General features: G+C 49.2%; 60 protein-coding genes (1 of these 60 running past the window's edge). 32 read left to right on the top strand and 28 right to left on the bottom strand.

All coding sequences use genetic code 11. From position 1 onward, the window contains the following. Both FFT88_RS00305 and mipA read right to left on the bottom strand, forming a co-directional pair. On the bottom strand, positions 1-596 hold the 5' portion of the coding sequence (locus FFT88_RS00305; RefSeq protein WP_135405798.1) for an aldo/keto reductase. Its footprint begins 259 nt before the window's first position; 596 of the gene's 855 nt are visible here — the first part of the coding sequence; the start codon lies at positions 594-596; its stop codon lies off the left edge, out of view. A gap of 88 nt (positions 597-684) precedes the next feature. After that, positions 685-1,431, bottom strand: coding sequence for a scaffolding protein MipA (gene mipA / locus FFT88_RS00300; RefSeq protein WP_130223469.1), 747 nt, complete (start codon positions 1,429-1,431; stop codon positions 685-687). A gap of 435 nt (positions 1,432-1,866) precedes the next feature. Between mipA and yeaG the strand changes: the two genes are divergently transcribed. From yeaG to yeaK, 5 genes are all read left to right on the top strand, one after another. Then, positions 1,867-3,801: a protein kinase YeaG gene (yeaG, locus tag FFT88_RS00295; RefSeq protein ID WP_064529211.1), complete on the top strand. Its 1,935-nt coding sequence runs from the start codon at positions 1,867-1,869 to the stop codon at positions 3,799-3,801. A gap of 111 nt (positions 3,802-3,912) precedes the next feature. Beyond that, positions 3,913-5,196 carry a YeaH/YhbH family protein gene (locus FFT88_RS00290; RefSeq protein WP_064529212.1) on the top strand — a complete coding sequence of 428 codons (1,284 nt, stop codon included), beginning with the start codon at positions 3,913-3,915 and terminating at the stop codon, positions 5,194-5,196. Positions 5,197-5,473: 277 nt separating this feature from the next. Next, positions 5,474-6,817: a GGDEF domain-containing protein gene (locus tag FFT88_RS00285; protein ID WP_135405797.1), complete on the top strand. Its 1,344-nt coding sequence runs from the start codon at positions 5,474-5,476 to the stop codon at positions 6,815-6,817. A 180-nt stretch (positions 6,818-6,997) separates the two neighbouring features. After that, a complete protein-coding gene (dgcJ, locus tag FFT88_RS00280) occupies positions 6,998-8,488 on the top strand; it encodes a diguanylate cyclase DgcJ (RefSeq protein ID WP_130219014.1) in 1,491 nt (496 codons plus the stop codon). Positions 8,489-8,530: 42 nt separating this feature from the next. Continuing rightward, positions 8,531-9,034, top strand: a complete 504-nt coding sequence (yeaK, locus tag FFT88_RS00275; RefSeq protein ID WP_135405796.1) for a mischarged aminoacyl-tRNA deacylase — start codon at positions 8,531-8,533, stop codon at positions 9,032-9,034. On the opposite strand, the gene yoaI is transcribed toward yeaK, so the two are convergent. Further along, a complete protein-coding gene (yoaI, locus tag FFT88_RS00270) occupies positions 9,035-9,139 on the bottom strand; it encodes a small membrane protein YoaI (protein ID WP_130218789.1) in 105 nt (34 codons plus the stop codon). A gap of 169 nt (positions 9,140-9,308) precedes the next feature. Here yoaI and FFT88_RS00265 point away from each other — a divergent pair, with 169 nt between their 5' ends. Both FFT88_RS00265 and FFT88_RS00260 read left to right on the top strand, forming a co-directional pair. Further along, complete coding sequence (locus FFT88_RS00265; protein ID WP_130223473.1) at positions 9,309-9,755, top strand: DUF441 domain-containing protein; 447 nt, start codon at positions 9,309-9,311, stop codon at positions 9,753-9,755. An 81-nt stretch (positions 9,756-9,836) separates the two neighbouring features. After that, positions 9,837-10,184, top strand: coding sequence for a DUF488 domain-containing protein (locus FFT88_RS00260; RefSeq protein WP_064529217.1), 348 nt, complete (start codon positions 9,837-9,839; stop codon positions 10,182-10,184). Positions 10,185-10,205: 21 nt separating this feature from the next. On the opposite strand, the gene FFT88_RS00255 is transcribed toward FFT88_RS00260, so the two are convergent. Beyond that, positions 10,206-10,460 carry a DUF333 domain-containing protein gene (locus tag FFT88_RS00255; protein WP_135405795.1) on the bottom strand — a complete coding sequence of 85 codons (255 nt, stop codon included), beginning with the start codon at positions 10,458-10,460 and terminating at the stop codon, positions 10,206-10,208. A 183-nt stretch (positions 10,461-10,643) separates the two neighbouring features. Between FFT88_RS00255 and FFT88_RS00250 the strand changes: the two genes are divergently transcribed. From FFT88_RS00250 to yoaJ, 3 genes are read left to right on the top strand one after another with little or no spacing between them, the layout of a single operon-like run. Further along, positions 10,644-11,669 (top strand): sensor domain-containing diguanylate cyclase, encoded by a 1,026-nt coding sequence (locus FFT88_RS00250; RefSeq protein ID WP_130208400.1) that lies wholly within the window; start codon positions 10,644-10,646, stop codon positions 11,667-11,669. Positions 11,670-11,701: 32 nt separating this feature from the next. After that, entirely contained in the window at positions 11,702-11,800 is a 99-nt protein-coding gene (locus tag FFT88_RS00245) for a YoaK family small membrane protein (protein ID WP_001219350.1), read from the top strand. A 2-nt stretch (positions 11,801-11,802) separates the two neighbouring features. Further along, a complete protein-coding gene (yoaJ, locus tag FFT88_RS00240) occupies positions 11,803-11,877 on the top strand; it encodes a protein YoaJ (RefSeq protein ID WP_001386836.1) in 75 nt (24 codons plus the stop codon). A gap of 59 nt (positions 11,878-11,936) precedes the next feature. Here yoaJ and FFT88_RS00235 read toward each other — a convergent pair whose 3' ends face one another. The 5 genes from FFT88_RS00235 to dmlR form a co-directional block, all read right to left on the bottom strand. Next, complete coding sequence (locus FFT88_RS00235) at positions 11,937-12,185, bottom strand: GlsB/YeaQ/YmgE family stress response membrane protein (protein ID WP_135405794.1); 249 nt, start codon at positions 12,183-12,185, stop codon at positions 11,937-11,939. 147 nt (positions 12,186-12,332) lie between these two features. Continuing rightward, on the bottom strand, positions 12,333-12,515 hold the full coding sequence (locus tag FFT88_RS00230) for a DUF1869 domain-containing protein (protein ID WP_064529220.1): 183 nt from the start codon (positions 12,513-12,515) through the stop codon (positions 12,333-12,335). Positions 12,516-12,518: 3 nt separating this feature from the next. Next, positions 12,519-12,869 (bottom strand): DUF1971 domain-containing protein YeaR, encoded by a 351-nt coding sequence (yeaR, locus tag FFT88_RS00225; protein WP_240725503.1) that lies wholly within the window; start codon positions 12,867-12,869, stop codon positions 12,519-12,521. Between the two features lie 181 nt (positions 12,870-13,050). Then, a complete protein-coding gene (gene leuE, locus FFT88_RS00220; protein WP_130208404.1) occupies positions 13,051-13,689 on the bottom strand; it encodes a leucine efflux protein LeuE in 639 nt (212 codons plus the stop codon). A 126-nt stretch (positions 13,690-13,815) separates the two neighbouring features. Beyond that, positions 13,816-14,739 carry a DNA-binding transcriptional regulator DmlR gene (dmlR, locus tag FFT88_RS00215; protein WP_130257682.1) on the bottom strand — a complete coding sequence of 308 codons (924 nt, stop codon included), beginning with the start codon at positions 14,737-14,739 and terminating at the stop codon, positions 13,816-13,818. A gap of 102 nt (positions 14,740-14,841) precedes the next feature. Here dmlR and dmlA point away from each other — a divergent pair, with 102 nt between their 5' ends. The 4 genes from dmlA to yeaX all read left to right on the top strand — a co-directional run bounded on the left by dmlA (position 14,842) and on the right by yeaX (position 19,965). Further along, a complete protein-coding gene (gene dmlA / locus FFT88_RS00210; protein ID WP_135405793.1) occupies positions 14,842-15,927 on the top strand; it encodes a multifunctional D-malate/3-isopropylmalate/tartarate dehydrogenase in 1,086 nt (361 codons plus the stop codon). A 250-nt stretch (positions 15,928-16,177) separates the two neighbouring features. After that, positions 16,178-17,788 (top strand): BCCT family transporter YeaV, encoded by a 1,611-nt coding sequence (gene yeaV, locus FFT88_RS00205; protein ID WP_130218778.1) that lies wholly within the window; start codon positions 16,178-16,180, stop codon positions 17,786-17,788. Positions 17,789-17,819: 31 nt separating this feature from the next. Next, on the top strand, positions 17,820-18,944 hold the full coding sequence (gene yeaW, locus FFT88_RS00200) for a carnitine monooxygenase, oxygenase subunit YeaW (protein WP_135405792.1): 1,125 nt from the start codon (positions 17,820-17,822) through the stop codon (positions 18,942-18,944). A gap of 55 nt (positions 18,945-18,999) precedes the next feature. After that, complete coding sequence (yeaX, locus tag FFT88_RS00195; protein WP_135405791.1) at positions 19,000-19,965, top strand: carnitine monooxygenase reductase subunit YeaX; 966 nt, start codon at positions 19,000-19,002, stop codon at positions 19,963-19,965. 41 nt (positions 19,966-20,006) lie between these two features. On the opposite strand, the gene rnd is transcribed toward yeaX, so the two are convergent. From rnd to FFT88_RS00170, 5 genes are all read right to left on the bottom strand, one after another. Then, positions 20,007-21,122 (bottom strand): ribonuclease D, encoded by a 1,116-nt coding sequence (gene rnd / locus FFT88_RS00190; RefSeq protein WP_135405790.1) that lies wholly within the window; start codon positions 21,120-21,122, stop codon positions 20,007-20,009. Between the two features lie 81 nt (positions 21,123-21,203). Continuing rightward, entirely contained in the window at positions 21,204-22,889 is a 1,686-nt protein-coding gene (gene fadD / locus FFT88_RS00185) for a long-chain-fatty-acid--CoA ligase FadD (protein ID WP_135405789.1), read from the bottom strand. Positions 22,890-23,093: 204 nt separating this feature from the next. After that, positions 23,094-23,675, bottom strand: coding sequence for a Slp family lipoprotein YeaY (yeaY, locus tag FFT88_RS00180; protein ID WP_135405788.1), 582 nt, complete (start codon positions 23,673-23,675; stop codon positions 23,094-23,096). 38 nt (positions 23,676-23,713) lie between these two features. Beyond that, positions 23,714-24,409, bottom strand: a complete 696-nt coding sequence (gene tsaB, locus FFT88_RS00175) for a tRNA (adenosine(37)-N6)-threonylcarbamoyltransferase complex dimerization subunit type 1 TsaB (RefSeq protein ID WP_130223493.1) — start codon at positions 24,407-24,409, stop codon at positions 23,714-23,716. A 57-nt stretch (positions 24,410-24,466) separates the two neighbouring features. Beyond that, complete coding sequence (locus FFT88_RS00170; protein ID WP_135385903.1) at positions 24,467-26,377, bottom strand: ATP-dependent DNA helicase; 1,911 nt, start codon at positions 26,375-26,377, stop codon at positions 24,467-24,469. 131 nt (positions 26,378-26,508) lie between these two features. On the opposite strand from FFT88_RS00170, the gene FFT88_RS00165 reads away from it, so the two are divergent. Both FFT88_RS00165 and FFT88_RS00160 read left to right on the top strand, forming a co-directional pair. After that, positions 26,509-26,853 carry a RidA family protein gene (locus FFT88_RS00165; RefSeq protein WP_010376144.1) on the top strand — a complete coding sequence of 115 codons (345 nt, stop codon included), beginning with the start codon at positions 26,509-26,511 and terminating at the stop codon, positions 26,851-26,853. A 433-nt stretch (positions 26,854-27,286) separates the two neighbouring features. Next, complete coding sequence (locus FFT88_RS00160; protein ID WP_130208426.1) at positions 27,287-27,586, top strand: DUF1889 family protein; 300 nt, start codon at positions 27,287-27,289, stop codon at positions 27,584-27,586. Positions 27,587-27,868: 282 nt separating this feature from the next. Here the strand turns inward: FFT88_RS00160 and FFT88_RS00150 are convergent, their stop codons facing one another. After that, complete coding sequence (locus FFT88_RS00150) at positions 27,869-28,048, bottom strand: YoaH family protein (RefSeq protein ID WP_130218763.1); 180 nt, start codon at positions 28,046-28,048, stop codon at positions 27,869-27,871. Between the two features lie 73 nt (positions 28,049-28,121). On the opposite strand from FFT88_RS00150, the gene pabB reads away from it, so the two are divergent. The 4 genes from pabB to FFT88_RS00130 all read left to right on the top strand — a co-directional run bounded on the left by pabB (position 28,122) and on the right by FFT88_RS00130 (position 33,342). Further along, on the top strand, positions 28,122-29,483 hold the full coding sequence (gene pabB / locus FFT88_RS00145; protein WP_135405787.1) for an aminodeoxychorismate synthase component 1: 1,362 nt from the start codon (positions 28,122-28,124) through the stop codon (positions 29,481-29,483). A 3-nt stretch (positions 29,484-29,486) separates the two neighbouring features. Next, entirely contained in the window at positions 29,487-30,065 is a 579-nt protein-coding gene (locus FFT88_RS00140; protein WP_064529235.1) for a CoA pyrophosphatase, read from the top strand. A gap of 183 nt (positions 30,066-30,248) precedes the next feature. Beyond that, the gene (sdaA, locus tag FFT88_RS00135; RefSeq protein ID WP_130208430.1) at positions 30,249-31,613 is read left to right on the top strand and encodes an L-serine ammonia-lyase; all 1,365 of its coding nucleotides are present in this window, start codon (positions 30,249-30,251) and stop codon (positions 31,611-31,613) included. 130 nt (positions 31,614-31,743) lie between these two features. Next, entirely contained in the window at positions 31,744-33,342 is a 1,599-nt protein-coding gene (locus FFT88_RS00130; RefSeq protein WP_135405786.1) for a cyclic diguanylate phosphodiesterase, read from the top strand. A 3-nt stretch (positions 33,343-33,345) separates the two neighbouring features. On the opposite strand, the gene yoaE is transcribed toward FFT88_RS00130, so the two are convergent. Together yoaE and FFT88_RS25785 are read right to left on the bottom strand one after the other, a co-directional pair. Continuing rightward, a complete protein-coding gene (gene yoaE, locus FFT88_RS00125) occupies positions 33,346-34,902 on the bottom strand; it encodes a CNNM family cation transport protein YoaE (RefSeq protein WP_131161137.1) in 1,557 nt (518 codons plus the stop codon). Next, the gene (locus tag FFT88_RS25785) at positions 34,890-35,048 is read right to left on the bottom strand and encodes a hypothetical protein (RefSeq protein ID WP_276319693.1); all 159 of its coding nucleotides are present in this window, start codon (positions 35,046-35,048) and stop codon (positions 34,890-34,892) included. Before FFT88_RS25785 ends, yoaE begins: the two co-directional genes overlap by 13 nt. 315 nt (positions 35,049-35,363) lie before the next feature. On the opposite strand from FFT88_RS25785, the gene manX reads away from it, so the two are divergent. The 5 genes from manX to mntP all read left to right on the top strand — a co-directional run bounded on the left by manX (position 35,364) and on the right by mntP (position 39,558). Further along, positions 35,364-36,335: a PTS mannose transporter subunit IIAB gene (manX, locus tag FFT88_RS00120; RefSeq protein WP_130223509.1), complete on the top strand. Its 972-nt coding sequence runs from the start codon at positions 35,364-35,366 to the stop codon at positions 36,333-36,335. A 62-nt stretch (positions 36,336-36,397) separates the two neighbouring features. Continuing rightward, positions 36,398-37,198 (top strand): PTS mannose transporter subunit IIC, encoded by an 801-nt coding sequence (manY, locus tag FFT88_RS00115; protein ID WP_064529241.1) that lies wholly within the window; start codon positions 36,398-36,400, stop codon positions 37,196-37,198. 12 nt (positions 37,199-37,210) lie between these two features. Then, positions 37,211-38,062, top strand: a complete 852-nt coding sequence (gene manZ, locus FFT88_RS00110; RefSeq protein WP_130208438.1) for a PTS mannose transporter subunit IID — start codon at positions 37,211-37,213, stop codon at positions 38,060-38,062. Between the two features lie 54 nt (positions 38,063-38,116). Then, positions 38,117-38,575 (top strand): DUF986 family protein, encoded by a 459-nt coding sequence (locus FFT88_RS00105; protein ID WP_135405785.1) that lies wholly within the window; start codon positions 38,117-38,119, stop codon positions 38,573-38,575. Positions 38,576-38,991: 416 nt separating this feature from the next. Further along, complete coding sequence (mntP, locus tag FFT88_RS00100; protein ID WP_001353153.1) at positions 38,992-39,558, top strand: manganese efflux pump MntP; 567 nt, start codon at positions 38,992-38,994, stop codon at positions 39,556-39,558. On the opposite strand, the gene rlmA is transcribed toward mntP, so the two are convergent. The 5 genes from rlmA to mgrB all read right to left on the bottom strand — a co-directional run bounded on the left by rlmA (position 39,555) and on the right by mgrB (position 42,067). Beyond that, positions 39,555-40,364 (bottom strand): 23S rRNA (guanine(745)-N(1))-methyltransferase, encoded by an 810-nt coding sequence (gene rlmA / locus FFT88_RS00095; protein WP_135405784.1) that lies wholly within the window; start codon positions 40,362-40,364, stop codon positions 39,555-39,557. The genes mntP and rlmA overlap by 4 nt on opposite strands. A 166-nt stretch (positions 40,365-40,530) precedes the next feature. Next, on the bottom strand, positions 40,531-40,740 hold the full coding sequence (cspE, locus tag FFT88_RS00090; protein WP_001062678.1) for a transcription antiterminator/RNA stability regulator CspE: 210 nt from the start codon (positions 40,738-40,740) through the stop codon (positions 40,531-40,533). 39 nt (positions 40,741-40,779) lie between these two features. Next, complete coding sequence (locus FFT88_RS00085; RefSeq protein ID WP_064529246.1) at positions 40,780-40,896, bottom strand: DUF2627 domain-containing protein; 117 nt, start codon at positions 40,894-40,896, stop codon at positions 40,780-40,782. A gap of 665 nt (positions 40,897-41,561) precedes the next feature. Beyond that, entirely contained in the window at positions 41,562-41,849 is a 288-nt protein-coding gene (locus FFT88_RS00080) for a YebO family protein (RefSeq protein ID WP_130223513.1), read from the bottom strand. Between the two features lie 74 nt (positions 41,850-41,923). After that, the gene (gene mgrB / locus FFT88_RS00075; protein ID WP_130208449.1) at positions 41,924-42,067 is read right to left on the bottom strand and encodes a PhoP/PhoQ regulator MgrB; all 144 of its coding nucleotides are present in this window, start codon (positions 42,065-42,067) and stop codon (positions 41,924-41,926) included. A gap of 156 nt (positions 42,068-42,223) precedes the next feature. Between mgrB and FFT88_RS00070 the strand changes: the two genes are divergently transcribed. Further along, positions 42,224-42,463 (top strand): YobH family protein, encoded by a 240-nt coding sequence (locus tag FFT88_RS00070; RefSeq protein WP_130208729.1) that lies wholly within the window; start codon positions 42,224-42,226, stop codon positions 42,461-42,463. Between the two features lie 146 nt (positions 42,464-42,609). Here FFT88_RS00070 and kdgR read toward each other — a convergent pair whose 3' ends face one another. Further along, positions 42,610-43,401 (bottom strand): DNA-binding transcriptional regulator KdgR, encoded by a 792-nt coding sequence (kdgR, locus tag FFT88_RS00065; protein ID WP_096849880.1) that lies wholly within the window; start codon positions 43,399-43,401, stop codon positions 42,610-42,612. Positions 43,402-43,577: 176 nt separating this feature from the next. On the opposite strand from kdgR, the gene FFT88_RS00060 reads away from it, so the two are divergent. Continuing rightward, positions 43,578-44,951 (top strand): MFS transporter, encoded by a 1,374-nt coding sequence (locus FFT88_RS00060; protein ID WP_130208451.1) that lies wholly within the window; start codon positions 43,578-43,580, stop codon positions 44,949-44,951. 47 nt (positions 44,952-44,998) lie between these two features. Here FFT88_RS00060 and htpX read toward each other — a convergent pair whose 3' ends face one another. The 4 genes from htpX to msrC all read right to left on the bottom strand — a co-directional run bounded on the left by htpX (position 44,999) and on the right by msrC (position 49,432). Further along, entirely contained in the window at positions 44,999-45,880 is an 882-nt protein-coding gene (gene htpX / locus FFT88_RS00055; protein ID WP_000984517.1) for a protease HtpX, read from the bottom strand. A gap of 191 nt (positions 45,881-46,071) precedes the next feature. Next, complete coding sequence (gene prc, locus FFT88_RS00050; RefSeq protein WP_135405783.1) at positions 46,072-48,120, bottom strand: carboxy terminal-processing peptidase; 2,049 nt, start codon at positions 48,118-48,120, stop codon at positions 46,072-46,074. A gap of 19 nt (positions 48,121-48,139) precedes the next feature. Then, on the bottom strand, positions 48,140-48,838 hold the full coding sequence (proQ, locus tag FFT88_RS00045) for an RNA chaperone ProQ (protein WP_000431365.1): 699 nt from the start codon (positions 48,836-48,838) through the stop codon (positions 48,140-48,142). Positions 48,839-48,934: 96 nt separating this feature from the next. Beyond that, positions 48,935-49,432 (bottom strand): L-methionine (R)-S-oxide reductase, encoded by a 498-nt coding sequence (gene msrC / locus FFT88_RS00040; protein ID WP_130208455.1) that lies wholly within the window; start codon positions 49,430-49,432, stop codon positions 48,935-48,937. Positions 49,433-49,561: 129 nt separating this feature from the next. Between msrC and yebS the strand changes: the two genes are divergently transcribed. From yebS to FFT88_RS00015, 5 genes are all read left to right on the top strand, one after another. Beyond that, positions 49,562-50,845, top strand: coding sequence for a membrane integrity lipid transport subunit YebS (gene yebS / locus FFT88_RS00035; RefSeq protein WP_135405782.1), 1,284 nt, complete (start codon positions 49,562-49,564; stop codon positions 50,843-50,845). After that, positions 50,814-53,447, top strand: coding sequence for a lipid-binding membrane homeostasis protein YebT (gene yebT / locus FFT88_RS00030; RefSeq protein ID WP_135385894.1), 2,634 nt, complete (start codon positions 50,814-50,816; stop codon positions 53,445-53,447). The genes yebS and yebT overlap by 32 nt, the downstream gene beginning before the upstream one ends. Positions 53,448-53,526: 79 nt before the next feature. Next, entirely contained in the window at positions 53,527-54,966 is a 1,440-nt protein-coding gene (rsmF, locus tag FFT88_RS00025) for a 16S rRNA (cytosine(1407)-C(5))-methyltransferase RsmF (protein ID WP_135405781.1), read from the top strand. Between the two features lie 117 nt (positions 54,967-55,083). Continuing rightward, the gene (locus FFT88_RS00020; protein WP_002431586.1) at positions 55,084-55,320 is read left to right on the top strand and encodes a YebV family protein; all 237 of its coding nucleotides are present in this window, start codon (positions 55,084-55,086) and stop codon (positions 55,318-55,320) included. Positions 55,321-55,425: 105 nt separating this feature from the next. Further along, positions 55,426-55,617 carry a YebW family protein gene (locus FFT88_RS00015; protein WP_130208463.1) on the top strand — a complete coding sequence of 64 codons (192 nt, stop codon included), beginning with the start codon at positions 55,426-55,428 and terminating at the stop codon, positions 55,615-55,617. On the opposite strand, the gene pphA is transcribed toward FFT88_RS00015, so the two are convergent. Next, positions 55,618-56,274, bottom strand: a complete 657-nt coding sequence (gene pphA, locus FFT88_RS00010) for a protein-serine/threonine phosphatase (protein ID WP_130223525.1) — start codon at positions 56,272-56,274, stop codon at positions 55,618-55,620. Between the last annotated feature and the right edge of the window lie 413 nt (positions 56,275-56,687).

The following is a 56,687-nucleotide window of genomic DNA, read 5'->3' as shown; positions in this document are numbered from 1 at the left end:
GCCTGCGCCAACGGACTGTATGCCATCACTGGCATATGTTGTTGCTGACACCAGGGTAGCAGATCATATTCAATACCGCGCGAACCGAGATGATAAAGCACCTGATTGGTAGCGCACTGATTTCCCCCTGGCACCTGCCAGAGTTCCTGCATGTCGGCATAATCAAGATTAGAAACGCCCCAGCGACGAATTTTGCCCTGGGCGATCAGTTTTTCCATTGCCGCAACAGTCTCTTCAAAAGCGAAGCTGCCAGACCAGTGCAATAAGTAGAGATCGAGATAATCGGTATTGAGACGACGTAAACTGGCTTCGCAAGCGTTAATGGCTTTTTGCCCGCCGGCATTCCACGGATAGACTTTGGAGACGAGGAAAACCTTATCACGCAGGCCGGATAATGCTTCACCAACCACCTTTTCGGCACCGCCATCGGCATACATTTCGGCGGTATCAATGAGAGTTAAACCAAGATCAATGCCCGCACGCAGTGCATCAACTTCGATTTTACGCTGGCTGACCTCTTCGCCCATATACCATGTTCCCTGCCCTATGGCTGGCAGTGAGACATCGCCACTAAATTGAATCGTTTTCTGTTGCATCGCTTCCTCCCAGTTTTGCACCACCGTAATGCAAAACAGGGCATTACGCCCTGTTTTTATGCACAAAATGCCCTGGAAAGATGCATTATCAGAATTTGTAGGTGATCCCGGTAGAAATCAGGCCAGTCCAGGATTTATCCACCATCGGGCTGTCAGTAACTTCGTCAGACAGGCGGGTATAGCGCGCGGAGCCATAAACGTTCCAGTCGCCGAGGAAGTTGTAGCTGGCACTCAGCTCCAGATACGGGCTCCAGCTGTCATTCGGGTTATAGCCACGCAGACCGCTGCGAGCGGACTCTTTACGCGATACGCCATAATAGTATTCGTTCTGGTTTTCGCTGTTCCACTGCACACCGATACCCGGGGTCACAGTCAGGCCGCCATTGGTGTAACGATACAACCAGGCCATATCCCAGACAATGCCGTTGCTGTTATCCAGGGTATCGCCAGCCAGGGTGGTACGCAGGTAACCATACTGGGTAAAGTGAGCGTAAGACAGACCTGCCATCATGGTGCTCTTACGGTCATCCAGGTGACGCATTTGGTGATCGCCACTGTCTTTGGCTTTGAAGTAGAGCGGCGACCAGTAAGCGGTAATTGAGAGTTTATCCGTTGCATCATTCCACAGGTAGTAACCACCACCTAAGCCACGGAACCAGAAGTTATCGCCTTCGTAGTTGATTACCGGTACTGGGTAAACATCGGTATCGTAATCTTTATAAGGGTGTTCAACGACACCTACGCCTGCGCCCAGGGAAAAATTACCTTCAGCGTGTGCTACGCCTGCAGACGTTGCGATAAGCACTCCAAGTGCCAGAAGTTTGAGTTTGGTCACAATTAATCATTCCTTAAACAAATGTTTAGCGGGCGACAAAGTTTACCCGTCAATACAACGAAACCCAAACTTTTTACGTTTTCATTTCCAAAGGTAACTGTTTAATTTTCCTGACGCAGATGACGCAGTGCTTACAGCTGAATGAATTCTGCATTAATGGCGGCATTATTCTTTACATTAGTTATGCAATTTTTATGGATGAGTTGTTGATATGCCATTGAAATTCAGAAAGCCGTGCAGGCAAGTTTCTCAATTGCCATCTACGCTTAATTTTGAAGGTGTATCACCGGGCACGTTGTTCTCATGGTCGGCAGGATGGCATGAGAGTTGCTGTGTTTTAGCAAGAGACGTCGTTCAGTTTACCTCTTCCGGGAGCCTCTACTATTCATATGAACGGCTCTTAACCTGTGCTAAAAAACGAAAGGACGGCATACCATGAATATATTCGATCACTATCGCCAGCGATATGAAGCTGCCAAGGACGAAGAGTTCACACTGCAGGAGTTTCTTACCATTTGTCGGCAAGATCGCAGTGCTTATGCCAACGCGGCAGAGCGGCTATTGATGGCTATTGGTGAGCCTGTCATGGTCGATACAGCCCAGGAGCCCAGACTTTCTCGACTCTTTTCTAACCGGGTCATCGCACGTTATCCGGCATTTGAAGAGTTTTACGGCATGGAAGACGCGATTGAACAGATTGTCTCTTATCTGAAACACGCGGCTCAGGGGCTGGAAGAGAAGAAACAAATCCTGTATCTGCTGGGGCCTGTGGGTGGGGGTAAGTCGTCACTTGCTGAACGACTGAAATCATTAATGCAACGCGTGCCTATTTATGTATTGAGCGCCAACGGTGAGCGAAGCCCGGTTAACGATCATCCGTTCTGCCTGTTCAATCCACAGGAAGATGCGCAGATCCTTGAAAAAGAGTACGGCATTCCACGCCGCTACCTTGGCACCATTATGTCGCCGTGGGCGGCAAAACGCCTGCATGAATTTGGTGGCGACATCACTAAATTTCGCGTGGTCAAAGTGTGGCCATCTATTTTGCAACAGATTGCCATTGCCAAAACGGAACCGGGCGATGAGAACAACCAGGATATTTCCGCGCTGGTGGGGAAAGTGGATATTCGTAAACTCGAACACCACGCCCAGAACGATCCGGATGCCTACGGCTATTCCGGGGCGCTGTGCCGCGCCAACCAGGGGATCATGGAATTTGTTGAGATGTTCAAAGCACCGATTAAAGTGCTGCATCCCCTGTTAACCGCCACTCAGGAAGGTAACTACAACGGGACGGAAGGTATCTCCGCCCTGCCGTTCAACGGGATTATTCTCGCCCACTCGAACGAATCTGAATGGGTGACTTTCCGTAATAATAAAAACAACGAAGCCTTCCTCGACCGTGTCTATATCGTGAAGGTGCCGTATTGCTTGCGTATTTCCGAAGAGATCAAAATCTACGAGAAATTACTTAATCATAGTGAATTGACTCACGCGCCATGCGCGCCAGGCACGCTGGAAACATTGTCACGTTTTTCTATTCTTTCGCGCCTGAAAGAGCCAGAAAACTCCAGCATTTATTCGAAGATGCGCGTTTATGATGGCGAAAGCCTGAAAGATACCGACCCGAAAGCCAAGTCATATCAGGAATATCGTGATTACGCGGGCGTCGATGAAGGGATGAACGGTCTGTCTACGCGTTTCGCGTTTAAGATCCTCTCCCGCGTGTTCAACTTCGATCACGTGGAAGTTGCGGCTAACCCGGTTCATCTGTTCTACGTTCTTGAACAGCAGATTGAACGCGAGCAGTTCCCGCAAGAGCAGGCCGAACGCTATCTGGAGTTCCTGAAAGGTTATCTGATCCCGAAATATGCCGAGTTTATCGGCAAAGAGATCCAGACGGCCTACCTTGAATCCTATTCTGAATATGGGCAGAACATTTTCGACCGTTATGTCACTTATGCGGATTTCTGGATTCAGGATCAGGAGTATCGCGACCCGGATACTGGTCAATTGTTTGATCGCGAGTCGCTGAACGCCGAGCTGGAGAAAATAGAAAAACCGGCGGGGATTAGCAATCCGAAAGATTTCCGTAACGAGATCGTCAACTTTGTACTGCGTGCCAGAGCGAATAACAGCGGACGCAATCCGAACTGGACCAGTTACGAAAAACTGCGCACGGTCATTGAGAAGAAAATGTTCTCCAATACCGAAGAGTTGTTGCCGGTCATTTCGTTTAACGCCAAAACCTCAACCGACGAGCAGAAGAAACACGACGATTTTGTCGACCGTATGATGGAAAAAGGCTACACCCGTAAACAGGTACGTTTACTGTGCGAATGGTATTTGCGCGTACGTAAATCGTCTTAACAACAACGGCCCGGTGCGCATGCGCCGGGCCTAAAACGACAGCGAACCGTGGGCCAGACAGGCGGCAACACAGGCGTAGCATACAGTTGGCAAATGCAGTACGGGGGGCATATGACCTGGTTTATTGACCGGCGTCTGAACGGCAAAAATAAAAGCATGGTGAATCGCCAGCGTTTTTTACGCCGTTATAAAGCGCAAATTAAACAGTCGATCTCCGAGGCCATTAATAAGCGTTCGGTGACCGATGTCGACAGCGGCGAGTCCGTTTCCATTCCAACGGAAGATATCAGCGAACCAATGTTTCATCAGGGGCGTGGCGGCTTGCGCCATCGCGTTCATCCGGGCAACGACCATTTCGTACAGAACGACCGTATTGAGCGGCCTCAAGGCGGCGGCGGTGGTTCTGGTAGCGGTCAGGGCCAGGCCAGCCAGGACGGTGAAGGTCAGGATGAATTCGTCTTTCAGATTTCGAAAGATGAGTATCTCGATCTGCTGTTTGAAGATTTGGCCTTACCAAATCTGAAACAAAACCAGCAACGCCAGTTGACCGAATTTAAAACACATCGCGCGGGTTATACCGCAAATGGCGTTCCGGCCAACATTAGTGTGGTGCGTTCATTGCAAAATTCACTGGCGCGACGTACCGCGATGACCGCGGGCAAGCGGCGGGAACTGCACGCGCTGGAAGAAGATTTAGCGATAATCAGCAATACTGAACCTGCGCAACTGCTGGAAGAGGAACGCTTGCGCAAAGAAATTGCCGAACTGCGAGCTAAAATTGAACGTGTTCCTTTCATCGACACTTTCGATTTACGCTACAAAAATTACGAGAAACGGCCCGATCCCTCCAGCCAGGCAGTAATGTTCTGCCTGATGGACGTTTCTGGCTCGATGGATCAATCCACCAAAGATATGGCCAAACGTTTTTATATACTTCTGTATCTGTTCCTGAGCAGAACATACAAGAACGTGGAAGTCGTTTACATTCGCCATCATACCCAGGCAAAAGAAGTTGATGAGCATGAGTTTTTCTACTCACAGGAAACGGGCGGCACCATTGTTTCCAGCGCGCTGAAACTGATGGATGATGTGGTAAAAGAGCGTTATAACCCGGCGCAGTGGAATATCTATGCTGCACAAGCATCGGACGGCGATAACTGGGCTGATGATTCTCCGCTGTGCCATGAGATTCTGGCGAAGAAATTACTGCCAGTTGTTCGTTATTACAGCTATATCGAAATTACCCGTCGCGCTCATCAGACATTGTGGCGAGAATATGAGCATCTGCAATCTACTTTCGAAAACTTTGCGATGCAGCATATCCGCGATCAGGATGATATTTATCCGGTATTCCGTGAACTGTTTCATAAGCAAAACGCAACTGCTAAAGACTAGTACCATCAGCCAGGTCATTATTACCTGGCTGATTTTTAGCTTACTGTAAATTATTTAATTTATTATATACGTTAGCTTACAATTGCTTTAAATATAACAGCGCGACCTTTACACAATTTAGTTCCAGAAAACAATCATTCGGAAAAATGATTTGATTAACACGTATTTTCCCGGGGTTATTCTTTAATTATTTTTTAGCAATACCGAAAATTGATCATGATCAAAACCACATATCTCGACCATCAATAAAATCAGCACTCACACTGCTCTCCTTTTTATGATTTCTATGTGTACACAAAAGCTAAAAGCACAAAGCTTTTTTATTTTCAGTTTGCTACTGACATTGATTTTATTTTGCATCACCACCTTATATAACGAAAACACCAATGTAAAACTCATCCCGCAGATGAATTACCTGATGGTTGTTGTGGCTTTGTTTTTCCTTAACGCCGTCATTTTTCTATTCATGCTAATGAAATATTTCACTAACCGTGAAATTTTTCCAACACTCATTTTAAGCCTTGCATTTTTAAGTGGTATTTTCTATTTAACTGAAACCATTGTCATTATTCATAAACCTATCAGTGACAGTACGCTTATTCAGGCTAAATCAAATGATGTTTCCATATTATATCTGTTTCGCCAGCTAAGTTTCATTTGCTTAACAGCGATAGCTCTCTTCTGTTATGACCGAAACAGTATTCTAACGAACAACAAGAAAAAAACCTGCATCCTGTTGTTGGCGCTGATACCTTTCATGTTGTTTCCCTTACTGGCACACAACCTGAGCAGTTATAATCCTGACTATTCCTTATACGTCGTAGATTACTGTCCGGATAACAATTCTGCGAGCTGGGGAATTAACTACACAAAAATTTTGGTTTGTCTTTGGGCATGTTTGCTGTTCTTTATTATCATGCGCACACGACTAGCAAGCGAACTTTGGCCGTCAATAGCGTTATTATGTCTGGCATCGCTCTGCTGTAACTTACTTCTGCTGACTCTGGATGAATATAATTACACCATCTGGTACATCAGTCGTGGCATTGAAGTTTCCAGCAAACTGTTCGTTGTAGCTTTTCTGATTTATAACATTTTTCAGGAGCTGCAACTCTCCAGCAAACTGGCGGTTCATGATGTGTTGACCAATATTTATAATCGCCGTTACTTTTTCAACAGCGTAGAGTCATTATTAACGCAACCTGTTGTGAAGGATTTTTGTATCATGCTGGTAGATATTAACCAGTTCAAACGCATCAATGACCTATGGGGACATCATGTGGGCGATAAAGTGCTGGTTTCAATTGTCGATATTATCCAGCAAAGTATCCGCCCCGATGACATTTTAGCCCGTCTTGAGGGGGAAGTATTTGGGCTGCTATTTACCGAACTCAATGCAGCCCAGGCAAAAATCATTGCTGAACGCATACGTAAAAATGTCGAACTCCTGACCGGCTTTAGTAACAGGTATAATGTTCCTGAACCAATGACCATCAGTATTGGCAGTGTTTTTTCCACTGGCGATACGCGTAATATTTCGCTTGTCATGACAGAAGCAGATAAAGCCTTACGTGAGGCGAAAAGCGAGAGGGGCAACAAAGTGATTATTCATCGTCTTTGAGTGCAAAAATATTCACAGCCATGCATTTTGCGTGGCTTTTGCATACAATTAATTCCTGATACCACTAAATTTCTTCTCCCCAACGGCACAGAGATGAGTATAATTAGCGCCCCTGTGCCAGGCCGCAATCGAACTTTAACTGGTTTTCTCATTTCACTAACCGAAGGAGTGCCATTTATCATGAAATTGCACCATAGAATGCTCCGGCATTTTATCGCCGCAAGTGTCATTGTGCTGACATCTTCCTTCCTTATTTTTGAACTTGTCGCCAGCGACAGAGCGATGAGCGCCTACTTGCGCTATATCGTCCAGAAAGCGGATTCCTCCTTTCTCTATGATAAGTATCAAAATCAGAGTATTGCCGCACATGTCATGCGCGCACTTGCTGCTGAGCAGTCAGAGGTGTCGCCAGAACAGCGACGTGCTATCTGCGAGGCTTTTGAAACGGCCAATAATACTCATGGATTAAATCTGACGGCCCATACTTATTCTGGCTTGCGCGGGACATTACAGAGCGCATCCGATGACTGTGACACAATTGTGGAAGCAGCGGCGCTATTACCCGCATTTGATCAAGCGGTGGAAGGCAATCGCCATCAAGATGAATATGGTTCCGGTCTTGGGATGGCCGAAGAGAAATTTCACTATTATCTCGATCTCAATGACCGCTATGTCTATTTTTATGAGCCGGTCAATGTTGAATACTTCGCCATGAATAACTGGTCGTTTTTGCAATCAGGAAGCATTGGCATTAACCGTAAAGATATTGAAAAGGTGTTTACCGGTCGCACCGTGTTATCGAGCATTTACCAGGATCAGCGTACCAAACAGAATGTGATGAGCTTGCTGACGCCGGTTTATCTCGCGGGTGAACTTAAAGGGATTGTGCTGCTGGATATCAATAAAAACAATCTGCGGAATATCTTTTACACTCATGACCGCCCTCTCCTCTGGCGTTTTCTCAATGTTACGCTTACCGATGTAGATTCGGGCCGAGACATTATTATCAACCAGAGTGAAGACAATCTGTTTCAGTATGTCAGTTATGTCCATGACTTACCTGGCGGAATTCGCGTCACATTATCCATTGATATTCTTTACTTTATTACTTCTTCATGGAAAAGCGTTGTCTTCTGGCTGCTGACGGCATTGATATTACTGAATATGGTACGCATGCACTTCCGCTTGTACCAAAATGTGACTCGCGAAAATATTAGCGATGCGATGACCGGATTGTATAACCGCAAAATATTGACTCCTGAGTTGCAGCAACGCTTGCAACGCCTGGTTCAGGCAGGTTCTGCAGTTATGTTCATTGCTATTGACATGGACAAGTTAAAACAAATTAACGACACACTGGGTCATCAGGAAGGTGATTTAGCGATTACTTTATTAGCACAGGCGATTAAACAGTCGATTCGTAAAAGTGATTACGCTATCCGTCTTGGCGGTGATGAATTTTGCATCATCCTGGTCGATTCGACGCCACAAATTGCTGCGCAATTGCCTGAACGTATTGAAAAACGCCTGCAACACATCGCGCCGCAGAAAGAGATCGGCTTCTCTTCCGGTATTTACGCGATGAAAGAAACCGATACGATACATGATGCTTATAAAGCTTCCGATGAACGTCTGTATGTCAATAAACAGAACAAAAACAGCAGTTCATGATAATCTTCTGTGGTTGTTTAGTTATAAATCCAGGAGCGTGAAATGACTGAAGTGGCTAAAGGAAGCGTGACGCATCAGCGCTTAATCGCTTTATTATCACAAGAAGGCGCTAACTTCCGCATCGTCACCCACGAAGCAGTGGGCAAATGTGAAGCGGTGTCAGAAATTCGCGGCACCGCTTTGGGCCAGGGCGCCAAGGCGCTGGTATGTAAAGTCAAAGGTAATGGCGTTAATCAACATGTATTAGCGATACTTCCTGCCGATCAACAGGCCGATCTGAGCCAACTCGCCAGTCACATTGGCGGGTTACGCGCCTCGCTTGCCAGCCCGGCAGAGGTCGATGAACTCACGGGCTGCGTTTTTGGCGCTATCCCACCTTTCAGCTTCCACCCCAAACTCAAACTGATCGCCGACCCACTACTCTTCGAGCGATTCGATGAAATTGCCTTCAATGCGGGCATGCTGGATAAATCAGTTATTCTTAACACCGCAGATTATTTACGTATTGCGCAACCAGAACTGGTCCATTTTCGCCGTACTGTATAACTAGCTGGTCCGTTCAAGTAGCAAAACTGACAGCACCAGCACAACCGCAATGGCAAAAAACGATGACGTGATAATCAGTGTCTCAATGAACATTTGATCGTTCATGGTTTTACCCCTGGAGATAACTGTTTTCACGTTATTGTTAGCGTACGTAAATGGCAGTTTGATGACAATTCTCCCTATTTTTTATGCAAAAAGGGTAATTAATGTCTGATTCCTGCCCTCAGCAAGCGTAAAGTACAGGGGGTAATTATTTTTTGGCAAGGAAACCACGATGTTTGATGTCACTTTGTTAATCCTCCTCGGATTAGCTGCGCTGGGCTTCATCAGCCACAACACCACTGTCGCCGTTTCAATTCTGGTGTTGATCATTGTCCGCGTCACACCGTTGAGCACCTTTTTCCCCTGGATTGAAAAACAAGGGTTGAGCATCGGGATAATTATTCTCACCATCGGTGTTATGGCCCCAATCGCCAGCGGGACGCTGCCCCCGTCAACACTTGTTCACTCGTTTCTGAACTGGAAATCATTAGTCGCGATTGCCGTAGGCGTCATTGTTTCCTGGCTTGGCGGACGCGGCGTCACGTTGATGGGTAGTCAACCACAACTGGTAGCCGGATTGCTGATGGGTACGGTTTTGGGCGTAGCGCTTTTTCGCGGTGTGCCCGTCGGCCCGCTTATTGCTGCTGGCCTGGTTTCGCTGATTATTGGTAAGCAGTAATTGTTGCCGCAGCCGCCATAAGCATAAAAACAAAGTGCTATAGTGGCGTGGCAATGTTGCGTGAAAGGGAGAACAAACACGATGAATATTCAGTGTAAACGCGTCTATGATCCGGCTGAACAAGGCGATGGTTATCGCGTACTGGTCGATCGTCTCTGGCCGCGTGGTATCAAGAAAACAGATTTAGCACTTGATGAATGGGACAAAACCATCACGCCTTCAACAGAACTACGCAAAGCCTTTCACGGCGAAGTGATCGATTTTGAAACCTTTCGCGAACAATATCTTGCAGAACTGGCGCAGCATGAGCAAGAAGGGAAACGACTGGCGGATATTGCCCGCCAGCAGACACTAACCCTACTCTATTCGGCAAAAAATACCACGCAAAACCATGCACTGGTGCTGGCCGATTGGCTACGCAGTTTGTGATTCCAGCCCGGCATCCGGTTGTTATTTTCTATCAGCCGGATGATCCCTGCGCCATAATGCCCATTCATCAATCGTTTCGCCGCCCGGTAATTTGCAATTGTTGCTGACCCCTTGCGCTGTTTGTACCGGAATAAGCGTACCTCCCTTTTGCTGGCAGTAGACCGATGCAGGATTAGCCATTCCAACATGTGGCGGTTTAGGCGCATCGGGTTGAGAAGCGTTTGAACACCCCGCCAGGACTAACAGGCAAGGCAAAGCAAAACGGATAATTTTCATATAGTGATCTCACTCGTTTATCTACACTTTAGAGTATCGCGGTATCGTTATGTTTTGCAGCACTATTTCTTTTACATTCATTCAAAATATATTACGTCTGGTTTCATCTTTGTTGATGATGTTTTATCATGCCTGTAAAGATTAAATATTCAGCATTTACCTACCACCTCCTGGAGTTCTTTCGTGTCAGATCAGATCATTGCCCGCGTCTCGCAGTCACTCGCCTCGGAACAGTCTCTGGAAAGTCTGGTCCGGCAACTTCTGGAGATGCTAGAAATGGTTACCGACATGGAGTCGACGTATCTGACAAAAGTGGATATTGACGCGCGCCTGCAACACATTTTGTATGCCCGTAATAGCCAGAAAATGCACATCCCGGAGAATTTTACCGTTTCCTGGGATCACTCATTGTGCAAACGCGCAATTGATGAGAACTGTTTTTTCAGCGATGAAGTCCCTGACCGTTGGGGCGACTGCATTGCGGCACGCAATCTTGGGATCACGACATTTCTGAGCACGCCGATTCACTTACCGGATGGCTCATTCTACGGCACGCTTTGCGCCGCCAGCAGCGAGAAACGCCCGTGGAGCGAACGCGCGGAGCAAGTTTTGCAGTTATTCGCCGGGCTTATTACACAATACATCCAAAAAGAGGCGCTGGTTGAGCAATTGCGTGAAGCTAATGCGGCGTTGATTGCGCAATCTTATACTGACTCTTTGACGGGACTGCCGAATCGAAGGGCAATTTTTGATAATCTGACGACACTGTTTTCTCTCGCGCGGCATCTGAAGCGTAAAGCAATTATTGCCTTTATCGATCTGGATAACTTCAAATTAATCAATGACCGTTTTGGTCATAATAGCGGCGATCTGTTTCTCATTCAGGTTGGCCAGCGCCTTAACACACTACATCAGAATAGCGAGATTATTGGTCGTCTCGGCGGTGATGAATTTTTGGTCGCTTCGCTGGCCGATGAAAATGCCGATATCCCGTCATTGCGTGAGCGTATTCAGCAGCAAATACGCGGTGAATATCACTTAGGTGATGTTGACTTGTTTTATCCTGGCGCCAGCCTTGGCATTATTGAAGTGGATCCTGAAACAACCGATGCCGACAGCGCCCTGCATGCCGCCGATATTGCAATGTACCAGGAGAAAAAACACAAAGAGAAAAAGCCTTTTGTCGCGCATTCAGCTCTGGATTCCTGAGGCGTATTCACATCCTTTTGATTGGTGATAACATGCGAATCGGTATTATTTTCCCTGTCGTAATCTTTATTACGGCAGTCGTATTTTTAGCGTGGTTTTTTATTGGCGGCTATGCTGCCCCGGGAGCATAAAGATGAAAAAAACAACGATTATTATGATGGGTGTTGCGATTATTGTCGTCCTCGGTACCGAGCTAGGGTGGTGGTAACACTGCACCTGTAAAAATAGCAAAGGCTGCGAAAAAGCAGCCTTTGTTTTATTTCAGCGTTAGCTTTTGACTTTTCTGTAGATAAACAGCACGACAAGCGCACCGATCACCGCAACCACGAAGCTGCCAAAGTTGAAGCCATCGACTTTACCAAAACCAAACCGTGTACTGATCCATCCGCCGACCACGGCGCCGACAATCCCCAACAGGATAGTCATGAAGAATCCACCACCATCTTTACCTGGCATAATCCACTTAGCCAGAATACCAGCAATAAGCCCAAAAATAATCCATGACAGAATGCCCATTTTATCCTTCCTTATCTGTTTTGTATTAGCGAGTTGGTCGCTAATAAAAAGCATAGCACAACATCAAAGAAGTAAAAATTGTGATGAGCATCACGCATATTTTTTTGCGATGACGCATAAAATGGCGCAATTTTCTATCAGGTAAAATTACCAGCCACAAACATCATGTTCGTTTTCTGTGTCATAAGAGCGCACCGTGTTAACAAGATCTTTTAACACTTCCGCCGCAACTTCTGGCACCAGCAATGTCATCGGTGTCTCTGTTTCATAATCAACAGAGACACCATTACTGTTATTGGTGACGGTTACGGTATACGTTGCTTTGCCCATAATTCATCTCCCGGTATGAATGACTTTCCGTTGTTTTGCGCCTTCCATCAGGACTTCAGGAGCAACGAAGAAGTCGATGTTGAAATAAGTATCGTCAGTCATGGCTTCAATGTTGTGCCATTTTTCCGGCGGGAACACCGCAAATTGCCCTGCTTCGATAAGGATCACCTGATCAGGTTCTGTGCTGTGTTCATCAGCATAGCCGAGATATTTGACCGCCCCATGCATAACTGACAATCGAGGGTAAACCCCGGGACGAGTTCCTTTATCAAGATGACGTTCGAATATTCCGGCAGGTGCGGTTTGTTTATTCCAGAAAGGTGTTGAGCGTGTATGAATGTAATTCTGTGGGATTTGTAGCATCCTTCTCCCTCCTTCGGTAAATGCGCTGAAAACCGTTTACTCCAGCCGTTTCAGGGTACGCCTGATAATTTGCATTTTAAATACCATTTATTGGTTACTTTTTAGCACCGTGTCAACGTCCAGTCGCGGTGGCGTTCAGGAGGGAAGCCCGCGGTATCGCGGGCGGAAAGTATTAAGATTGCAGCGTCGCCAGTCGAGCGGCAAAACCGACAAACATCAAACCAATCAGAGAGTTGCCTAGTTTTGCCAGTTTCTTTTTAGTGCGAATGTACTGCGTGACAAAGGCGCCGGAAATAATCAGAAAGCTCAAATAACAGAAGCTGACTATCTCAAGTGTCATCGCCAGAATAAAGAACGAAATACCCGTATGTGGCGCATTAACGTCGATAAATTGCACGAAAAATGACACGTAGAATAAAATAGCTTTCGGGTTGGTCAGGCTCAATATTAAGGCGCGCTTGAAAATAGCGCCATATTGCGGTTCATCCGATTTGGCCTCGCTATTGTTGCCCTTCAGGGTGGCGTAAAGAATTTTACCCCCAAGATAGAGCAAATAAAACGCGCCAAGATAACGTACGATGTTGAATAATATCGGTGTGGTCTTAATCAACGTTGCCACACCTGCCCACGCCAGAAACATTAATACCGCATCACCAATAAATACGCCGCAGGCTGCAAGATAACCACCTTTCACTCCACTGCTGACGCTATTTTTAAGCACAAACAAAGTATTCGGCCCAGGCACCAGCACGATAAAAATGGCCCCAACCAGATAGGTCCAGTAATTCAGAACCCCATATTCAGCGAACACGTTAACCTCTTTAATTTTCTTTGGGAAATGCGCGATTAAAGGTGAATATGCTAACCAATCTTTAGTGGCTTAGAAAGGAGAAAATCAGGTTTTAACCTGATAATAACCCGATGACTGAATCATTAATCAGGCGTGGTCCAGTGAAAAATTCGGGTAGTGCTCGGCAAAATACTGGCGCAAAAACTCTACCGTTATCCGCACCTTCGCTGATGTTGCCAGCCTGGATACATACACCGCCCAGACATTCGCGGGCTGATAATACTCCGGTAGTACCTGCACCAAATGGCCACTGGCAATATTTTCGCTGACATCCCACCAGGAGCGCAGCGCAATACCCTGACCATCGAGACACCATTGATGCACTATTTCACCATGATTAGACGACAGCGGGCCGGTGACTTTAATGGCGTGGTTTCCTTCTTTATTGCGCAATTGCCAGACGCCAAATGGATGATCGCGCTCTTTTATAACCAGACAGGGTAACGCTGAAAGGTCCGTGAAATGTTTCGGCGCACCATGTTGCGCAATAAATTCCGGCGACGCGCAGAGGATACGGTAATTGGTCGCCAGTTTGCGGGCGATTAAGTTAGGTGCAATGTCATCACCAATACGAATATCGAGATCGACGCCTTCATTAACCAGGTCGACCAGTCTGTCTTCCACGTCAAAGCGTAATTCCAGTTGCGGATAAGCCTTTGCCAGCGCCGATAATGCCGGAGCAACAACTCGCCGTCCAAACCCAAAACTACTGATAACACGCAACATCCCTTGTGGCACGAGGCGCACGTCGGAGAGTTCATCCATCATCTGCCCGACATCCTGCAATATGCGCTGCGCCCACTCATAAATCCGCTCACCTTCTTCGGTGATCGTCACGCGACGAGTGGTGCGGTGTAATAACACCACGTTCAGCGTTTGTTCCAGTAAGGCGATACGCTTGCTAACGAAAGCCGGAGAAACACCCATTTCTTCTGCTACAGCAGCAAAACCAGCCCGGCGAGCCACCAGCATAAAGACGCGCAAATCGTTCAGCAGCGGTAAATTATTCATGATTCGTGTTTTATGTTTCACCAGTTGCGGGGATTAATTCCTTTTCAGTCAATTATAGGATGAGGGTATTGTCAATTTTGATGGTCAGGAAGTGAGAACCCAATGATGAAAACGTTTCGGATCGCTGCAATACCCGGGGATGGAATCGGCAAAGAAGTCCTTCCTGAAGGGATTCGTGTGTTACAGGCTGCCGCTGAACGCTGGGGCTTTGCCTTAAGCTTTGAGCAGATGGAGTGGGCAAGTTGCGAATATTACAGCCATCACGGCAAAATGATGCCGGACGACTGGCATGAACAACTCAGCTGTTTCGACGCTATCTACTTTGGTGCTGTCGGCTGGCCGGATACCGTTCCGGACCATATTTCGTTATGGGGATCGCTGCTGAAATTTCGCCGTGAATTTGACCAATACGTTAACCTGCGTCCGGTCCGCCTCTTTCCTGGCGTACCTTGCCCACTGGCGGGGAAACAGCCTGGCGATATCGATTTTTACGTAGTGCGCGAGAACACAGAAGGCGAATACTCGTCTCTGGGTGGACGGCTAAACGAAGGAACGGAGCATGAGGTTGTCATCCAGGAATCGGTATTTACCCGCCGTGGCGTCGACCGTATTTTGCGTTATGCCTTTGAACTTGCACAAAGCCGCCCACGTAAAACTCTGACTTCCGCCACCAAATCTAACGGTTTAGCCATCAGCATGCCGTACTGGGACGAACGCGTGGAAGCAATGGCAGAAAATTACCCGGCGATCCGCTGGGACAAGCAGCATATTGATATTCTCTGCGCGCGCTTTGTGATGCAACCAGAACGTTTTGACGTGGTGGTGGCATCCAATTTGTTTGGCGATATCCTTTCCGATCTTGGCCCGGCCTGCACCGGCACTATCGGCATTGCCCCATCCGCCAACCTGAATCCGGAACGTACTTTTCCGTCGCTCTTCGAGCCTGTCCACGGTTCCGCGCCGGATATCTACGGGAAAAATATTGCTAACCCTATCGCCACGATTTGGGCCGGTGCAATGATGCTCGATTTCCTCGGCAATGGCGATGAGCGTTTCCAGCAAGCGCATAACGCTATTCTGGCAGCGATTGAAGAAGTGATTGCTCACGGGCCGAAAACACCCGATATGAAAGGCAATGCCACCACACCACAGGTTGCCGACGCGATTTGCAAAATTATTTTGCGTTAAGGTCAAACCAGTTTATTTGAACCGCGTCACTGACGCGGTTTTTTTATTCATTCTCTTCAGTAAATAACCTGCGTCATTTCACCTTTTATTGTTTCCGTTTCGTGTTTTATGGCTTTCCGTATTCTTAATTGTTTAATTTATGTAACATGCAAATAATCAATTTGTTAAACACAACATGCAATTCATTACCCTGCACATAATTACAACTGGCAAAAGCCAGAGACGGGCTTTTATGCCCAGGAGATGACTCATGATGAGCAATGTTAAGAAAAAAGATGTGCCGCTGATAAGCATCAGTCTGGTGGCCATTCTTTTCATCGCAGCTGCATTAAGCCTTTTCCCACAACAATCGGCCGACGCGGCCAACGCAATATTCACTTTTGTCACGCGTACGTTAGGTTCCGCCGTACAGGTATTGGTTTTGCTGGCAATGGGACTGGTGATTTATTTAGCCACCAGTAAATACGGCAATATTCGTCTTGGCGAAGGAAAACCGGAATACAGCACGCTCTCCTGGCTGTTTATGTTTATTTGTGCCGGTTTAGGTTCTTCTACGCTTTATTGGGGGGTTGCTGAGTGGGCCTATTATTATCAAACGCCTGGTTTAAATATCGCGCCGCGTTCACAACAGGCACTCGAATTTAGCGTTCCCTACTCCTTCTTCCATTGGGGAATCAGCGCGTGGGCAACCTATACGCTGGCCTCATTAATCATGGCTTACCACTTCCATGTGCGGAAAAATAAGGGGCTGAGTCTTTCCGGCATTATTGCCGCCATTACCGGCGTTCGCCCGCAAGGTCCGTGGGGAAAACTGGTCGATTTGATGTTCCTGATCGCCACTGTCGGCGCACTGACTATTTCCCTGGTCGTCACCGCCGCAACTTTTACTCGTGGTCTTTCCGCGCTGACCGGTTTACCGGATAACTTCACCGTGCAGGCATTTGTGATCCTGCTTTCCGGCGGCATTTTTTGCCTTAGCTCGTGGATTGGTATCAACAACGGTTTGCAGCGTCTGAGCAAAATGGTCGGCTGGGGCGCCTTCCTGCTGCCATTGCTGGTTCTGATTGTCGGCCCAACCGAATTTATTACCAACAGCATCATCAATGCCATCGGCCTGACCACGCAAAACTTCCTGCAAATGAGCTTATTTACCGATCCGCTTGGCGATGGTTCATTTACCCGCAACTGGACCGTTTTCTACTGGCTGTGGTGGATCTCATACACGCCCGGCGTAGCAATGTTTGTCACCCGCGTTTCGCGCGGCCGTAAGATTAAAGAAGTTATCTGGGGACTGATCCTCGGCAGCACCGTCGGTTGCTGGTTCTTCTTCGGCGTAATGGAAAGCTATGCCATTCACCAGTTTATCAATGGCGTAATCAACGTCCCACAGGTGCTGGAAACACTGGGCGGTGAAACTGCCGTTCAACAAGTTCTGATGTCGTTGCCTGCAGGTAAATTATTCCTCGCCGCATACCTGGGCGTGATGATTATTTTCCTTGCCTCGCATATGGATGCGGTGGCCTACACCATGGCGGCGACCAGTACGCGAAATCTCCAGGAAGGTGACGATCCTGACCGTGGGCTGCGTCTTTTCTGGTGCGTGGTGATCACACTGATCCCGCTTTCAATTCTGTTCACCGGCGCGTCGCTGGAAACGATGAAAACCACCGTCGTGCTCACAGCCCTTCCCTTCCTTGTCATTTTACTGGTGAAAGTCGGCGGATTTCTTCGCTGGCTGAAACAGGATTACGCCGACATTCCGGCTCATCAAGTTGAACATTATCTCCCGCAGACACCGGTTGAAGCCCCGGAAAAAACGCCAGTGCTCCCTGCGGGAACCGTATTCAAAGGCGACAACTGAGCGCCATCATCCTAACGATAAAGGTATCCCTATGAGCAATCTGAGCCCTGACTTTGTACTACCCGAAAATTTTTGCGCTAACCCGCAAGAGGCGTGGACCATTCCTGCCCGTTTTTATACCGATCAGAACGCCTTTGAACACGAAAAAGAGAACGTCTTCGCTAAAAGCTGGATTTGCGTCGCCCACAGCAGCGAACTGGCGAATGCTAATGATTACGTGACGCGTGAGATCATTGGCGAAAGCATCGTGCTGGTACGCGGTCGTGATAAGGTTTTGCGCGCGTTCTATAACGTGTGTCCGCACCGTGGTCATCAGTTGTTGAGCGGTGAAGGAAAAGCAAAAAATGTGATTACCTGCCCATATCACGCATGGGCATTCAAACTCGATGGCAACCTGGCCCATGCGCGTAACTGTGAAAACGTCGCCAATTTCGATAGCGACAAAGCACAACTGGTCCCGGTGCGTCTGGAAGAGTATACCGGATTCGTCTTCATCAACATGGACCCCAACGCCACCAGCGTAGAAGATCAGTTACCCGGTCTGGGAGCGAAAGTGCTGGAAGCCTGCCCGGAAGTCCACGACCTGAAACTGGCGGCCCGCTTTACCACCCGCACGCCTGCCAACTGGAAGAACATTGTCGATAACTATCTCGAGTGCTATCACTGTGGTCCGGCGCACCCAGGTTTCTCCGACTCCGTACAGGTTGATCGTTACTGGCACACCATGCACGGTAACTGGACGCTGCAATACGGTTTCGCAAAACCATCCGAACAGTCGTTTAAATTTGAAGAAGGTACGGATGCGGCATTCCACGGTTTCTGGCTGTGGCCGTGCACGATGCTGAACGTCACGCCGATCAAAGGGATGATGACGGTCATTTATGAATTCCCGGTGGATTCTGAAACTACCCTGCAAAACTACGATATTTACTTCACCAATGAAGAGTTAACCGACGAGCAAAAATCGCTGATTGAGTGGTATCGCGATGTATTCCGTCCGGAGGATTTACGTCTGGTTGAAAGCGTACAGAAAGGGCTGAAATCGCGTGGCTATCGTGGTCAGGGGCGCATCATGGCCGACAGTAGCGATAGCGGGATTTCCGAACACGGTATCGCCCACTTCCATAATCTGCTGGCGCAGGTGTTTAAGGACTAATGACATCGGCGGCGGTATTTTCCGCCGCCGGGCTGATTTTTGATGGAGTACAGCAATGTCAGACTATCAAATGTTTGAAGTACAGGTGAGTCAGGTGGAACTGCTTACCGAAGAGGTGAAACGCTTCACGCTGGTGGCAACCGATGGCAAACCATTACCTGCGTTCACCGGAGGAAGTCACGTCATTGTGCAGATGAGCGATGGTGATAACCAGTACAGCAATGCGTATTCACTGCTGAGTTCGCCGCTCGATACAACTCATTATCAGATTGCCGTTCGACTGGAAGAAAACTCGCGCGGTGGTTCGCGCTTTTTGCATCAGCAGGTGAAAGCAGGCGATCGGTTGACCATTTCGACGCCTAATAATCTGTTTGCGCTAATTCCCTCGGCCAGAAAGCATCTGTTTATCGCGGGCGGTATTGGTATCACCCCTTTCCTGTCGCACATGGCAGAGTTGCAACACAGCGACGTCGACTGGCAGCTACATTACTGCTCGCGAAATCCAGAAAGCTGCGCATTTCGTGATGAGCTAGTCCAACATCCGCAGGCTGAGAAAATCCATTTGCATCACTCATCGACCGGAACGCGACTTGAATTAGCGCGATTATTGGCGGATATCGAACCTGGCACACACGTTTATACCTGTGGCCCCGAGGCGCTAAATGAAGCGGTAAGAAGTGAAGCTGCACGTCTGGACATCGCCGCCGATACGCTGCACTTTGAGCAGTTTGCTATTGAAGACAAAACCGGCGATGCGTTTACACTGGTGCTCGCCCGTTCCGGTAAAGAGTTTGTGGTGCCGGAAGAGATGACCATTTTGCAGGTTATTGAAAATAATAAAGCGGCAAAAGTGGAATGTTTATGTCGTGAAGGGGTATGCGGGACCTGCGAAACGGCGATTCTGGAAGGTGAAGCTGACCATCGGGATCAGTATTTTAGCGATGAAGAACGCGCCAGCCAACAAAGTATGTTGATCTGTTGTTCACGTGCGAAGGGTAAACGCCTGGTGTTAGATTTGTAGTTTGTCTGAAGCCGGACGCCCCTGTCCGGCTCAGGAAGGTTTTACTGCGGATATTCCTGCAATAAATTGTGCAATGCTTCTGCCATCAGCTCACCGCGCCAGCCGGAAATCAGCTCCGGCAAATTGTTCTGCGGTTTCAGTTTCCAGTGCCAGTTCAGCAGTTGGTTGATTTGCCGACGCGATGCCAGCAACTCGGCGCTGATCTTGTGCGTTTCGCTCACGTCAGTGATCAGCGACTTAATCGCTTTAAATGCCTTGCGATAACCGGGCATGTCCATCAGGTTTGACATTGGCTGCGGTAACGCCTCTTCCGGTAATGCCTGCGCTTTCTCCACCAGCGCAAGCAGCGTTTTTCCGTGGAAGCGGATTTCGCTACCGGATAAACCCAAACTGTCCAGCTCGCCCAGACTCCCCGGCATATAACGCGCAACCGACCACAAATGCTCTTCACGCACGACAAAGTTCACCGCCAGATCGCGCTCCCGCGCCTTGCGCAGTCGCCAGTCGGCTAACAGTTGCAGACAGGCCAGTTGGCGTGTACGTAATTGCCAGGCATTGGTGATATCACGCCATGCATCTTCCGGCGCAACGACTTCCTGACGACGCATTTGCATCAGGCGGCACTCATCCAGCGCCGCAGGTAACCAGCCAGAGGCTTCCGTTTCTACCATTAGCTTTGCGGTGATCGGTAACAAATACCAGACGTCCGCTGCCGCGTATTCGCATTGACGTTCGGTTAGCGGTCTTGCCAACCAGTCGGTGCGCGATTCGCTCTTGTCGAGCGTAACGCCGGTGTACTCTTCCACCATAGAGGCAAATCCCCACGACATCGGGCGTCCGCAGAAAGCGGCGAGGATTTGCGTGTCAATCAGGGGATGTGGCAATTCACCAAACGTGTTGAGGAACACTTCCAGATCTTCACTGCCCGCATGGAGAAATTTAGTGATGGACGGATCGCGCAGGATCGCTTTCAGCGGTGACCAGTCGGTGATCCCGAGTGGATCGATTAGCGCCAGATGCTCGCCATCGAAAAGTTGAATCAACCCCAGCTGCGGGTAATAAGTGCGCGTACGAACAAATTCAGTATCCAGGGCTATCGCCGGAAAGGCACGGACGGCTTCACACAAAGAAGCCAGCGCATCGTCCGTGGTAATCATTTGGTAATTCAAATTGTATTCTCTTTAGTGGGCGTCAAAAAAAACGCCGGATTAACCGGCGTCTGACGACTGACTTAACGCTCAGGCTTTATTGTCCACTTTGCCGCGCGCTTCGTCACGTAATTCTCGTCGCAAAATTTTTCCGACGTTAGATTTCGGTAACTCATCACGAAACTCCACCAGCTTCGGTACTTTGTAGCCTGTGAGCTGACGGCGGCAAAAGGTCACCAGTGACTCTTCGGTAAGCGATGGATCTTTTTTCACTACGAAGATTTTCACCGCTTCACCACTGGAGCCGGAAGGTACGCCAACCGCCGCGACTTCCTGTACGCCAGGATGCTGCATGACGACATCTTCAATCTCGTTGGGATAAACGTTAAAACCGGAAACCAGAATCATGTCTTTTTTGCGATCGACAATACGCAGGAATCCTTCTTCATCCATCACCGCGATGTCGCCAGTGTGTAACCAGCCATTTTTGATGATCTCATCGGTAGCATCCGGACGCTGCCAGTACCCCAGCATCACCTGCGGTCCTTTGACACAAAGTTCACCTGGCTGGCCTGGTGGTACTTCGTTGTCGTCGTCATCCACCAGCTTGGCTTCCGTCGATGGCACCGGCAAACCGATGCTACCGCTATGATAATCAATATCATACGGGTTAACGCTGACCAGCGGCGCGCACTCGGTCAGGCCATAACCTTCCAGCAGATACTGTCCGGTCAGTTTCACCCAGCGTTCTGCCACCACTTGTTGAACAGGCATCCCACCGCCTGCGGAAAGGTGCAGACTGGAGAAATCCAGTTGCTGGAACTCTTTATTGTTCAGCAACGCATTGAACAAGGTGTTTACGCCGGTGATAGCGGTAAACGGATATTTCGCCAGCTCTTTCACCAGCCCCGGAATATCACGTGGGTTAGTAATAAGCAGGTTCTGCCCGCCGAGTTCGATAAACAGCAGACAGTTAATGGTCAACGCAAAAATGTGATAGAGCGGCAGTGCCGTTACTACCAGTTCTTTACCTGGATGCAGCAACGGCCCATAGGTGGCGTTGACCTGTTCCAGGTTCGCCAGCATATTGCGGTGAGTCAGCATCGCGCCTTTCGCCACACCTGTGGTGCCGCCGGTGTATTGCAGGAAAGCTAAATCTTCCGCCACCAGTTCAGGTTTGACGTACTGCATCCGGTAGCCGTTATGCAGGGCGCTACGAAATGAAATGGCATCTGGCAGATGGTATTTCGGCACCAGACGCTTGATGTATTTAACAACGAAGTTAACCAGTGTGCCTTTCGCTGTGGAAAGCTGATCGCCCATACGGGTCAGGATAACGTGCTGAACGGCGGTTTTATCAACCACTTTTTCCAGAGTGTGGGCAAAGTTAGACACAATGACAATCGCCGATGCGCCGCTGTCATTGAGCTGATGCTCAAGCTCGCGTGGGGTATACAACGGGTTGACGTTTACGACAATCATCCCGGCGCGCAAAATGCCGAACAGCGCCACTGGATATTGCAATAAGTTAGGCATCATCAGCGCAACGCGATCGCCCTTTTTAAGACCCAGCCCTTGTTGCAAATAAGCGGCAAACGCGCGACTGCGCTCTTCCAGCTTGCGGAAGGTCATGACCTCCCCCATATTCATAAACGCGGGCTGGTCGGCGTAGCGCGTGACCGACTGCTCAAACATATCTACCAGAGATTGATAACGGTCAGGGTTGATCTCCGTCGGAACGTCCGCGGGATAACGGTTAAGCCAAACCTTCTTCAATTCTTCACCTCTAAAATGCGTGTTCGTCGTCATCGCAACCCCAAGTGATAAACATATTGTTAACATAATATTAACTCATCTTACCAGCTTGATAATTACCCAACGAAAAGGTTGCGAAGCGCGTCACTATTTATTTTTATCTTTACTGTAAGAATGCAGAAACAGCGGACCAGCCGCTGTTTCTTTTTCTTTAAAAACAAGCAATTATTCAGTTACAACTGTTTGTACTCTCGCGGGACCTGGATTATACCAGCCCCATCCGCCGTAGCCATAGGGCCAGCCTCGCCCACCATAAAACCAGGGATCAATCGGCTGTGGCGGCATAATCACCTGCTGGGTTAAATGCCAACGTTTGTAACCCGTTGCCTGCATTACCATAAATTTATATGGCGTGTTGCCAATTTTTCCGTCAACCGTACCGGTGATCGGCCCGACAACTGTCACCAGCTGGCCTCGGAAATCGACCGGATCAAGAAAACCATTCACATCGGCATAAATGCGCCCACGCGACGGTTCTCCCAGCGTCGGTCTTGCTCCGCTATCGAGTGGTACAGTGGCAATTTCCAGGCGGGTTTTCCCTTGCTGGTTTTGCACCGCAACCACTTTACCGCCAAATCGAGCTTCCTGACCAACGTACAGCTGCGGCGCACTCATCACCCGAACTAAATCTTGTTGCGGTGTTGGGCTACTGCCTTTAATGGCGTCCGGCACAGTGACACAACCGCTCAGTATTAGCGCAAACGTACCTGCCAGTATGCCTTTGATAATATTGTTTTGAACCGCCATGATGCGACTCCTTTTTTCTCAGGGCATACTCTTAAGATTCATTCTTTGCCCGGAAGTTTCTTCCATGCGACGTTGTTACGCAAATAAACCGGCTCGGCATGTTCCACCGCCACCGTTTTACCCTCGGCAAACATCTGACAGGCAATCGGCAGCATATCTTCTGCAGCGGGCAGTAACACTTCGCCATCGCGCAAAACCAGCCCGCTTTCTTTACCGAGATCCGGCCAGGCTTGCCAGCCTGTACCCACGGTCGCCCATTCACCGGAAAGCTGTTGCATCCGTTCATGAACGAGTTCTGGTTTGAGTACGGCTTCGGTTTCTTCACCGTGCCAGACACCGTTTTCATCACGCTGATATTCGGCCCAGTAAACTTCGCCCATTCGCGCGTCAATGGCTGCCAACACGCGGGTTGCGCCAGTTTTGCGCCATGCTCCTTGCGCCATTGTCATTAGCGTGGAGACGCCAATCATCGGGAGCTCCGCACCAAGTGCCAGTCCTTGCGCGATGCCAATACCAATGCGCACGCCAGTAAAGCTACCGGGGCCGCGCCCGTAAGCCAGAGCGTTAATATCAGTCAGGGAAGTTCCGCTGGTGGTCAGGATATCCTGCACCATCGGTAAGATTCGTTGAGTATGTTCACGAGGGCAAAGCTCAAAATGAGCGTTGACAGTACCGTCGTTCCACAGGGCGACAGAGCAGGCCTCTGTCGCGGTATCGATAGCCAGAATTCGCATGGGTCTTCGTGCTTAGATCAATAAAAAGGCGCGCATCATACCATACTCCATCACAAATTACCTGGAGGATGGTATCGCAAGGAAACGAACCGCACGGGCAATATCACGGGTACGCGGCGCGGGCGGCAGGCTGGCAAGAAAAGTGGCGCCATAAGGGCGCATCACCAGCCGATTGTCGCAAATCACCAGCACGCCGCGATCGTCGGCGTCGCGAATCAGTCGCCCTACTCCCTGTTTGAGAGTAATGACGGCATCTGGTAGTTGCACTTCATCGAACGGGTCGCCACCGCGCAAACGGCAATCTTCCATGCGCGCTTTTAACAGCGGGTCATCCGGCGAGGTAAACGGCAACTTGTCGATAATCACCAATGACAATGTATCGCCACGCACGTCCACCCCTTCCCAGAAACTGCTGGTCGCCACAAGAAGCGCGTTACCGGCACTGACAAATTGCTGCAACAGTTGCCCTTTGCTGGTTTCCCCCTGCAACAATACGGGAAGCGTCATGGTAGCGCGGAACTGCTCAGCCAGATCGCGCATCATGGCGTGCGAGGTACAAAGCATAAAGCAACGACCGTTGTTAGCTTCGATGATCGGTCGCAGCATTGCCGCTAACTGGCGAGCAGAACCTGGCTGGTTGGTTTGCGGCAGATTGCGCGGCACACAGAGTAACGCCTGGCGGCTGTAATCAAAGGGGCTTGGCAACAGCAACGACTCGGCCTGTTCGATGCCAAGCCGCGAGGTGAAATGATGCAGATCGTCATTCACCGACAACGTTGCCGAGGTAAAGATCCAGCTTCCGGGCTTTTGTTCCATTAATTCTTTGAATTTATCCGCCACGCTGAGCGGCGTCAACGCGAGAGTGAAATGGCGCGAAGTGCATTCGTACCAGTAGCTGTAGCCTGGTTGGTTGATCTCTTTTAGCCGCTTCAGACGTGTACGATATAACGTGGCGCGTTCAAATGCCGCATCCAGCAAGGCGGAACGCCCCAGCGACAATTTCGCCACGTCGTAACAGAGTTCAAGGGTGTCATCGAGCAGTAAAAACGCCCGCTGAATTTGTGGGTTGGCTAACAGTTCGCGCAGATTACCGCGATAACCTGGCTCGCCGAGTTGCAGACGAAAATCCTGCGCGCTCTGGGCAAGACGGTCGGCGCATTTTTGTAACTGTTGAGTGTCTTTTAATTCGGTGCGATAGGCGATGGTGATGTCTTTTGCCAGATCGAGCAGTTGTCGGCTGGAGAGCGACTGCCCAAAGTACTGGCTGGCAATGTCCGGCAGCTGGTGGGCTTCGTCGAAGATCATCACGTCTGCTTCCGGGATCAGTTCGCCAAATCCACTTTCTTTAACCACCATATCCGCCAGAAACAGATGATGGTTCACCACAACCACATCAGCATCCATCGCTTTTTTACGCGCTTTAACCACAAAGCAATCTTTATACATTGGGCAGTCGCTGCCAAGACAGTTGTCGTTGGTGCTGGTGACTAGCGGCCACGCCTGTGAATCTTCCGCCACGCTAACGCAGGTGCTGATATCGCCATCGACTGTTTGATTAGACCAGGAGCGCAGGAGGATCACATCGCTTAAGGTTTGTACTGGCAAATCTCCGCCCGCCAGCGCCTGCTGTTCAAGTCGTTCGAGGCAGAGGTAGTTTGAGCGCCCTTTCAGCAACGCCACATTGCCCGTGTATTTCAATGCCTTTGAGACCGTTGGCAAATCGCGGCTGTAGAGCTGATCCTGCAACGCTTTTGAGCCGGTCGAGATGATGACTTTCTTTTTCGCCCGCAGCGCAGGAGCCAGGTAAGCGTAGGTTTTGCCCGTACCGGTTCCCGCTTCCACCACCAGCGGCTGGCCTTTTTCTATCGCCTGGGTGACGGCTACCGCCATCTGTCGCTGTGGTTCTCGCGGCTTAAAGCCTGGTATCGCTTTCGCCAGTTGACCGTCTGGTGCAAAATCGTCCGTCACACTACCCCCTGTTGATTTGAACAGGGATTATGTCAGGCCAGGCTGGTTTTCGCTAGTTGAAGTGGTGACGGCAACCTCACATTGTGGCAGTCTTTGCAGCACAAAAATGGAAAGTTAATGAGGACATAATGATGACTATCGTTCGTATCGACGCTGAAGCCCGCTGGTCTGATGTGGTGATCCACAACAACACGCTCTACTACACTGGCGTACCAGAAAACCTCGATGCCGATGCTTTTGAACAAACCGCCAACACGCTGGCGCAAATTGACGCCGTGCTGGAAAAACAGGGCAGCAATAAATCGAGCATTCTGGATGCCACCATTTTCCTTGCCGATAAAAACGACTTTGCGGCAATGAATAAAGCATGGGATGCCTGGGTTGTAGCGGGTCACGCGCCGGTGCGCTGCACGGTGCAGGCGGGGCTGATGAATCCGCAGTACAAGGTTGAAATTAAGATTATCGCTGCGGTTTAATTCCAGAAAAAGAATTCTATCAAAGTAAAAATCAGACGATAATTGTTCGAAAATACTGGTCGGTTATAAACAAATCGGCCAGTGTTTAAGAGGATACTTTAGATAAATAATGAAATCCGTCAGGTAACTTATTTTTATGATTTCAACTGCTTCTATACAAAAATGATATTAATCACCCAAACTAAACCATTCTGTTAACTCCCCGAGCCGTTTACTCTGACTTTTCTGCCCTTAACAATCTGGCTGGAGCGCGGCGATTCACCGTTAATTTTTTGCCGTATCACTAGAAAACCCGCCATGACCTGCTACCTTTAAAACACCTGAATGTCAACAGGTTAACTACTGATATATCGTTATAATCCCTTTGATATTAGATGCAATTTAAGGTCATATATAGCCTTATCAAAAACGTGGTTAATTTAAGGACAAGAATATGCCTGCTGCAATAGATAAAGCCCTGGATTTCATTAGTGCCATGGATGTATCAGCATCAACACCAAGCTCGATGAATGAAAGTACGGCGAAAGGAATATTTAAATATTTGCATGACCTGGGAGTCCCCGCGAGTACCGCCGATATTACTGCGCGAGCTGAACAGGAAGGCTGGAATCCTGGATTCACGGAAAAAATGGTGGGATGGGCCAAAAAGATGGATTCTGGCGAACGCGTGGTGATTAAAAACCCTGAATACTTCTCGTCTTATATGCAGGAAGAACTTAAAGCCCTTGTGTGAGTTAAAACTCCAGCTTTAAAAATCAATCCGGACGCTTTCATTGACCTCAGAAAAGCGTCCTTTTTTCTCGTCATCATAAACACAGCCCAAATTAATCAACAGATATGGCCCCGTGATTTTTATTTCAACGCGGCGGACCATTGTCATTACGCGCGCCGTCCAGGCACATACCGTCAAAAATGACACGATGTAAGTTCATGCCGGAAAATCCCAACCGATGAGGCTATCCGTATCAAGATACAGGACGTCATCCGTGACGAAATCGATACGGATCATTTTGTGTTACTCGTCCTCATCCTCAAAACGCGCCACTATTTGCTCGCCGGTATGGTTGGCGCGCAGCTCTTCTGCCACCAGCGCGATGGCCTGACCGCTGCTCATCCCCTGTGCCATCAGTTCCTGAATACGCTCAACGGCTTTTTGCTGCTGTTCATGGGTGAGTGAAGGTAAACCTGCAAACATTGTTAACTCCTGCTAAATTGTTGGCGCTAATTATTTCATGCTACCCGGCACATAGCCAGTAGAGTCAGGACTGATGAAGACGTTATCTCCCGCTGTGATTACTTTACCCTGGCGTCAGGACGCCGCTGAATTTTATTTTGCCCGCTTAAGCCACCTGCCGTGGGCGATGTTGTTGCACTCCGGCTACGCCGACCATCCGCATAGTCGCTTTGATATTGTGGTGGCTGACCCCGTTTGCACTTTAACCACTCACGATAATGAAACCCGGGTATGTGAAGGAGAAATCCGCACAACGACCACTGACGATCCGCTCAAAGTGCTCCAACAGGCACTGGACCGTGCAAACATTCACCCGTCGCATAGCAATAATTTGCCATTTCAGGGCGGCGCGCTTGGGCTGTTTGGCTACGATCTGGGTCGTCGGTTTGAGTCGCTGCCAGAAATTGCGCAACGAGATGTCGACTTGCCTGACATGGCGGTTGGTATCTACGACTGGGCGCTGATCGTCGACCACCAGCGTCAGCGTATTTCGCTACTCAGCCATCGTGATGTCAATGCGCGTCTGGCGTGGCTGGACAGCCAGCAAATGGCACCACAGCAAGATTTCAAGTTAACATCCGCCTGGCAATCCAATATGAACCGCGAGCAGTATGGCGAGAAATTTCGCCAGGTGCAGGAATATCTGCACAGCGGCGATTGCTATCAGGTGAATCTCGCCCAGCGTTTTCACGCGACCTATTCTGGCGATGAATGGCAGGCGTTCGTTCAGCTTAATCAGGCAAACCGCGCACCTTTCAGTGCCTTCCTGCGTCTGGAACAAGGTGTGATTTTAAGCCTTTCACCAGAACGGTTTATTCTTTGTGATGGTGGTGAGATCCAGACCCGCCCGATTAAAGGCACGCTCCCACGCTTGTCCGATCCTCAGGAAGATAACAAACAAGCTGAAAAACTGGCGAACTCACCGAAAGATCGCGCCGAAAATCTGATGATTGTCGATTTAATGCGCAATGACATCGGCCGAGTTGCCGTACCAGGCTCAGTAAAAGTGCCTGAACTGTTTGTGGTAGAGCCCTTCCCTGCCGTGCATCATCTGGTCAGCACCATAACGGCACGCTTGCCAGAGCAGTTGCATGCCAGCGATCTGCTGCGCGCGGCTTTTCCCGGAGGCTCAATCACCGGCGCGCCGAAAGTGCGGGCAATGGAGATTATTGATGAACTGGAACCGCAGCGACGCAATGCCTGGTGCGGCAGCATTGGCTATTTAAGCTTCTGCGGCAATATGGATACCAGCATCACCATCCGCACGCTAACGGCGGTTAACGGGCAGATTTACTGTTCCGCTGGTGGCGGCATCGTTGCTGATAGCCAGGAAGAAGCGGAATATCAGGAAACTTTTGATAAAGTTAATCGTATCCTGAAGCAACTGGAGAAGTAAGACGTGGAATACCGTGGCCTGACGCTTGATGATTTTTTATCGCGATTTCAACTATTGCGTCCGCAAATTAACCGGGAAACCTTAAATCATCGTCAGGCTGCCGTGTTAATCCCCATTGTCCGCCGACCGCAACCGGGCTTGCTGCTGACTCAGCGTTCCATTCATCTGCGCAAACATGCTGGACAAGTCGCATTCCCTGGAGGTGCGGTCGATGACACGGACGCGTCAGTTATCGCCGCTGCGCTGCGTGAAGCCGAAGAAGAGGTCGCCATACCGCCTTCAGCCGTTGAGGTTATCGGCGTGTTACCCCCTGTCGATAGCGTAACGGGCTACCAGGTCACTCCCGTGGTCGGCATTATCCCGCCTGATTTACCGTATCGCGCCAGTGAAGATGAAGTCTCCGCAGTATTTGAAATGCCGCTCGCCCAGGCGTTACATTTGGGCCGTTATCATCCTTTGGATATCTACCGCCGTGGCGATTCGCATCGGGTATGGCTTTCCTGGTACGAACAGTATTTTGTATGGGGAATGACCGCAGGCATAATTCGTGAACTAGCGCTACAAATTGGTGTGAAACCCTGACTATACTTATCTTTACATCTACAAAACACTACTTGAGACAATCATCGCAATATTAGTTAAATCGCGGTTTTTGATTAGTTTAATTCATGTGAATAGTTAAGCCTGTCGCCGCGTTCCCTCTTACACTATGCGCTGTTATTAGTTCGTTACTGGAAGTCCAGTCACCTTGTCAGGAGTATTATCGTGATTAGTCTATTCGACATGTTTAAGGTGGGGATTGGTCCCTCATCTTCCCATACTGTAGGGCCTATGAAGGCGGGTAAACAGTTCGTCGATGATCTGGTCGAAAAAGGCTTACTGGATAGCGTTACCCGAGTTGCCGTGGACGTTTATGGTTCACTGTCGCTGACGGGTAAAGGCCACCACACCGATATCGCCATTATTATGGGTCTTGCAGGTAACGAACCTGCCACCGTGGATATCGACAGTATTCCCGGTTTTATTCGCGACGTAGAAGAGCGCGAACGTCTGCTGCTGGCACAGGGACGGCATGAAGTGGATTTCCCACGCGACAACGGGATGCGTTTTCATAACGGTAACCTGCCGCTGCATGAAAACGGGATGCAAATCCACGCCTATAACGGCGATACCGTTGTTTACAGCAAAACTTATTATTCCATCGGCGGCGGTTTTATCGTCGATGAAGAACATTTTGGTCACGATGCCGCCAACGAAGTCAGTGTGCCGTATCCGTTCAAATCCGCCACCGAGCTGCTTGCGTACTGTAATGAAACCGGTTATTCCCTTTCCGGTCTGGCAATGCAGAACGAACTGGCGTTGCACAGCAAGAAAGAGATCGACGAGTATTTCGCTCATGTCTGGCAAACCATGCAGGCATGTATCGATCGTGGGATGAACACCGAAGGCGTATTGCCTGGTCCGCTGCGTGTTCCGCGCCGTGCGTCTGCCCTGCGCCGTATGCTGGTTTCCAGCGATAAACTGTCTAACGATCCGATGAATGTCATCGACTGGGTAAACATGTTTGCGCTGGCAGTTAACGAAGAGAACGCCGCAGGTGGCCGCGTGGTGACTGCACCAACCAACGGTGCTTGTGGCATTGTTCCGGCGGTACTGGCTTACTATGACCACTTTATTGAATCGGTGAGCCCTGATATTTATACCCGCTACTTTATGGCGGCCGGAGCGATTGGCGCACTGTACAAAATGAACGCGTCTATTTCCGGTGCGGAAGTCGGTTGCCAGGGCGAAGTGGGCGTTGCCTGTTCAATGGCTGCGGCGGGTCTTGCAGAACTGTTGGGCGGTAGCCCTGAACAGGTTTGCGTGGCGGCGGAAATTGGCATGGAACACAACCTTGGTCTGACTTGCGACCCGGTTGCGGGTCAGGTTCAGGTTCCGTGCATTGAACGTAACGCTATTGCATCAGTGAAGGCGATTAACGCCGCGCGAATGGCTCTGCGTCGTACTAGTGCACCACGCGTCTCACTGGATAAAGTCATCGAAACGATGTACGAAACAGGAAAGGATATGAACGCTAAATATCGCGAAACCTCACGCGGTGGTCTGGCGATTAAAGTCCAGTGTGACTAATACTTTATCCTCGCCCATCTGCAACGGATGGGCGAATTTACCCTCGCTTTCTCGTCTGCTGTAATTTTCCCCACTACACTTCCACTGTTGCGTCAGGCGTTTGTCGCCATACGCTTACCGGGTGGCCCGCATGCAAAAAGCACAACGGATCATTAAAACCTATCGCCGTAATCGAATGATTGTTTGTACGATTTGCGCACTCTTTACGTTTGTGGCAACACTGAGCGTGCGATTTATTTCACAGCGGAACTTAAATCAGCAGCGGGTAGTGCTCTTTGCCAATCACGCCGTTGAGGAATTAGACAAAGTCCTGCTTCCACTTCAGGCGGGTAACAACGTACTGCTTCCCCTGATTGGACTCCCCTGCTCAGTCGCCCATCTCCCCTTACGAAAACAGGCGGCAAAACTGCAAACTGTACGGTCAATTGGCCTGGTGCAAGACGGCACGCTTTATTGTTCCAGCATTTTTGGTTATCGCAATGTTCCTGCTGAAGATATCCAGGCTGATTTACTCGCGCCGCAGCCCCTTTTACGCTTAACTACCGACCGCGTATTAATTAAAGACAGCCCGGTATTGATTCAGTGGACGCCTTTACCGGGCAATGGTCGAGATGGCGTGCTGGAGATGATCAACATCGACCTGTTGATGGCAATGTTGCTGGAGCCGCAATTGCCGCAAATAAGAACGGCCAGCCTGACGGTAGCCGATCGCCATTTACTCTATGATGATGGTCTGGTTGATTCTTTACCTCCGCTTAATGGCAATGAACGTTACCAGGTTTCATCGCAGAATTTTCCTTTTATCATCAGCGTTAGTGGACCTGGTGCGACAGCGCTGGCGTTGCAATATCTTCCCAGCCAGTTTCCACTAGCGGTACTGTTGAGTTTACTGGTGGGGTACATCGCATGGTTGGCCACGGCCCATAGAATGAGCTTTTCACGCGAGATAAATCTCGGGCTGGCGCAGCGCGAATTTGAGTTATTTTGTCAGCCTCTACTCAACGCGCGCTCGCAGCAATGTATTGGTGTAGAGATATTGCTGCGCTGGAATAATCCGCGTCAGGGATGGATCTCGCCGGATGTTTTTATCCCCATTGCGGAAGAACATCACCTGATAGTGCCACTTACCCGTTATGTGATGATGGAAACCATCCGTCAACTCCACGTTTTTCCAATGAGCAGCCAGTTCCACATCGGCATTAACGTCGCCCCCAGCCATTTTCGCCGTGGCGTATTGTTAAAAGATCTCAATCGTTACTGGTTTAGTGCTAACCCGATTCAGCCACTAATCCTCGAAATTACCGAGCGCGATGCCTTACTGGATGTTGATTATCGGATTGCCCGCGAACTGCATCGTAAAAACGTCAAGCTGGCGATTGATGACTTTGGCACCGGCAACAGTTCGTTTTCCTGGCTGGAAACGTTACGTCCTGACGTGCTGAAAATTGATAAGTCATTTACCGCAGCTATCGGTTCTGACGCGGTTAACTCAACGGTGACCGATATCATCATCGCGCTGGGGCAAAGACTGAATATTGAACTGGTGGCAGAAGGTGTGGAAACGCAAGAACAAGCGAAGTATTTGCGCCGTCATGGCGTGCATATTTTACAAGGGTATTTGTACGCGCAGCCCATGCCGCTGCGTGATTTCCCGAAATGGCTGGCGGGCAGCCAACCGCCGCCCACCCGGCATAATGGGCGCATCACACCCATTATACCGTTACGTTAACGCTTACTCGTCTTCATCGTGCGCCGGTTGCTCTTTAACAATGCGAACCAGATCAACACGATAATCATTGGCTTCTACGATGGTGATATGCAGCGGTCCAACATCGATCACGTCGCCTGCGCGAGGAATGTGACCATTTGCCGAAATTACCAGACCTGCAACCGTCGCAATATCATCATCATCGGTAAGGTGCTCAACATCAAGCGCCTGCTGTAAGGCATGTAAGTCTGTACCACCTTTTACCAGCCAACCGTCGCCATCGATAACAATTTCCGGCGTTTCATCTGCATCCGGGAACTCACCAGCAATAGCTTCCAGTACATCCAGCGGCGTAACCAGACCTTGCACCACACCAAACTCGTTGGTGACGATAACAAAACTACCACGAGCACGACGCAACACGCCCAGCAGGTTGATCGGGTCGAGGGTTTCCGGAACGATTATCGCCGGAGAAGCAGAAGCAATTGCCGTCACGTCGACACCGACTTCCAGCGCCACCAGCAGTTCTTTGGCACGCACGATACCGATGATTTCATCCAGTTCACCACGACATACCGGAAACAGGCTGTGCGGTGAAGAGAGCAGTTGCTGGCGGATTTCATCAACGCCAAGGTTAGCATCTACCCAACTGATCTCGCCGCGTGGCGTCATAATGCCGCGCAGAGAACGTGACGCCAAAGTCAGTACGCCGTTAATCATGTAACGCTCTTCTTCGGCAAAGGCACCTTCTGGAACCGGAATTGGCACCGGGTTATCGGCATCGTGTTGAATATTTGCCTGACGTTTACCCCCCATCAAACGCAGAATGGCATCGGCGGTACGCGCACGCAGCGGTAAAGTCGACTGATGGCGAATAAAGTTACGGCGCGCAATCTGGTTAAACACTTCGATGATGATCGAGAAACCAATTGCTGCATACAGGTAGCCTTTTGGAATATGGAAACCAAAACCTTCAGCTACGAGGCTCAGACCAATCATCAACAGGAAGCTCAAACAGAGCACTACAACTGTTGGATGCTGGTTAACGAATCGCGTCAGCGGTTTCGATGCCAGCAACATAACTGCCATCGCAATCACTACCGCAGCCATCATTACCGGTAGATGGTTGACCATCCCTACGGCAGTAATCACTGCATCCAGCGAGAAGACAGCGTCAAGGATGACAATCTGTGTGACGACCACCCAGAAACTGGCATAACCTTTACCGTGACCAGAGTCATGATCGCGGTTTTCCAGCCGCTCATGCAACTCGGTTGTCGCTTTGAACAGCAAGAATATCCCCCCGAACAGCATAATCAGATCGCGCCCGGAGAAAGAAAAATCCATTACGGTAAATAGCGGTTTGGTCAGCGTGACCATCCATGAAATAAGCGATAACAGCCCCAGGCGCATAATCAACGCCAGTGACAGCCCCAACAAACGCGCTTTATCACGTTGTTTCGGCGGCAGTTTATCGGCAAGGATGGCGATAAAAACCAGGTTATCGATACCCAGCACGATTTCAAGGACGACAAGCGTGAGCAGCCCCGCCCAAATCGAGGGATCCATTAAGAATTCCATGACAAGCTCCTGCTTAAGGAATAGCTAATCGGCGCCAGAAATAATGCAGGCGAAACGAGAAAATACAAACAAAAGGTGCGGCAAAAAATGCCAGTAAGGCAGGCGCTATATGGCCTGATGCTGAAGTGACGTCGGTGACGATCCATACTGCGGGCTGCAGCCCTATACTCCTTGGTTGTTAAACGGGAGTTAAACATATCAGAGAGATCTCTGATTTGGCAAAGATTTACCTTCCTTTGCAAATGAATGTGACAACTTTTTTTACTCTTTCGGAATTTTGTCAATTCAAAGTTAATTTACGGATCTTCATCACATAAAATATTTTTTTCGATATCTAAAATAAATCGCGAGGCACAGGGGGTTTCCGGTTGTAGCCCTTATCTGAATCGATTCGATTGTGGACGACGATTCAAAAATACATCTGGCACGTTGAGATGTTAACAATAATAAGGAGGTAGCAAGTGACCATTGCTATTGTTATAGGCACACATGGTTGGGCTGCAGAGCAGTTGCTTAAAACGGCAGAGATGCTGTTAGGCGAGCAGGAAAACGTTGGCTGGATCGATTTTGTTCCTGGCGAAAATGCCGAAACGCTAATCGAAAAGTACAACGCTCAGTTGGCAAAACTCGACACCACTAAAGGCGTGCTGTTTCTCGTTGATACATGGGGAGGCAGTCCGTTCAATGCTGCCAGCCGCATTGTCGTCGACAAAGAGCATTATGAAGTGATCGCAGGCGTTAACATTCCAATGTTAGTGGAAACGTTAATGGCTCGTGATGATGACCCAAGCTTTGACGAGCTGGTAGCACTGGCGGTAGAAACAGGCCGCGAAGGTGTGAAAGCACTGAAAGCGAAACCCGTTGAAAAAGCAGCGCCAGCCCCCGCCGCAGCGGCACCGAAAGCGGCTCCTGCACCGGCAAAACCAATGGGACCAAACGACTATATGGTAATTGGCCTCGCGCGTATCGACGATCGTTTGATTCACGGTCAGGTTGCTACCCGCTGGACCAAAGAAACTAATGTCTCCCGTATCATCGTAGTTAGTGACGAAGTGGCTGCGGATACCGTTCGTAAGACACTGCTCACCCAGGTTGCACCTCCCGGCGTAACAGCGCATGTAGTTGATGTCGCCAAAATGATTCGCGTCTACAACAACCCGAAATATGCGGGCGAACGCGTGATGCTGTTATTTACCAACCCGACAGATGTTGAGCGTCTCGTTGAAGGCGGCGTGAAAATCACCTCAGTCAACGTCGGTGGTATGGCATTCCGTCAGGGCAAAACTCAGGTGAATAACGCAGTTTCGGTTGATGAAAAAGATATCGAAGCGTTCAAGAAACTGAATGCACGCGGCATCGAGCTGGAGGTCCGTAAGGTTTCCACCGACCAGAAACTGAAAATGATGGATCTGATCAGCAAAATCGATAAGTAACGTATTGTGTTGATTATCACTCAGTTTTCACACTTAAGTCTTACGTAAACAGGAGAAGTACAATGGAGATTACCGCTCTTCAAATTGTGCTGGTATTTATCGTAGCCTGTATCGCAGGTATGGGATCAATCCTCGATGAATTTCAGTTTCACCGTCCGCTAATCGCGTGTACCCTGGTGGGTATCGTTCTTGGGGATATGAAAACCGGTATTATTATCGGTGGTACCCTGGAAATGATCGCGCTGGGCTGGATGAACATCGGTGCCGCTGTTGCACCTGACGCCGCCCTGGCATCAATTATTTCTACCATTCTGGTTATTGCTGGTCATCAGAGCATCGGTGCCGGTATCGCGCTGGCAATCCCTCTGGCAGCAGCAGGCCAGGTTCTGACCATTATCGTTCGTACTATTACCGTTGCTTTCCAGCACGCTGCGGATAAGGCAGCTGAAAACGGCAACTTGACGGCGATTTCATGGATCCACGTTTCGTCTCTGTTCCTGCAAGCAATGCGTGTGGCTATTCCGGCCGTTATCGTTGCGCTTTCTGTTGGTACCAGCGAAGTTCAAAACATGCTGAACGCCATTCCGGAAGTGGTGACCAATGGTCTGAACATTGCCGGTGGCATGATCGTGGTAGTTGGTTATGCGATGGTTATCAACATGATGCGTGCTGGCTACCTGATGCCGTTCTTCTACCTCGGCTTCGTAACCGCAGCATTCACCAACTTTAACCTGGTTGCTCTGGGTGTCATCGGTACTGTTATGGCGGTGCTCTACATTCAGCTGAGCCCGAAATATAACCGTGTCGCCGGTGCGCCAGTTCAGGCTGCTGGTAACAACGATCTCGACAACGAACTGGACTAACAGGTGAGCGAAATGGTTGATACAACTCAAACTACCACTGAGAAAAAACTCACTAAGAGTGATATTCGTGGCGTCTTCCTGCGTTCTAACCTCTTCCAGGGTTCATGGAACTTCGAGCGTATGCAGGCGCTGGGCTTCTGCTTCTCTATGGTGCCGGCGATTCGTCGCCTCTACCCGGAAAACAACGATGCCCGTAAACAGGCGATTAAACGTCACCTCGAATTCTTTAACACCCAACCGTTCGTGGCGGCGCCAATTCTGGGCGTAACCCTGGCGCTGGAAGAACAGCGTGCTAACGGTGCAGAGATCGACGATGGCGCAATCAACGGTATCAAAGTAGGTCTGATGGGTCCGCTGGCAGGTGTAGGCGACCCAATCTTCTGGGGTACGGTACGTCCGGTATTCGCAGCGCTGGGCGCCGGTATCGCGATGAGCGGCAGCCTGTTAGGTCCGTTGCTGTTCTTTATCCTGTTTAACCTGGTACGTCTGGCAACGCGTTACTACGGCGTAGCATATGGTTACTCCAAGGGCATCGATATCGTTAAAGATATGGGCGGCGGCTTCCTGCAAAAACTGACGGAAGGGGCGTCTATTCTCGGCCTGTTTGTCATGGGGGCATTGGTTAACAAGTGGACACATGTCAACATCCCGCTGGTCGTCTCACGCATCACTGACCAGACGGGTAAAGAGCACGTTACCACTGTACAGACCATTCTTGACCAGTTAATGCCGGGCCTGGTACCTCTGTTGCTGACCTTTGCTTGTATGTGGCTGCTGCGCAAAAAAGTGAACCCGCTGTGGATCATCGTTGGCTTCTTCGTCATCGGTATCGCTGGTTACGCTTGCGGCCTGCTGGGACTGTAAGACTGTTGTACACTACCGGGGCCTTTTGGCCCCGTTTTTTTATCTGGAGGATTAATGACAATCACGGACCTGGTACTGATTCTTTTCATCGCCGCACTCCTGGCCTTCGCGACCTACGATCAGTTCATCATGCCCCGCCGCAACGGCCCCACCCTGCTGGCAATTCCTTTGCTCCGGCGTGGTCGCATCGATAGCGTTATCTTCGTCGGATTGATTGTCATTCTTATCTATAACAACGTCACGAATCATGGCGCGCTAATAACGACATGGTTATTAAGTGCACTGGCTCTGATGGGCTTTTATATATTCTGGATCCGCGTTCCGAAGATCATCTTTAAACAGAAAGGTTTTTTCTTCGCCAATGTCTGGATTGAATATAGCCGAATCAAAGCGATGAACTTATCGGAAGATGGTGTCCTGGTTATGCAATTAGAACAGCGTCGGTTGTTAATCCGCGTTCGAGATATCGACGATCTGGAAAAGATTTATAAACTTCTTGTTTCAACTCAATAGGTTATATCTTTAGCCAAAGCTATGTTAAGTGTATTTTTAATAACCAGACATAGCTTAGGCTATATTATTTCTTCGATCATTTGTTATTTATTTTAACGTTTCATTTATATATAAATCTAAATGAAAATCGTTATCAATGAAGTGATGAAATAATATATTCCAACAGTTGTTTTATATTCTCAAAATATGTTAAGGTTGCGCCCTCATTTGGGGAGTAGCCGATTTCCAGACTCCGGAAATGTACGTGTCAACATACTCGTTGCAAAACGTGGCACGTACGGACTGAACATTTTCAGTCAGGCGAGACCATATGCACATCAATCGCTATGCCTGCATGAGCGCGTCTTGTCGTTCATGTGTGCATGTTTGCGGGGGGCGAAGATGTGTTTTATGGATACCCCGGTCAGGACGTTGTCATGAATATCACTGCTACTGTTCTTCTTGCGTTTGGTATGTCGATGGATGCATTTGCTGCATCAATCGGTAAAGGTGCCACCCTCCATAAACCGAAATTTTCTGAAGCGTTGCGAACCGGCCTTATTTTTGGTGCCGTCGAAACCCTGACGCCGCTGATCGGCTGGGGAATGGGCATGTTAGCCAGCCGCTTTGTCCTCGAATGGAACCACTGGATTGCATTTGTGCTGCTGATATTCCTCGGCGGGCGAATGATTATTGAGGGTTTTCGTGGCGCAGATGATGAAGATGAAGAACCGCGCCGTCGACACGGTTTCTGGCTACTGGTAACCACCGCGATTGCCACCAGCCTGGATGCCATGGCTGTGGGTGTTGGTCTTGCCTTCCTGCAGGTCAACATTATCGCGACCGCATTAGCCATTGGTTGTGCAACCTTGATTATGTCGACATTAGGGATGATGGTTGGTCGCTTTATCGGCTCAATTATTGGGAAAAAAGCGGAAATTCTCGGCGGGTTGGTACTGATCGGCATCGGCGTCCAGATCCTCTGGACGCACTACCACGGTTAATTTGTTCGCTGCCAGAGGTGAATATTAAAATCCGTCTGGCAGTCGAATACTTCTTTTGCCGCCAACGTTTGCCAGACATCAGGCTTCGCACGCCAGGCAAACGGCGTCATCTGCAACAATGCAACAGCTTCATCGCCGCGAAGATGCATCGGATACCGCAGTTCATCGCTCTGCTGTAATGCAAAACCTTCCAGTTGTTCAGTATGGGGGGCATGCAGAAGTACTTCGTCGTAAATCAGCCCTTTCAACTCCATTAAATGTCGTGGCCCTGGAGTAACGGTAATTACCCAGCCTCCCGGTTTGACGACACGCGCTAACTCTTCTGCTTTGCATGGCGCGTAGATGCGAATAATGGCATCCATACTGGCATCGGCAAAAGGCAGACGGTGGCTGGAAGCGACACAAAAGGTAACCTGCTTATAGCGTTTCGCCGCAGCTTTAATTGCGACCTTAGAGACATCAAGACCAAAGGTTGTCACTACTGGTAAGGCACCGGCAAAAGCATGAGTGTAATACCCTTCCCCACAGCCAATATCCAGTACCGCTGTTGCGTGCTCATTAAGATATCCACGCAATTGAGCGACTATCGCATCACGAAGCGGCTGGTAATGACCGGCATCTAAAAACGCACGTCGCGCCTGCATCATTTCCGCGCTGTCTCCCGGATCGCGGGATCGTTTATATTGAACGGGCAGCAGATTGACATATCCCTCTTTCGCCATATCAAATTGATGCCGCTGCGGACAGATATAGCTATTTTTTTCAAGAGATAGAGGCTGGTGGCAAAGTGGACAGGAAAACGACATGAAAACTCCGGCGGGATACTAAATGCCGCAAGTGTAACGCGAATCGCGCTGCGGGCAAATATTCGAAGGTCGTAAGCGAGCATTAAACAAAGTAAAAAGCCTCGCTTTTCGACGAGGCTTTATAGCGAGATTGAAGTGCGTTGACACTTCAGATCAGTGAATTCGATCAGATAGCGGTTACGTTAACAGCTGCCGGACCTTTCTGGCCGTCCTGAATTTCGAACTCAACGTTCTGGCCTTCGGCCAGAGTTTTGAAGCCATTACCCTGGATAGCGGAGAAGTGTACGAACACATCTTTGCTGCCATCAGCCGGAGTAATGAAGCCAAAACCTTTAGACTCGTTGAACCACTTAACCTGACCTTTAATCTTTGCCATTTGAAAAATTCCTTAGATTGTTTTCTTCGCCCGCAGGCATTACAGAGATAAAACTGACACATTACTGCTTGAGGCACTAATATAAGGTTCGGCAGAGAAGCGGTATTCAACGACAACGTGTTTACTCAGGACTTCTTTACTGAAAATGCCACACATAAACAGAACTGTACCTCGTTTAACCCAAAGCTGTTATCACATACAACGTTAATTATGGCAAGCCATTTTTAAACATGTCTCGATCAGCTGCACAAATCTCGATGCGCCTTCCACTTTTTTTGCACATTTATGCAACGGAATGCGTGTCGATATATCGAGACACTAAAGCATACCAGTACAAACAGATGCCTGAACTGATGTGGTTTCTAACATAGTTCAATAAGTTCTAATCTTCCAGTTCAGAAATACAATTTAATTACACAATGTGTGTGATATCACTTTTTATACTATGTAATGATAAAGTGTTATATAACTTTATCTCATAAAACAGTCAGTTAACAACATACACAGATGCAATGCCGATGCCATATTCAAAGCATGTTAATAATGTAAAATAAGAAAAAATGATGAATGATAAAAAAATGAGAAGAGAAACGTTTCGCTTATAAACAATGCTGTAATTAATCAATATTCCGATGCAAACATCCCAATCAGCAAGTACAAAAAATAACTTTTTCTGATGTCAAAATAAATGAATTAATAACAGAGAAAATAATCAAAATCCAATAAAGGATTAATTTTAATCAATTGCATCATTATAGTGCATGTAAGAATGATGAGATGAGTAACCCATCAACACAGGGTTACTCAAATTGCAGGAAGGATTACCGTTCTGCTACCAGACGAATAATATCTTCATCTTCACCCGTTTTTTGGTTCTCAGTCACCTTTTCATCGGCTTTTTCAGGTGCGTTAGCTTCGCACAAGCGGCGTAACAGTACATTCTGCCGTTTCTGCTGATCCAGCAATGCCTCAAGCAGTTCAATCTGTTCGTTAGTCCGGGAACTGGCACGGTTGATGAAAAACCACAAGATGAGCCCAATAATAAGAACTACTACCGATACGACCAAAGACGCAATGTTCATCACGCCTGAATTTACAACTTCGTTCATTTAACCACCCCTAATTAGAGGCGCCATTTTACCACTGCTACGCAGGAAGGAAATCTACTGATGAAAAAATGATATCACCATGGGATGAACTGATTGATGGCGCAAATTCCGCTGAAAAATTGCACATCCTGATCGCACATTATGTTGAATACCTGCATCCATAACAGCAAGAAAGCCAGCACAGCGGCAACCAGAACGACCCATCGAAACTTTTTCACTCCAATCTCCGTTTAACCTCTCTTCTGCCTTTAAACTATCATGCGTTAGTTAAACAACGTCTAACCATGTCGATATTCGTGCTTTTTCGGAATGATACGCTTGCTTCAGTCCATATTGCCGCTACGATTAAGCAAACAAAAAGAGAAGAGGTCGTAATGCGATTCATCATTCGCACAATTATCTTGATAGCACTGGTATGGACAGGATTATTACTCAGCGGATATGGCGTTCTGATTGGAAGCAAGGAAAATGCTGCCGGGTTAGGACTGCAATGCACATATCTCACCGCCCGAAGCACAAGCACGGTGCAATATCTGCATACTAAAAGTGGATTTTTGGGGATTACAGATTGCCCGCTGCTACGTAAAAGCAATATCGTCGTCGATAATGATTGATAGATAACGGTACAAATATCCATATCAAAACTAATGGATATAAAGTACTTTCATCTTCTGCTCGAACGATATCACTATTAACATTATTTAATCCACGCTAAATGAAGAACCTGTCTGAATTTTATGCAGGCAGGTTCTTATTTTAATCAGAATGGATAGTCGTGATACCCCATTTGTGCGGATATTTTGCGCGCTGCCGTATGCAACATAGCCACATACTCCTGCAAACGTTCTTCAGAAAAACGCAGCGTCGGGAAGGAAATACTCAAGCCGGCAATCACCACACCAAAGCGGTCAAACACCGGAACGGCGATGCAACGCAGTCCTTCTTCCTGTTCTTCGTTATCTTCGCCGTATCCCTGCTCACGGACCTGATCTAACACGGGTAATAACGCCTCTGTACTGGTGATGGTCCGATCGGTGCTGCGTTTATATTCCACGCCTTCAAGGATTTGCTTCACTTCATCGCGATCGCGCCAGGCCAGCAGCACTTTACCAATCGCAGTGCTGTACAGAGGATTACGACGGCCAATCCGTGAATACATGCGCAAATTGTACATAGAGTCAATTTTGTGGATGTAAACGATACTGTCTTCATCCAGTGCGCCAAGATGAATGGTTTCTTTGGTCAAACGGGAGATCTCACGCATCTGGATATCTGCACTGCGAATAAGATCGACGTTTTGTAACGCGCGAGCGCCCAGCTCAAATAATTTTAGAGTCAGAGAGTATTTCTCCGACTCCCCTTCCTGTGCGACATAGCCCAGGGTTTTCATGGTCTGTAAAAAGCGATAAACGGTGCTTTTTGACATCATGACACGCTGTGACAGCTCGGTTATCCCTATTTCGCGCTCTTCGCCCAGCGCCTGCAAAATGCCAAAAACCTTCAGTACGGAAGATACAGAATCAGGTTGTTTATCCAGATCTGCGTTAGCCATTTATCACCTCATTGCGAGTGTTTTATAAAAATCAGAACTGTTTTTTATTATAATTTCGCGCCAGGGTGGTCGCAATCCATCTTTTGCCGGTTAGTTACAATTCTGCGACATTCGCCGTGAATATCAGTGCTAAAATCATACCCCTGTTGATTATTACCAAAAGATATAAAATTCCTATGCCAAAAGTTCAGGCCGATGGCCTGCCGTTGCCTCAGCGGTACGGCGCAATTTTAACCATTATTATTGGTATCTCGATGGCGGTTCTCGACGGCGCTATCGCTAATGTCGCCTTGCCAACCATTGCAACCGATCTCCACGCCACACCAGCCAGTTCCATTTGGGTGGTGAATGCCTACCAAATCGCGATTGTTATCTCCTTACTCTCGTTCTCTTTTTTGGGCGATATGTTTGGCTATCGACGAATTTATAAATTCGGTCTGGTGGTTTTTCTGCTCTCATCGTTGTTCTGCGCTCTTTCTGATTCACTGCAAATGCTAACCCTGGCGCGTGTAATACAAGGTTTTGGCGGCGCGGCGTTAATGAGCGTCAATACTGCACTCATCCGCTTAATCTACCCACAACGTTTTCTGGGGCGAGGGATGGGAATTAACTCTTTTATCGTCGCCGTCTCCTCCGCTGCCGGGCCGACGATCGCCGCCGCAATCCTTTCAATTGCGTCCTGGAAGTGGTTATTTTTAATTAACGTACCGTTGGGTATTATCGCCCTACTCCTGGCGATGCGTTTTCTGCCGCCAAATGGTTCTCGTGCCAGTAAGCCGCGGTTTGACCTGCCCAGCGCCGTGATGAATGCGCTGACATTCGGCCTGCTTATTACCGCGTTGAGTGGTTTTGCTCAGGGGCAATCACTGACGCTGATCGGTGCTGAACTGGCGGTAATGATTATTGTTGGTATTTTCTTTATTCGCCGCCAGCTTTCCCTTCCTGTTCCACTGCTACCGGTAGATTTACTGCGTATTCCGCTGTTTACACTATCAATTTGTACCTCCATTTGTTCTTTCTGTGCGCAAATGCTGGCGATGGTTTCCCTGCCTTTTTATCTGCAAACTGTACTTGGGCGTAGTGAAGTTGAGACAGGTTTGCTCCTGACCCCGTGGCCGTTGGCAACGATGGTAATGGCTCCGCTGGCAGGTTACTTGATAGAGCGCGTCCATGCAGGATTGCTTGGTGCTTTAGGGCTGTTCATCATGGCGGCGGGACTTTTTTCACTGGTCCTGTTGCCAGCTTCACCTGCCGATATCAATATCATCTGGCCGATGATCTTATGCGGTGCAGGCTTTGGGTTATTCCAGTCCCCCAATAATCACACCATTATTACCTCCGCCCCGCGTGAGCGTAGCGGTGGTGCCAGTGGAATGTTGGGTACAGCGCGTCTGCTTGGTCAGAGTAGCGGCGCAGCTCTGGTGGCGCTGATGTTGAATCAGTTTGGTGATAATGGTACGCACGTCTCGCTGACGGCTGCGGCTATTCTGGCAGTGATCGCCGCCTGTGTCAGTGGTTTACGCATTACCCAACCGCGCGCACAAGGCTAAAAAAAAGCGCGTCAACCAGGACGCGCTTTTTTATAATTTACTGCAAATTACTTCAGATATTCACCGGTACGCAGGGCTTCAATACGTTTATCCAGCGGCGGGTGAGTCATAAACAGCTCACTCAGCGATTTGGACTTACCATTGATACAAAAAGCCATCATGCTGGTTGCTTCCTGCGGCTCATAGCTGGTTTTCAGACGCTGCAGCGCAGCAATCATTTTCTCACGACCAACCAGTTTGGCTGAACCTGCATCGGCATGGAATTCACGGTGACGCGAGAACCACATGGTGATAATGCTCGCCAGAATACCAAATACCAGCTCCAGCACCGTCGCAACCGCAAAGTAGATCAGCGGGTTGCCGTTGCTCTCTTCACCTTCATCACGGTTACCGCCCATAAAGCCCGCGGCAAGCTGCGCCAGAATACGCGAAATAAAGATAACGAAGGTGTTTACCACGCCCTGAATCAGCGTCATGGTAACCATGTCACCATTCGCAATGTGGCTAATTTCGTGGGCAATTACCGCCTCAGCTTCATCCGGGCTCATGTTCTGCAGCAAACCGGTGCTGACAGCAACCAGAGAGGCATCACGACGAGCACCTGTCGCAAAGGCGTTGATATCCGGCGCATGGTAGATAGCTACTTGCGGCATAGCAATCCCTGCCTGACGGGCCTGGGTTGCTACAGTATTGACCAGCCAACGTTCCCTTTCGTTACGCGGTTGCTCGATCACTTCCCCGCCAACAGATCGTAATGCCATCCATTTGGACATCAGAAGCGAAACGAAGGAACCACCAAAACCGAACAGCAAGGCCATAATCATCAGCCCCTGAACGCTGCTCGACTGTATCCCTGTCAGGCTCAGTACCAGCCCGAAAACGACCATGACGGCCAGGTTCGTTAGCAGGAAGAGCGCGATTCGCATCATAATTTTCTTTTTACCTCAGTTTAACAAAACGCAATATGCGATACCCACATCGTATGGGTTACGCGACTATTTTCAAGTCTGGATAGAGCGTAAGTCACCAGAAAGACACAACTTTACATTTTGTAGCATCTGATTTACGGCATCTTGCCACTGTTAAAAAATCAGGCACAATTTCTTGTGCCTGATTGATGTTACTTGACGGGAGCGGGCTGTTCCGCTGGTCTGGATTTTTCCAGCTTCGCCAGATCGAGTGCGATATTCACTGTCTCGTCCAGATACGGATCTGGCTCCTTGTAATCTTTTGGCAAATCATCCAGTTTCTTCAACTCCGGTTTGCCTTCGCGTTTAAAGCGATCGTTCAATCGTGCCAGACGCATCGCATCATCTTCATTGTTCTCTTTCTCACGCACAGCGTAATTCAGAGAAACAATATTGCGTTTGTCCTTCATGGCATTGAAACGAGCAATATCCTTCATGATGTTCTGAAATTCAGGATCCTTCGCGATGCGCGCATTATGTTCCTTCAGCAATTCCGGCTCAAACGCCGATAAATCGCCTGATTTCACATAGGTTGCAGCATCAATGCTATCCCACGGCAGCGCGTTATCTTCGAATTTCTCTCCCGTTTCCGTCTCTTCATTGCCCGTCGGCATGATGATATCCGGCGTGACGCCCTTACGTTGGGTACTGCCACCGTTAACGCGATAGAATTTCTGGATTGTATACTGCACTGACCCCAGCGCCGGCCATTCAGGACGTAACATCTGATCGTAGATACGATTCAGAGAACGATACTGCTGGACAGTACCTTTGCCGAATGTTGGTTCACCCACAACCAGCGCGCGACCGTAATCCTGCATCGCTGCGGCAAAGATTTCTGAAGCCGAAGCACTGAATCGGTCAACCAATACCACCAGCGGGTCTTTATAGAACACCTGGCCGTCGGTATCACTGTCCTCGCGGACTTTACCATTGTTATCACGGACCTGAACAATCGGACCGGAAGGAATGAACAAACCAGAGAGCGATACTGCCTCGGTCAGCGCCCCGCCGCCATTGCTACGCAGGTCGATGACGACGCTGCTGACATTCTGTTTTTCCAGCTTCTGCAACTGAACTTTGACATCGTCTGTCAAGCCAACATAGAAACCGGGAATATCCAGTACGCCTACTTTTTCTTTGCCGACGGTCTTCACGGACATTTTAACTGCGCGGTCTTCCAGACGAATGCGTTCACGCGTCAGTGTTACCGTACGAGTTTTAGTCCCTTTACCAGCAGGTAAAATTTCTAAACGAACTTTACTGCCTTTCGGCCCTTTGATTAAGGCAACGACATCATCAAGACGCCAGCCAATCACGTCAACCATCGGCTTGCCGGTTTGACCAACACCGACAATTTTGTCACCAACGCTGATAGCTTTACTCTTCGCTGCCGGGCCACCTGCCACCATCGAATTGATAACGGTGTAGTCATCATCCATTTGCAGCACCGCACCAATACCTTCCAACGACAAGCTCATTTCAGTATTGAACTGTTCGGTATTACGCGGGGAAAGGTAATTGGTATGCGGATCAATTTCGCGCGCAAACGCCGTCATTGCCAGCGAGAACACATCTTCGCTGTTAGTTTGCGCCAGACGGCGAATGGCAAATTTGTAGCGACGAGTCAGGGTTTCACGAATTTCTTTATCCGTTTTTCCTGTCAGCTTCAGACTTAACTCGTCGAATTTAACTTTGCTGTCCCACAGCGCGTTCAACTCGGCCTCGTTTTTCGGCCAGGGCGCTTTGCTGCGGTCCAGGTTATAAGTGTCGTTGCCGGTAAAATCCATCGGTTTTTCCAGTACCGATAAGGCGTACTGGTAACGTTCAAAACGGCGTTTTTGCGCCAGATTGTAAAGATCGTAGAAAACGTCAAGTTTACCGGAGCGCAGTTCATCGCCCAGCTCATTTTTCTTTTTCGCGAACTGTTCAACATCGCTTGCCAGCAGCACATTGTGGCTGTAATCAAGCAGGTTCAGGTAGCGGTCAAAGATTTTGGCCGAGAATGCCTGATCGAGGTCGAACTGGCGATAATGGGAGCGGGTAAAGCGCGACGTTACGCGCTCACTCACCGTCGCATGCTGCGTCTCTTCCTTTAATACCGGAATCTGATCAGCACGCGTAATATCTTCTACTGCGAAGGTCTGGCCTGCTATTGCAAGCAGGCCAGCTAACGCGGTAAGCCTAAAAAACATGTTCATGCCTGGCCCGGCCTCCGTTTCAGAACACCAGGTGTTCTGCGCGCACAATCAAAGACATACCCGAATTCAGCTGGACGCGGACGCCGTCTTTGGTGATTTCTAATACGGTGGCATCCATCGCATTTTGACCAGCTTTCACCTTCAGGGCTTGTCCGACAGTCAGAGCTGAAATGTCAGAAACTGGGGTGTGCTGTTCTTCGCGAGGTGCTTTTACTGTTTTTGGCGCTTTCTCAGCCGGTTTCTGCGCGCGAGGTTTGCGCTCGGCGCCTTCTTTACGGCGTTGCGCAGCAGGACGTGGCTTGCGTTCGCGGCGTGGTGCGTCTTCTTTCTCACCTGCAGCTGCGGCAGCTTCGCGTTTTTTCGCCTGCTGTTCGGCACGCTGCGCCTGGACGCGCGCTTTCGCTTCTTCAAGCTGCTTGCGAGCATGTTCTACATGCTGCTCGTCCAGCTCACCGCATGGGTTGCCGTCGAGATCGACACGCGTCGCGCCTGGTTTAACGCCATACAGATAGCGCCAGCTCGAAGTGTAGAGACGTAAAGCGGATCGCAGTTGCGTTTTGCTAAGGTTCATTTCCCCAGCAACGCGATCGACCAAATCCTGAAAAATACCGATTTTCAGCGGACGCGCTTCACCTTCCGCACTGAAACAGTGGGGAAAACGTTCGGCCAGAAACGCGATTACTTCTTTACTGCTATTCAACTTAGGTTGATTTTCCATGAAATTTCCTGATTACAACGGACGTAGCCAACAAGCGCAGGCATGAACAGGCGTCATTATAATGACGTCATCAGTAAATGCTACGTTATCCGTTGATTATCCTGCGACGCTCGCAAAGAATTTTTTGTAATCCGTCGTTGCAAGCACCTTTTCAAGCTGCGCCACAAGCTGACGTAAGCCTTGCTCGTCCTCGTCTGTAAAGCGACCGAAGACCGTACTGTCGATATCGAGAACGCCAATAATCTGATTTTTCACCACCAACGGCAGAACGATTTCAGAATTACTCGCCGCATCACAGGCGATATGCCCATCAAAGGCGTGAACATCCTCGATTCGCTGTACTTCATTGCGGGCAACTGCAGTGCCACACACGCCACGCCCTACCGGGATCCGTACGCAGGCAATTTTGCCCTGAAACGGCCCGAGTACCAGCGTATCGTCCTCAAGTAAATAAAACCCAGCCCAGTTTACGTCAGTCAGACGCTCGTATAACAAAGCACTGGTATTCGCCAGCGTTGCCAGAAAGCTGGTCTCTCCCGCCATCAACGCATTAAAGTCACGGTTTAAGTCCGCGTAAAATTCTGTTTTGTTCATTATATAATCACTTAGTTGTCTTACCTGGAACTGCCAGCCTATTAAAATAAGCATTAAATGCGTTAATGCTCAAGATCATTCCCATCATGGGTTAAGATAAATGTTAATTCTTATCACATTTGGCATGTCATGGCTCTTAACACCCCACAAATTACGCCGACAAAAAAGATAACAGTGAGCGCAATTGGCGAGGAACTACCGCGTGGTGATTATCAACGTTGCCCGCAATGTGACATGCTGTTTAGCCTGCCCGAGATAAATTCTCACCAAAGTGCCTATTGCCCGCGCTGTCAGGCGAAAATTCGCGATGGCCGCGACTGGTCGCTCACAAGGCTGGCAGCTATGGCTTTTACTATGTTGTTGCTTATGCCGTTTGCCTGGGGCGAACCTCTATTACATATCTGGCTGTTAGGTATCCGTATCGACGCCAATGTAATGCAAGGTATCTGGCAGATGACCAAACAGGGCGATGCGATAACCGGCGCAATGGTGTTCTTCTGCGTTATAGGTGCACCTCTCATACTGGTGACCTCTATTGCTTATTTATGGTTTGGCAATCGGCTGGGAATGAATTTACGCCCGGTGTTGCTGATGCTGGAGCGACTAAAAGAGTGGGTAATGCTGGATATCTATCTGGTCGGCATTGGCGTTGCTTCTATAAAGGTACAGGATTACGCCCATATCCAGGCGGGCGTCGGGCTATTCTCTTTTTTCGCGCTGGTGATTTTAACAACTGTGACGTTGTCACATCTTAATGTTGAACAGCTGTGGGAGCGATTTTATCCGCAGCGCCCTGCCACACGTAGGGATGAGAATTTACGCGTTTGCCTGGGTTGTCACTTTACCGGCTATCCCGATCCGCGCGGTCGTTGCCCCCGTTGCCATATCCCACTTCGCTTGCGTCGCCATCATAGTATTCAAAAATGCTGGGCTGCGCTTTTGGCTTCAATTGTCTTATTGTTACCTGCCAACCTGCTGCCTATTTCGATCATCTACCTGAACGGTGGACGACAAGAAGATACGATTCTTTCTGGAATTATGTCGCTGGCAAACAGCAATATTGCAGTTGCCGGCATTGTTTTTATCGCCAGTATCCTGGTGCCGTTCACCAAAGTCATCGTCATGTTTACTTTACTGGTAAGCATTCATTTTAAATGCCAGCAAGGCTTACGCACGCGGATTTTGCTATTGCGGATGGTGACCTGGATTGGCCGTTGGTCGATGCTCGATCTGTTTGTCATTTCATTAACCATGTCGCTGATTAATCGCGATCAGATCCTCGCTTTTACTATGGGACCCGCTGCGTTTTATTTCGGCGCAGCGGTTATTTTGACTATTCTTGCTGTGGAATGGCTGGACAGCCGCTTACTTTGGGATGCACATGAGTCAGGAAACGCCCGCTTCGACGACTGAAGCGCAAATTAAAACTAAACGCCGTATCTCACCTTTCTGGCTGTTGCCGTTCATCGCGCTAATGATTGCCGGTTGGCTGATTTGGGGTAGTTATCAGGATAGAGGCAATACCGTCACCATCGACTTTATGTCGGCAGACGGCATTGTTCCAGGTCGCACGCCTGTTCGTTATCAGGGCGTTGAAGTCGGCACGGTGCAGGATGTCAGCCTCAGCGACGATCTACGAAAGATTGAAGTGAAGGTCAGCATCAAGTCCGATATGAAAGATGCCCTGCGCGAAGAGACGCAGTTCTGGCTGGTGACGCCGAAAGCCTCACTGGCAGGTGTTTCCGGGCTTGATGCGCTGGTCGGCGGTAACTATATCGGCATGATGCCGGGTAAAGGTAAAGAGCAGGATCACTTTGTGGCGCTCGATACCCAGCCAAAGTATCGGCTGGATAATGGTGATCTGATGATCCACCTGCAAGCCCCCGATCTCGGTTCATTGAACAGCGGTTCGCTGGTCTATTTCCGTAAAATTCCGGTGGGACGCGTCTATGACTATGCGATCAATCCCAATAAGCAAGGCGTGGTGATTGATGTCCTGATTGAGCGGCGTTTCACCGATTTGGTGAAAAAAGGCAGCCGCTTCTGGAACGTTTCCGGCGTTGATGCCAATGTCAGTATCAGTGGCGCGAAGGTAAAACTGGAAAGTCTGGCTGCCCTGGTTAACGGTGCGATTGCCTTCGATTCACCAGAAGAGTCGAAACCTGCCGATCCGGAAGATACCTTTGGTCTGTATGAGGATCTCGCCCACAGCCAGCGTGGGGTGATCATAAAGCTGGATCTACCAGGTGGAGCCGGATTAAACGCCGATTCAACGCCGCTCATGTACCAGGGACTGGAAGTCGGGCAACTGACCAAACTGAATTTAAACCCAGGTGGCAAAGTCACCGGGGAAATGACCGTTGATCCCAGCGTCGTCACCCTGCTTCGTGAAAATACCCGCATCGAATTACGTAACCCGAAGTTATCTCTCAACGACGCCAATCTCAGCGCCCTGTTGACCGGCAAAACGTTCGAACTGGTACCGGGTGATGGCGAGCCACGCAAAGAGTTTGTCGTTGTGCCTGGCGAGAAAGCTTTACTGCATGAACCCGATGTTCTGACGCTTACCCTGACTGCACCAGAAAGCTATGGAATTGATGCCGGTCAGCCGCTCATTCTTCACGGCGTACAGGTAGGTCAGGTTATCGACCGTAAACTCACCAGCAAAGGTGTGACATTTACCGTCGCTATCGAACCCCAGCATCGCGAACTGGTAAAAGGCGACAGCAAATTTGTCGTTAATAGTCGTGTCGACGTGAAAGTGGGTCTGGATGGTGTCGAGTTTCTCGGTGCCAGCGCCTCAGAATGGCTCAACGGCGGGATACGTATTCTGCCCGGCGACAAAGGCGAGATGAAAGCCAGCTATCCGCTGTATGCCAATCTGGAAAAAGCCCTCGAAAATAGTCTTAGTGATTTACCTACCACGACCGTGAGTTTAAGTGCGGAGACACTGCCGGATGTGCAGGCAGGGTCGGTAGTGCTGTACCGTAAATTTGAGGTCGGTGAAGTGATTACCGTACGTCCACGGGCCAATGCGTTCGATATCGATTTGCATATTAAACCGGAATATCGCAACCTGCTGACCAGCAACAGCGTGTTCTGGGCTGAAGGCGGCGCGAAAGTTCAACTTAACGGCAGCGGCCTGACCGTTCAGGCGTCACCGCTTTCGCGGGCGTTAAAGGGAGCCATCAGCTTCGATAATCTCAGCGGTGCCAGCGCCAGCCAACGTAAAGGCGATAAGCGGATTCTGTATGCTTCCGAAACAGCAGCTCGTGCGGTTGGCGGGCAGATTACGCTCCACGCTTTCGATGCCGGAAAACTGGCGGTCGGTATGCCAATTCGCTATCTCGGTATTGATATCGGGCAAATCCAGACTCTGGATCTGATCACCGCGCGCAATGAAGTACAGGCAAAGGCGGTGCTCTATCCGGAATATGTCCAGACCTTTGCGCGCGGTGGTACACGCTTCTCAGTGGTCACACCGCAAATTTCGGCAGCAGGCGTTGAGCATCTTGATACGATCCTCCAGCCGTATATCAACGTCGAACCAGGTCGGGGTAATCCTCGCCGTGACTTTGAATTGCAAGAAGCCACCATTACTGACTCTCGTTACCTTGATGGCTTAAGCATTATTGTTGAAGCGCCGGAAGCCGGTTCGTTAGGTGTTGGTACGCCAGTACTGTTCCGTGGTCTGGAAGTAGGTACAGTCACCGGAATGACGCTGGGGACATTGTCAGATCGCGTGATGATTGCGATGCGCATCAGTAAACGTTACCAGCACCTGGTACGTAACAATTCCGTCTTCTGGCTAGCTTCGGGCTACAGTCTGGACTTCGGTCTGACGGGCGGCGTGGTGAAAACCGGTACCTTTAACCAGTTTATCCGTGGCGGGATCGCCTTCGCCACGCCTCCAGGTACGCCGCTGGCACCGAAAGCCCAGGAAGGCAAACACTTCCTGTTGCAGGAAAGTGAACCGAAAGAGTGGCGTGAATGGGGAACAGCACTCCCCCGATAAGCCACATTGCTCCGGCGTGCCTGCGCCGGAGCGTTTATGCTAAACTGCGCGCCTGTTTTTTTGCCAGTGGTACATGCTCGTGGCCCAACACACCGTTTATTTCCCGGACGCCTTTCTGACACAAATGCGCGAAGCCATGCCTTCGACGCTCTCTTTTGATGATTTTCTCGCCGCTTGTCAGCGCCCGTTGCGCCGCAGCATTCGCGTAAATACCCTGAAAATCTCCGTTGCTGATTTCCTGCAATTAACCGCCCCTTACGGCTGGACGCTAACGCCGATTCCGTGGTGTGAAGAAGGTTTCTGGATTGAACGCGACGATGAAGATGCATTGCCGTTGGGCAGTACCGCCGAGCATTTAAGCGGCCTGTTTTATATTCAGGAAGCCAGTTCAATGTTGCCCGTTGCCGCATTGTTTGCCGACGATAATACCCCACAGCGGGTGATGGATGTCGCCGCCGCACCTGGTTCAAAAACGACGCAAATTGCCGCTCGCATGAATAACGAAGGGGCGATTCTTGCCAATGAGTTTTCCGCCAGCCGGGTAAAAGTGTTACATGCCAATATCAGTCGCTGCGGTATCCGTAACGTGTCTCTGACTCATTTTGATGGCCGCGTCTTTGGTGCGGCGTTACCAGAAATGTTCGACGCCATTTTACTGGACGCCCCCTGCTCTGGCGAAGGCGTGGTGCGTAAAGATCCCGACGCACTGAAAAACTGGTCACCGGAAAGCAATCAGGAAATTGCTGCCACCCAACGGGAACTGATCGACAGTGCCTTTCATGCATTACGCCCTGGCGGTACACTGGTTTACTCGACCTGTACCTTAAACCGGGAAGAAAACGAAGCCGTTTGCCTGTGGCTGAAAGAGACTTACCCCGACGCAGTAAAGTTTTTACCGCTTGGCGATCTCTTCCCTGGCGCGGACAAGGCGCTCACCGAAGAAGGCTTTTTGCACGTTTTCCCACAAATTTACGACTGCGAAGGCTTCTTCGTTGCCCGGCTACGCAAAACACAGTCGATTCCCGCCTTACCCGCACCGAAATACAAAGTGGGTAATTTCCCGTTTAGCCCAATCAAAGATCGCGAAGCCGCACAAATTCGCCAGGCGGCAACTGCCGTTGGCTTACAGTGGGATGAAAATCTGCGTCTCTGGCAGCGCGATAAAGAACTCTGGCTGTTCCCGGCGGGCATTGAAGCCCTGATCGGTAAAGTCCGATTTTCCCGTCTGGGAATTAAGCTGGCCGAAACGCATAACAAAGGTTATCGCTGGCAGCATGAAGCGGTTATTGCCCTGGCATCCCCGAACCATACGAACGCTTTCGAACTGACGCCTCAGGAAGCGGAAGAGTGGTATCGCGGGCGCGATGTTTACCCGCAAACCGTGCCAACTACGGATGATGTGCTGGTAACCTTCCAGAATCAGCCAATAGGTTTAGCCAAACGTATTGGCTCGCGACTGAAAAACAGTTACCCGCGTGAACTGGTGCGCGATGGGAAACTTTTTACCGGTAACGCCTGATAGCGCACAAAAAAAGCGCACTTTTTGACTGGCACATTCGCCTGCCTCAACTACGCTGAAAAATGGTGCGATCGGACTGGTCGTACCACAACCGGCAGATAAATGGAGAGCACGAAGATGAAAACCAGTGTGCGCATAGGCGCTTTTGAAATCGATGACGGCGAGTTACACGGCGAATCGCCAGGTGATCGAACATTAACAATTCCTTGTAAATCTGACCCCGATTTATGTATGCAACTGGATGCCTGGGACGCCGAAACCAGCATTCCAGCTCTACTAAACGGCGAACACTCTGTCCTGTACCGTACCCGCTACGATCAAAAGTCTGATGCCTGGATTATGCGTCTTGCATGATCCAAAAAGAACCCGTCGGCATGGCGGGTTATTTATTCTGGTTATTTCCCCGAAGTAAAATCCTCTCCTAAACTTAACGGTACGGCACCACACTTCGAGGATGAAATGTTCGCGCTGGTACTTTTTGTTTGCTATCTGGATGCTGGCTGTGAAGATATTGTTGTTGATGTTTACAACACGGAACAGCAGTGCGTCTACTCAATGGACGATCAACGGATCCGCCACGGCGGCTGCTTTCCTGTTGAGGATTTTATTGATGGGTTCTGGCGGCCCGCGCAGGAGTACAGTGACTTTTAATTACTGGAGTTGTTCCACTGTGAGTGTCCCTCCGAAGACGGCGCCGGTGTCTATATAATGCAAGTTTCCAATATCTACGCGATGAGGTAACGGCGTATGACCAAACCAGAAATGGTCAGCACCGGTAATTCCCTGCCCTTTTTGGCCTTCACGTAATCGCGAACGACTCCACAATACCTGGTGCAAATCGACGTCCTTTTGCCATTGATAAACATCGTCAGGATAATCAGCATGGGCAATAACGTGTTTGCCAGTGCGACTGTTTAATTCAAGAATAAAAGGCAAATGCTGGCATTTGCTGAGCGCCCTTTCTGCTTGCTTCTGTTGCTTATCTGCCAGTGCAGCAAACCAGTCGCCACCGTTCATATACCATAAAGACATCTGCTGCGTGGCCAGCGCATCTATCGCCATCTGCTCATGATTGCCTCTTACCGCTCTGACCCAGCATTGCTCCAGTAGTTGAAGACAACGCAAACTCTCCGGACCACGATCAATAACATCACCTACCGAGATCAATAAGTCTTGCCACGGGTCAAAACGGCAATGCCATAATTTGATACGCAGTAGCCCAAGGCAGCCATGAATATCCCCCACCAACCAGATATGTCGCCAATGGCTGCCATCAATTTTCTGATAGGTGCGGCCTGCCTCTTTCATCAATTTTTTACTCCCGCGCAGAAGGTCACATTATTTTAACATAAATGTTAAAAAAGGCTGGACTGAAGCAGTAGAGTGTGTGTTATGGTTGATTGTGAAGTCAGCACAGGGAAAACAGTGATGTATTCATCCGCTGGCTTAATAGATAAAAAGAGACCGAATACGATTCCTGTATTCGGTCCAGGGAAATGGCTCTTGGGAGAGAGCCGTGCGCTAAAAGTTGGCATTAATGCAGGCTTAGTTGCCTTGCCCTTTAAGAATAGATGACGACGCCAGGTTTTCCAGTCCACACGAAAAGTGGTCAGAAAAAAGCGTCTTTATCATCGTTTTAAAAGTAAAAAAAAAMAAAACGCCCGATCTGATAAAAGATCCTGGGCGTTTTTTTTTGGCAAATCAAAAAGCTAACTCAGGTA

Origin of the sequence: Escherichia sp. E4930, from assembly GCF_005845405.1 — a bacterium.
GTDB lineage: Bacteria > Pseudomonadota > Gammaproteobacteria > Enterobacterales > Enterobacteriaceae > Escherichia.
The sequence above is the reverse complement of the archived record's forward strand: the minus strand, read 5'-3'. Positions and strand labels throughout refer to the sequence as shown.

Excerpts from the sequence above, each read along its gene's own strand:
- dmlA (WP_135405793.1), top strand. The coding sequence starts at position 14,842 with ATGATGAAAACGTTTCGGATCGCTGCAATACCCGGGGATGGAATCGGC.
- htpX (WP_000984517.1), bottom strand. The coding sequence starts at position 45,880 with ATGATGCGAATCGCGCTCTTCCTGCTAACGAACCTGGCCGTCATGGTC.
- FFT88_RS00085 (WP_064529246.1), bottom strand. The coding sequence starts at position 40,896 with ATGTGTGGCATTTTCAGTAAAGAAGTCCTGAGTAAACACGTTGTCGTT.
- FFT88_RS00260 (WP_064529217.1), top strand. The coding sequence starts at position 9,837 with ATGAATATTCAGTGTAAACGCGTCTATGATCCGGCTGAACAAGGCGAT.
- yeaY (WP_135405788.1), bottom strand. The coding sequence starts at position 23,675 with ATGGCGGTTCAAAACAATATTATCAAAGGCATACTGGCAGGTACGTTT.
- yeaX (WP_135405791.1), top strand. The coding sequence starts at position 19,000 with ATGTCAGACTATCAAATGTTTGAAGTACAGGTGAGTCAGGTGGAACTG.
- kdgR (WP_096849880.1), bottom strand. The coding sequence starts at position 43,401 with ATGGCTAACGCAGATCTGGATAAACAACCTGATTCTGTATCTTCCGTA.
- FFT88_RS00105 (WP_135405785.1), top strand. The coding sequence starts at position 38,117 with ATGACAATCACGGACCTGGTACTGATTCTTTTCATCGCCGCACTCCTG.
- rnd (WP_135405790.1), bottom strand. The coding sequence starts at position 21,122 with ATGATTACCACGGACGATGCGCTGGCTTCTTTGTGTGAAGCCGTCCGT.
- yeaV (WP_130218778.1), top strand. The coding sequence starts at position 16,178 with ATGATGAGCAATGTTAAGAAAAAAGATGTGCCGCTGATAAGCATCAGT.
- yoaE (WP_131161137.1), bottom strand. The coding sequence starts at position 34,902 with ATGGAATTCTTAATGGATCCCTCGATTTGGGCGGGGCTGCTCACGCTT.
- dmlR (WP_130257682.1), bottom strand. The coding sequence starts at position 14,739 with ATGAATAATTTACCGCTGCTGAACGATTTGCGCGTCTTTATGCTGGTG.
- FFT88_RS00245 (WP_001219350.1), top strand. The coding sequence starts at position 11,702 with ATGCGAATCGGTATTATTTTCCCTGTCGTAATCTTTATTACGGCAGTC.
- rlmA (WP_135405784.1), bottom strand. The coding sequence starts at position 40,364 with ATGTCGTTTTCCTGTCCACTTTGCCACCAGCCTCTATCTCTTGAAAAA.
- prc (WP_135405783.1), bottom strand. The coding sequence starts at position 48,120 with ATGAACATGTTTTTTAGGCTTACCGCGTTAGCTGGCCTGCTTGCAATA.
- dgcJ (WP_130219014.1), top strand. The coding sequence starts at position 6,998 with ATGAAATTGCACCATAGAATGCTCCGGCATTTTATCGCCGCAAGTGTC.
- yeaW (WP_135405792.1), top strand. The coding sequence starts at position 17,820 with ATGAGCAATCTGAGCCCTGACTTTGTACTACCCGAAAATTTTTGCGCT.
- msrC (WP_130208455.1), bottom strand. The coding sequence starts at position 49,432 with ATGAACAAAACAGAATTTTACGCGGACTTAAACCGTGACTTTAATGCG.
- manY (WP_064529241.1), top strand. The coding sequence starts at position 36,398 with ATGGAGATTACCGCTCTTCAAATTGTGCTGGTATTTATCGTAGCCTGT.
- cspE (WP_001062678.1), bottom strand. The coding sequence starts at position 40,740 with ATGGCAAAGATTAAAGGTCAGGTTAAGTGGTTCAACGAGTCTAAAGGT.
- FFT88_RS00080 (WP_130223513.1), bottom strand. The coding sequence starts at position 41,849 with ATGAACGAAGTTGTAAATTCAGGCGTGATGAACATTGCGTCTTTGGTC.
- mntP (WP_001353153.1), top strand. The coding sequence starts at position 38,992 with ATGAATATCACTGCTACTGTTCTTCTTGCGTTTGGTATGTCGATGGAT.
- FFT88_RS00015 (WP_130208463.1), top strand. The coding sequence starts at position 55,426 with ATGTTCGCGCTGGTACTTTTTGTTTGCTATCTGGATGCTGGCTGTGAA.
- FFT88_RS00230 (WP_064529220.1), bottom strand. The coding sequence starts at position 12,515 with ATGGGCAAAGCAACGTATACCGTAACCGTCACCAATAACAGTAATGGT.
- FFT88_RS00130 (WP_135405786.1), top strand. The coding sequence starts at position 31,744 with ATGCAAAAAGCACAACGGATCATTAAAACCTATCGCCGTAATCGAATG.
- FFT88_RS00150 (WP_130218763.1), bottom strand. The coding sequence starts at position 28,048 with ATGTTTGCAGGTTTACCTTCACTCACCCATGAACAGCAGCAAAAAGCC.
- FFT88_RS25785 (WP_276319693.1), bottom strand. The coding sequence starts at position 35,048 with ATGGATCGTCACCGACGTCACTTCAGCATCAGGCCATATAGCGCCTGC.
- FFT88_RS00060 (WP_130208451.1), top strand. The coding sequence starts at position 43,578 with ATGCCAAAAGTTCAGGCCGATGGCCTGCCGTTGCCTCAGCGGTACGGC.
- yebT (WP_135385894.1), top strand. The coding sequence starts at position 50,814 with ATGAGTCAGGAAACGCCCGCTTCGACGACTGAAGCGCAAATTAAAACT.
- FFT88_RS00020 (WP_002431586.1), top strand. The coding sequence starts at position 55,084 with ATGAAAACCAGTGTGCGCATAGGCGCTTTTGAAATCGATGACGGCGAG.
- FFT88_RS00070 (WP_130208729.1), top strand. The coding sequence starts at position 42,224 with ATGCGATTCATCATTCGCACAATTATCTTGATAGCACTGGTATGGACA.
- FFT88_RS00285 (WP_135405797.1), top strand. The coding sequence starts at position 5,474 with ATGATTTCTATGTGTACACAAAAGCTAAAAGCACAAAGCTTTTTTATT.
- yoaI (WP_130218789.1), bottom strand. The coding sequence starts at position 9,139 with ATGAACGATCAAATGTTCATTGAGACACTGATTATCACGTCATCGTTT.
- proQ (WP_000431365.1), bottom strand. The coding sequence starts at position 48,838 with ATGGAAAATCAACCTAAGTTGAATAGCAGTAAAGAAGTAATCGCGTTT.
- yeaG (WP_064529211.1), top strand. The coding sequence starts at position 1,867 with ATGAATATATTCGATCACTATCGCCAGCGATATGAAGCTGCCAAGGAC.
- FFT88_RS00160 (WP_130208426.1), top strand. The coding sequence starts at position 27,287 with ATGCCTGCTGCAATAGATAAAGCCCTGGATTTCATTAGTGCCATGGAT.
- pabB (WP_135405787.1), top strand. The coding sequence starts at position 28,122 with ATGAAGACGTTATCTCCCGCTGTGATTACTTTACCCTGGCGTCAGGAC.
- yebS (WP_135405782.1), top strand. The coding sequence starts at position 49,562 with ATGGCTCTTAACACCCCACAAATTACGCCGACAAAAAAGATAACAGTG.
- pphA (WP_130223525.1), bottom strand. The coding sequence starts at position 56,274 with ATGAAAGAGGCAGGCCGCACCTATCAGAAAATTGATGGCAGCCATTGG.
- manZ (WP_130208438.1), top strand. The coding sequence starts at position 37,211 with ATGGTTGATACAACTCAAACTACCACTGAGAAAAAACTCACTAAGAGT.
- FFT88_RS00255 (WP_135405795.1), bottom strand. The coding sequence starts at position 10,460 with ATGAAAATTATCCGTTTTGCTTTGCCTTGCCTGTTAGTCCTGGCGGGG.
- FFT88_RS00235 (WP_135405794.1), bottom strand. The coding sequence starts at position 12,185 with ATGGGCATTCTGTCATGGATTATTTTTGGGCTTATTGCTGGTATTCTG.
- tsaB (WP_130223493.1), bottom strand. The coding sequence starts at position 24,409 with ATGCGAATTCTGGCTATCGATACCGCGACAGAGGCCTGCTCTGTCGCC.
- yeaK (WP_135405796.1), top strand. The coding sequence starts at position 8,531 with ATGACTGAAGTGGCTAAAGGAAGCGTGACGCATCAGCGCTTAATCGCT.
- FFT88_RS00165 (WP_010376144.1), top strand. The coding sequence starts at position 26,509 with ATGACTATCGTTCGTATCGACGCTGAAGCCCGCTGGTCTGATGTGGTG.
- FFT88_RS00265 (WP_130223473.1), top strand. The coding sequence starts at position 9,309 with ATGTTTGATGTCACTTTGTTAATCCTCCTCGGATTAGCTGCGCTGGGC.
- FFT88_RS00290 (WP_064529212.1), top strand. The coding sequence starts at position 3,913 with ATGACCTGGTTTATTGACCGGCGTCTGAACGGCAAAAATAAAAGCATG.